Here is a 57,671-nt window from a genome sequence, read left to right as displayed (position 1 = left end):
AGGCCTGGCCCTGATCCAGGCGGCGGAGCAGGACCTGCCCGCCCGGGTCTTCTGCGCCGCCGACCCCTGGCGGGTGCTGGACCAGGAGCAGCGTCAGCGGGTGGCCCGTCACCACGGGGACGGAAAATTCCTGGACTATCGTCTGGGCAACGACCGGGTGACCGGGACCGCCAATCGACTGCTGAGCGGACAGGCCGACCGCAGCGCCTGTGTGGTTTGGTGCGGCAAGGGACCCAGCAGGTTCGGACACTGGCTGGGCGACTTCGACTTCGACCAGGGCGGCGAGGTCCTGGTCGAAACTCCCCTTACGGTGACCGCATATCCACGGTAGTATGGAAACCGGGCGGTCTCCAATGAGGGAGCGTCACCCGCCCGCAGGGATGTCATGTTGGGTTATTCAACTTCGTCCGTGCAGGGCCTACACGCATATCAGAGAGGATATACGATATGAAAGCATTGATGTACTACGGCAAGGAAGATGTACGTCTGGAGGACGTACCCGAGCCTGAGCTCAAACCGGGGACCATCAAGATCCACCCCGCCTTCACGGGCATCTGCGGTTCCGATGTCCATCTTTACTACGACGGAGCAGTCAACGGCGGCGGGAATTCGCCCGACCATCCCCATCCCCTGACAGGAGAGACACTGCCGGTGGTCTTCGGCCATGAAATCTCGGGTACCGTCGAGGCCATCGCCGACGATGTGCACACGGATATGAAGGTGGGCGACTCGGTCGTCGTCGAGGCCGAACTCGCATGCGGCGAATGTCCAGCCTGCAAGGCCGGCAACTACAATGACTGCGACAAGCTGGCCGGCATCGGCATCAACGGAGGCGGCGGCGGACTGAGCGAGCATATCGTGGTTCCGGCAGAGCACGTCTTCCCCGTAGGTGACATCCCACTGGATCAGGCTGCCATGATTGAGCCCTTCGCCGTGGCCCACCACGCCATCCGCGCCATGGATCCCCACGAAGGACAGACCGCAGTGGTCGGCGGCGCCGGGCCTGTGGGATTACTCATCGGCACCATTCTGCGCGCAAAGGGAATACGGGTGATCATGTCCGAGCTCTCGTCGGCTCGTAAGGAGAAGGCCCTGCAGTCGCATTCGGCCGACATCGTTGTTGATCCCAGCAAGGAGGACCTGGCAGAGAGGGTCCGCCGCGAGACCGACGAAGCCGGGGCTGACCTGGCCTTCGATGCAGCCGGAGCCGAGCCGGTCGACCACCAGCTTTTGGAGGCCTTGAAGGCCACTGGCGGACTCATGGTCGTTGCCCTGCATGGCAAGCCCATCACGTTGAATCTGACCAAGGAGCTAGGCTTCGGAGAGAAGTTCATCCGGGGCACCATGGGATACGCCAACGATCATGCCGACGCCATCAAGCTCATTCATGACCGGGACATCGACCTGTCCACCTTTATCACCGACCGGATCAAGGTCGAGGACATCGTGGACAAGGGCTTCCGTCCGCTGCGTGAGGACGCGGAAAACCACGTCAAGATCATCGTGAGCATGTAAACGCTCCCTTCTGCTGATAACACTGAAGGCTCCGGCCGTCCTTCAGGGCGACCGGAGCCTTCGGTATTCAGTATGCAGGCAGCGGCGATCAGTCCTGCGGCTGCACGTCGGTGGCGATGTCGGCCACCACGGGCACGATCATGGGCCGGCGGTGCAGCTTGCGGGAGATCCAGCCGCCCAGGGTGCGGCGCATCATCTGCTGGAGCTGGTAGGTGCCGGTGGTCCCCTTGGACATGGCATCCTCAAGCTGATCAACTATCTGGGAGTTGATGGACTTGAACTCGCTCTCGTCCTCGGCCACGGCGTTCAGGTAGAGCTTGGGGCCGGAGACGACCTTGCTGGTCTCGGTGTCGACCACGGCGAAGGCGGAGACGAAGCCCTCGGTGCCCAGAATCCGGCGCTGCTCCAGCTCGTCGTCGGTCAGCTGACCCACCGAGTCGCCGTCCACATAGACGTATCCGCAAGGCACGGATCCGACCACGGCGGCCTGGCCGTGGTAGAGATCAACCACGTCGCCGTCCTCGGCCAGGACCACATTCTGCGGATCCACGCCGGTCTTGACGGCAATCAGGCCGTTGGCCACCAAATGCCGGTTCTCGCCGTGGATGGGCATGGCGCACTTGGGCTGCACGATGTTATAGAAATGCAGTAGCTCGCCCTCATCGGAGTGGCCGGAGACGTGGATGGCTGCGTTGTCTCGATTGACCACCTTGGCGCCCAGACGCACCAGCTTGTTGATGACCTTGTAGACCTCGTGCTCGTTGCCGGGAATCAGTGAGCTGGCCAGGATGACCGTGTCGAACTCATTGATGGTGATGTCACGATGGGTCCCGTCGGCGATGCGGCCCAGAGCCGCCATGGGCTCGCCCTGGGATCCGGTGCACATGTAGACGATCTTCTCGTCGGGAATGCTGTGGGCATCCTTGAGGTCGACCACGGTGTCCTCGGGCAGGTGAAGGTAGCCCAGGTCGGAGGCGATGGACATGTTGCGGACCATGGACCGGCCAGCGAAGACCACCTTGCGACCGAACTTGTGGGCGGCGTCGACAACCTGCTGCACCCGGTGGACGTGGCTGGAGAAGGAGGCCACGATGATCTTGCGCTGAGCCTCGGCGAAGGCCTTGTCCAAGGCGGGGGCGATGGAGATCTCGGGCTTGACGAAGCCGGGAACCTCGGCGTTGGTGGAATCGACCATGAGCAGGTCCACACCGGACTCACCCAGCTTGGCGAACTCCCGCAGGTCAGTTAGACGATGGTCCAAAGGCAACGGGTCGATCTTCATGTCGCCGGTGTCGATGATGTGACCCGCCGGAGTGCGCACCGAGACGGCCAGGGCGTCAGGAATGGAATGGGTGACCGCCACGAACTCCAGGCTGAAGGGGCCCACCTTGAGCTTGTCGCGGCCCTTGACCTCAACCTCGGTGGGCTTGAGATGATGCTCCTCACACTTGGCATCCACGAACCCCAGGGTCAGCTTGGAGCCAATCAGGGGGATATCAGGACGCAGCTTGAGCAGATAGGGCACGCCGCCGATATGATCCTCATGCCCATGGGTCAGCACCAGGGCATCCACCTGATCCAGCTTGTCCTTGATATAACTGAAGTCGGGCAGAATCAGGTCCACGCCCGGCTGCTCCTCCTCCGGGAAGAGCACACCGCAGTCAATCAGCAGAATGTGTCCGTTGTACTCGATCACATTCATGTTCCGGCCAATCTCCCCCAAGCCACCAAGGGGGACAATACGCATAGAGCCCTTACGGTACTTGGGGGGCGCCACCAGACGCTGCTCGGTCTGGGTGCCCTTGCCGCGGGCAATGGCGCCGTTGCGGCGGCTGCGGGATTCACCCCGGGACCTGCCAGACCCCTGCTTGCCGTTCTTGGAGGAGGACCGACGATTTCTGCTCTTGCCGGTCGTGTTTGATTCTTCTTGTTTTCTTGCCATTCTCACTTGTGTTTCTATCATCTGTGCCCCTGCCTGATACAGGGACGACGCTTGGTTGCTTGTCAGGAACGCATCAGCCCTGCGGCCTTCATGCCTTTCTCGGCTTGGGTCAGCTGGTCCTTGCCAGGCCCAAGATTAGGGAGTCTCATCGTCGTGCTGTCCAAGACGCCGGCCACTTTCAAAGCGGCCTTGGCCATGACCGCCTGCTGCCCTTGGCCGTTCAGAGCCTGGACCAGCGGGTCCAGACGCAAGGCCAGATCCCTTGCGCCGTCCAGGTCGCCAGCATCGAAGTCGTCGGCCAGGCGCCTCATGGGTCCGGACGCCACATGGGCAATCACCGAAATGACACCGACCGCACCCAGGGCCAGGAAAGGCAGAAAAAGCCCGTCATCACCCGAGTACCAGGTCAGGCCGGTCTCCCGACGTTTGCGAGGCACGGAAGCCAAGTCACCCGTAGCATCCTTGACGGCCTCCACATGCGGCAATTCGGCAAGACGACGGTAGGTATCCACAGTCACGTGCAACCCAGTGCGGCCAGGTACATCGTAGAGCACGATAGGACGATCCGCAGACCGGCAGACGGACCTGAAATGCGCTACAACCCCATCCTGGGAGGGCCGCGAATAGTACGGCATGACCACCAACAGGGCATCCGCCCCGGCTTCCTGGGTCATCTCGGCCATGCGTACCGTGTGCGCCGTATCATTGGAGCCTGCTCCAGAGATGACGGGCACATCGACGGCATCCTTGACGGCTCGTACCAAATCGACTTTCTCTTCCATGTGGGTGGCCGGAGATTCACCGGTGGTGCCGTTGACCAGCAACCCATCCGCCCCATCAGCCACAAGCCTGCGGGCCAGTTTGCCAGCGGCCTCAAAATCCACGGACCCGTCATGGTTCATGGGGGTGACCATGGCCGGCACGACCCGCCCGAACGGGGCCTTATCCAATAGATGGGTTTGAAGCTCAGACATACTTCAACGCTACTTGCAGACGGGGACTCATCACCTTCGCGACACCCCCCCACTGTCAGTCTTGGACAAGTAACGTGCGCCGAACCTCCATGAACCCTGCCCAAATCAACAAGAGGGGAAAGAGACGGTCCCCAGCAGCATAAGCCAGATGGCAGGGCCGGCCAGGCCACCCTGCTGCCTCCCACGCTGCGCGTTCGATCCGTGCCTATAAGCAGAGAGCAGCATCCCGGGGCAAGCTCATTGTTGGTCCTGCACGGCGGTGCTGCCGCGTGCCAGGGCGGCCACCAGGGTCATCAGGTCGAAGATCAGCGCCCAGGCCGCCAGCCACTCGAAGGAGGCGTCACGGTCGTCGCCCGCGCAATAGTCGATTGCCCACAGGTCCTGCAGAAACCACAAGGCGCCCGTCGCGCCCACCGCCACGCACCAGGGCAGACACGACAAGGGGGAACCCCCGGACAACAGGCACAGCATCCACGACGGCAGCACACACGACGCAGCCGAAGCCGCCCACGCCGCCACACGGCCACGCACCAGATCCGACACGAACCGCAGCCAGGTCACCCCGGCCACCACCAGCACAGCCACCGACACGAACACCCAGCGCATCACCCCCGGACGCTCGCCAGTCATCGCACCGAACATCACCCCCCAGCAGGGCATCGTCGGCATCGTCAGCGCTAGGCACCAGAACCCCGGACGCCCCCCACGGCTCTCGAACCGGCCCAAAAACCACCACATCGCAAAAACCGAGAACAGGCCCGCCAAGCAGAACTGCACAAAACGGTCGCGCATCCACTGCTCATCCCCGTACAGGAACGCCCAGCCCGGCACAAACCCCGCCAGAAAGGCCGCCCCGTACACCGCCAGCTTGCGCACCACGCCGGCACGCGAAAAGGCACGCTCACCCGCAGGCGCATGACGCGCGCACCCCGCCACCCGCGACATGATCGAAGACGCGCTCTGCAGCCAGGACTTCCCTGCAGGAAGCCGCAATGAACCGGAAACACCACCAGCCATCACACACCATCCTCCCGCTCAAAGCATCGAATCCGCCACTCGACCCGCCAGAGCGTTGATTCCGTTCTTATATCAGTGTCGTTCATGCAGGCCTCTTCCCATCCCGCATCGCCGGAGTTCGTCCTACTCCTGCACAAGCACGGACCCCCAAGACCCGGCCAACGACGAGAAGGGCTTCGAATAACCAAGGCCCTCAGACACCAGCGTCTTCCACCCGACACCGCCTTTATCCTGATTATAGACTTGCCGCTTCAAGGCATCGACATCGTCTTTGACCACGGAGGAAACGGACGGGTCCAGCCCGGCCTGGGCATCCGGGGTCATCGGCTGGCATCGTCGTCATCATTGGAGGCTCCCAGGAGGGAGGCGATCAGCACAATCAGATCGAACACCAGCGCCCAGGCCGCCAGCCACTCGAAGGCCGCGTCACGATGCGTGCCCGCGCACTTCCCGATCGCCCACATGTCCAACACGAACCACAAGGCGCCCACGACACCCACCACGCAGCACCAGAACAAGGACACGCCAGCCGACCCCGTCACCTTGGCCAGCATCCAGGACGGCACCACGCACAACACCACCATCGCCGCCCACGACAAGAACCCGTTGCGCACCAGCCGCATCACCAACGGAAACAGCGACACCCCAACAACCACCAACACAGCCACCGACACGAGAATCCACCGGAACACGCCACCGGAATAGCGGGCGCCGGAACCCGATATGACGCCGAACCCCGGAGCGCACGGAAGCGACAACACCACAAACCAAGGCCCCGGACGCCCCTTCCCATCCTCATACCGCCCCAACAGGACAACCACAGCAAGTCCGGAAAGCACAGCAAGCAGCAACCCTTGGCCTATCCAGGTGCGCACCCAATCCTGGTCCTGGTCAAACAGGAGGAACCAGCCGCAGGCGAACGCGGCCACATAGGTCAACGCGTACAGCACCGTCTTCCACAGGACCCCACCCAGGGAGAACTCACGGGCGCCGGGCCGCGCATGCGGGATGCTCCCGACCACACGAGACATCACCGACGACAGGACGAACGCATCAACCCGATCCCCAGCGCCATCCGACACCCCGCCGACACCAACACCCCCGCCGCTCGACTCAGACATCACCACAACCCACCCTTCGTCCTACACCTTCGCTAGCACGGGACCCAAGACCCGGCTATAGGCGAGAAAGGCTTCATATAGGCACGGCCCTCAGACACCAACGTCTTCCGCCCGACACCGCCTTTATTCTGATTATAGTCCTGACACTTCAAGGCATTTACAGCCTCTTTGACCACGGAAACGGGTTCCGCAGGCAGCGGTCCCGTACAGAGGGTCTTCCCGCATCGCGGGAAACGAGTTTCAACCCCCTCGTTGTCGAACGTCGCATATATATAAAGACCGGCAGCTTTTGCAGATGACCACACTCCGCGCCCGAATCCCTTCATGAACAGCAGGGGCATGCCCGTATGCTTGGGTGAAGCCGCCACCAAGGACTTGGCCCCCTCCGCCCTTTTCGAAACCGGCAGGTTCCCTGTCTGGTCACCCTCCAATCCATCCGCAATGACATCCAAGCCGGGGACCTCGGCGTTGGTGGAATCGACCATGAGCAGGTCCACGCCCGGCTGCTCCTCCTCCGGGAAAGCCACGAACAGCAGGGCACAGCCACCAGCAGCGCATCCGCCCCTGCCTCCTGGATCATCTCCACCATACGCACCGTATGCGCCGTGTCATTGGAACGCATCCGAAATCACCGGCACATCGACAGCATCCACGACGGCACCACACGCGACATGGCCGAAGACGCGCTCTCCAGCCAGGACCCCCCCCCCCCACAGGAAGCCGCAAGGAGCCGGAAACACCAACAGCCATCACACACCACTTCCCAGGCCAGAGGATGGGGAACCGCTCCACGATCCCGTCGCCCCTTCCCGGTCAAGCTCCTCGATTATGAAGTCGGAATCAGCAAGAGAGAAGGCGCCCGAGGGGCCGACAGGCGCAGTTTCACCAGGGGCGAGCAGACGGCCGGACACCCTGGTTCCATTGGAGGAATGCCGGTCTGTTATCTCGAACCCGCCACCAGGAAGGCGGCGGATTTGGGCATGTATCCTGCTGACGTTCATGTTGCCGCCCATATGGATGTCAGCCTGGGCGGATCTGCCTATGGTGGCCGTATTCTGGCTGCAATTCACCCGGTATCCATCTCGGATTCTGGTGACACGGAAGCGGGGCCTCCTACTCATGTTGAGGCTGGCCGGCCCCTCATCGCCGGAAACGCCGGAGGTTTCACCCGCCCCGCATATATCCCGGTCTGGATGAGGGGACATACCCAGAACGGTGCCCCCATCATTGCCCCTATCCGAAAGTCGAATTCCCGGATTGCCATCCGATTCCAGAGACCGATCCCCAGAGGGAGCCTCCGTGGTAGCTCCCTCCTCCGGCAGCTTGAGAATCGTTTCCGAGTAGTACTCATCCTCATCGCCATGGGATTCACCCGCATGGTCCCCGGTTGGATCCGCGCCGGATGGGCCCGTCCCGGCACCAACCTGGCTCCGAGCTTCAGAGCCCGAGGACTCGACGCTGGCGCCATCACCCCCCGGCAGGGTCCGGAATCTGCCTGCCGGGAGGATTGATGCCAGCATGGCATGGTAGGCTTCCGCATCGAACTCCTTGCTTGTTTGCACGAACGCCTCAACCGACCGAGACCACTCCGGATGCCCAAAAGTGCCAGTATCGACCTTGCTGAGTCTGAAAAGCAGGGACAGGGGACTGGCATCGAAGCGGGGCCCATCGATGATGGGAACCTGTATCATTCGCGGAACCGTGTCATCACCAGCAAAGTACAGATAATCTTGATGCCAGAGCACCGTCTGCAGAACTGCGCGCTCCTCTGCGCACACCTGCGCCACATCCCCTATGGCCTGCAAGACCCCGGCATACCGATCAGCGGCCATGCCATGCCGCAGAACACGGTCCAGGGATGTGGCTCCGGTCAAATCATAGTAGAACCTGGCTTCTCGCAAATCCCCCTCATAAGTGAAAGGAAGCAGGTAATCCACATACCTTCCCGAAAGCAGAACCTGAGCCAGCGCCAGGTCAGGCATTTCACCCCGGGTGGGTTTTACCGCCAGCGTACATGCCCCGGCAGCACGGTCACGCCTAACCCTGCACTTCACCCTAGCTCATCCTTATCTTCGACAGCTGCCCTTGGGCAAAGCCAAGGAAACCGTCCGACCCCGCCATGGCATACTTCATCAGGCGATCGAACTGATCATCATCCATGCCGCCCTGGCAGTTCACCACGAATACCGTGCGGAAGACCAGGCCTTCCTCGGAACTTTGCAAATAGGCAGCCGGCCCCTCATAGTCCCGGTTCCAGGCATTACAGACATCCTCAAACAACTCACGCTGGCCATTCGGATGGCTGCCCTTCTCAGTCCCACGAACCACCAGATACTCTTGATGCTCGCCATCCATAGCGAATGTGAGCATGATATTGGCCCACATTCCAATCCAGGCATGCTCATAATACTCGACATGGAAATCCTGCTGATCCATCCACCGCTTGATCCGGTCATCATCGACGACGGCAGCCGGTCCTACATCACGCTGTGTCACTATTCAGCCTCTCTTTCCATAGGGCCCGCTGGGGATACGTATGGGATCCGGGTATTGCTCGCCCAACCAGGCATAGAAGGCCTGCACGGTATTCAGCGAATCATCCAGCCTTGCCCCGAAGACATCCTCTCGTTCATCCCACATAATCTGGCCGACACTGAAAACCCGCACGGCTCTGTCTTCCTCCACCGAGGGTTCGCTGGCATAGGCCTTGGTCCAGGCCGCAACGCTGTTCCATTCATTGCAGACATCGGCGGCATCGCGGTACCGGGCCGAGCTGAACCCGCGGCTCCACAGACTCCTGAAACTGATGGAGTCCAGACCAGCCGTCAGCGTATACAGCACCTCACCCTCGAGCAGGGTGGCCAGAACCGACTCGCCGCCGGCATCAATGAAAACGGGCACGCCCCTCTGGCCGAGCATCTTAGCAAGGCGGGCAAGAGGGGCCGGGAGCCCTTCCGACAATTTCTCGCTCAGTGTCGGCAAGCCGCCCATCGTCGATTCTGGTTTTGTATCAGTGCCGTTCATGTTGGTCTCTTTCCATCTCGCATTGTCGGGGTTCGTCCTTCCCTCTTACAGCAGGGGGTCACTGTCCGTTCGGGTCCACTGGGTACTGCGCCGTGCCAGTCTGACTCGTACCTAAGCTCCCGTTATCGACAACTGGATGACGACGACGCGAGGGGACGCACATGATGACCAGCCGGATGACCACGGCCAGAAGGAGGATGACGATCCCCAGGGGCGAAGGGGAGGACGGGTCCAGCCCTTCCAAGGCATCCGACACCATCGAACCGACAACCAGACCAAAGCCCACCACAATCAGCACGTAGAGGACGAGCGCCAGCCACCCCGACAGGGCCAGATCATGCAGACGCCGCACCGTCAGGGCATACATAGGCACCAGCATCGCCAGGGAGAACAGCGCCGGTATGACGACCAAGGGACCAGAAGAGAACACGCGGGTCAGGCAGGTGTCCATGAACGAGACGAACAGGGAGAAAACCCACATCTCCTTGCGGCAGGAACGCCCCTTCCCCCTAGCGTACAGGTAGAAGGGCCGTTGCAGGCACTCCTGCAAGGTAGCATCGTACATGGGCTCGTACCCCTTCATCACATCCACGCGACGCGGCCTCTTCGAGAACAGGGCACTGGCCATAATCCTCACCTTTCCTTTCTTCATAAACCCGTCCCGACGGTCCGCCGGGACGGGACAACCGATATCGGCATCAACCCGAGCACACCCATGGCGCAGCCCGCCGTCCGGCATCATCGGCTGGCATCGTCGTCATCTTTGGAGGCTCCCAGGAGGGAGGCGATCAGCATGATCAGATCGAACACCAGCGCCCAGGCCGCCAGCCACTCGAAAGCCGCATCACGATGCGTGCCCGCACACTTCCCGATCGCCCACATGTCCAGCACGAACCACAAGGCGCCAACAACGCCCACCACACAGCACCAGAACAAGGACGCGCCAGCCGACCCCGTCACCCTGGCCAGCATCCAGGACGGCACCACACACAACACCACCATCGCCGCCCACGACAAGAACCCGTTACGCACCAGCCGCATCACCACCGGAAACACCAACACCCCGACAACCACCAACACCGACACCGACACGAGAATCCACCGGAACACGCCACCAGAGGTGCGACCGGCAGCCCCAAATACGACGCCGAACCCCGGAGCGAACGGAAAAGACAACACCACAAACCAAGGCCCCGGACACCCCTTCCCATCCTCATACCGCCCCAACAGGAAAGCCACAGCGAATATGGAAAACAAACCAAGCAAACCAGAGTAAGCTATCAAGGCGCGTACCCGATCCTGGCTGTCGTCGATTAGGAGGAGCCAGCCGCAGGCGACCCCGGCCACATAGGTCAGCCCGTACAGCACCGTCTTCCACAGGACCCCACCCAAGGAGAACTCACGGGCGCCAGGCCGCGCATGCGGGACGCTCCCGACCACACGCGACATGACCGACGACAGGACAAACGCATCAACCCGATCCCCAGCGCCATCCGACACCCCGCCGGCACCAACACCCCCACAACTCGACTCAGACATCATCACCATTCACCCTTCACCCTACAGACTCGACAACACGGACCCCAAAGACCCGGCCATCGGCGAGAAAGGCTTCAAATAACCAAGGCTTTCAGACACCGACGTCCTCCACCCGGCACCGCCTTTATCCTCATTATGGACCTGACGCTTCAAGGCATCAACCTCGTCTTTAGCCACGGAACGGATTCCGTCGGTAACGGTCCCATACAGAGGGCTTTTCCGCACAGCGGCAAGCGCACCTTTCACCCCACCATTATTGAAAACAAAACACTCGACCCCGAAAGCCGCTCCTCTCGCATCGCTGGAAACGAATTTCAACCCCTCGCTGTCAAACCTGACATACGTATACAGCATTGAGTCATAGGCCTTTATGCCGACAGCTTTTGCAGATGACCACACTCCGCGCCCGAATCCCTTCAGCCACAGCAGGGGCATGCCCGTACGCTTGGGTGAAGCCGCCGCCAAGGATTTGGCCCCCTCCGCCCACTTCGAAACCGGCAGGATGCCGTTCGGTTTACCCAGCATCTTCGAAAAATGCGAAACCAGATACCCGCCCTTCCGCGTCGGGTCACCCAAAAGCCTCAGCCTTGAAAGAACCGACATGCCCTTCCCCCCGCTTTTGAATGCTTCAAGCCCTTTCGAAAGACCCTGACCCACACCTTTTAAACCAATCGCTGCTAGACCAAGAGAAGCAAAAGAAAGAGCGAGCTCCCCCCATGACTCGTCACCCTCCATAGCAGCCATAAAGTCGTTGATGAACCCAATCGCGGCGAAAGCGAAGGCAAGTATACCGATAATACCGCCGCCGCCCAGAACAAGAGCAGCAATGCCGAATATCGTGCCGCCTATCTCGGCCGCTTTGACAACAACGCTCCAGGCACTGCTGTAATATACCCTCTCCCACAAAGAAGCCGAAGGCATCTCCTCCAGAAAACCCTGCAGCGAGGACGCGGTACTCCTTGCTGTTTCACTGTACTCATCGCTCGTCGAATCCAGACGTTTCTTGGCATGCTGATACGAATCATGAGCGGAATCCACCCGACTGCGGAAAGCAGCCACACTCCGCTCAGCCCGCCGGACACGATCCAAGGTGTCATTTTCATCCGCCTTGGGAACATCCTCGCCTATCCGCTGCCTGGCACGCATCAGATGTTCAGCGACATGCGCGCTGCGTGCAGCGGCAGAAGCGTCATCAAGCCCATACTCAGCCGCTTTCCAATCCTCAACCGCCCGCCTGGCCTCTTCATACGCATTGTGAGCCTCCCCCTGGTAATACTCCATGCTTGACTTCCAGGAATTGAGAGTGGAGCATGCACCCTCCAACCCCCGGGACAGGTTCTTCATATCTTCAGGAAAATGAGACAGCTTCCTCGCATACTGGTCCGCAGCATCCCCGACAAACACCGACCCGCCCCTGCCGGGCACAATCCTGTTCAAGACAGTAACCAACGAGTCGACCGACTCTTGTTTGCCTTTCAACCTCGCAGCGCAAGCCCCAACACCATCAGGATCGCCCGGCACAGGATCAGCCGTATACCCGATTACGCTCCAGTCGACATTCAAACTCATCGCTGACCACCACCATCAATCTTCAACGACAACGTACCAGTAACCAGATCAAACAACTCAAAAAGCTGGGTTTCCACATCCGTGCAAAAAGTCTGCCCCATCACCAGCACAATACGACCGCCAAAAGGCACATACGTTTGGAAAATCGAGTATTTGACCCCCTGGGCAGCTTCCTGAGGACGCAAAACACGATGCCCCAGCACCCGCAAGGCCATACCCGCCTCCGGAATTGAGACCTGGGAAATGTCGGATTCGCTATCTCCCGACGACTCATCGTCATTCTGATGGACCGTGGCGGCAATGGCATCAAAAACGGAAACGTTCTCTTGGTTGGGAGGCGGAGGCAGAACAGACACCGTAATAGAGGCGCTCAGCAGACCATCCGTGGTGGGCGCCGCCAAGGAGGCTCCGTATCGAACACCCATAGCCCAGGATGATGTCAGCTCCTTGAAGAGGACGTCTTCAAGCTTCTTGCGGTAAATATGCAAGGCAGGAACCTGCTCAATGATTTTCATGGACTGCTCCTTGGCGTAATCCTGCCTTCCCTTGCGAGAGAAATCCATGACCTTCCAATCGGCTGGTATGTCCATGCTGAACTGTATCTTAGCCTCTTCCATAGCTGCTTCCCTCCGACCTATCTTTGAGCGCGCACGTCCGACCGCTCAATTTGCTGCCTTCTGCCCCAATTGAGAATCAAGCTCCTTAAATTGATCTATAACGTTTTGAAGCATCGAAGCGAAGTCTCCGGCTTTCTTGGAGTACTTGCCACTGGCACCTTTGAGGCGGCGCACATATGAGTCATACGCGTCAATGACCAGCTCACTGCCCAAGGCATTTTCGTCCCCCCTCACACCTGCAAAATCGTCAAGAATCTGTTTGACTTGTTCCAGACCCTGTTTGGCTTTGTCCAATTCATCATAGGAAACAACAACCCTGTCAGCCACGGTCAGCTCTCCTCTCCACCTTGGCGCTCAGCCCTCCGAACCTAATCACATCATTGTCAGCCAGAACAGTTCGCTTCTTCTCAGGCAGTTGAGCATAGGTGCCGTTCGACAGAACGAAGGTCCCGTTGGCCGATCCCAAATCCATGACCCATACCTGACCTATGGAAGTCACTCCAAACTCGAAATGCCTTCTTGATGTCTGCTGAGATGGATCATCCACCACTAAGTAAGCGTCATAGTTTTCACCAGGTTGTTTCGGCATTCTGCCAACCACGCAGCGCTGGGCACAGGGCACACGGCGGCCGTCCGAAAACACCAGGTCATATGATGAGCCATCTCCACCTGCAGGACTTTCATGAACCTGCCTTGGCGTTAGGGACCCATCATGTAAATCCCACTTGTCAACAGCTTCTTGCTGCATAATGGGCGGCAGATTAGGAATCTCCGGTATAATTCTGGCAGGCTGTGCGGTTTTAGCCAGCCCTGTTTTCTTTTTCCTGTGGCTCACGGTATATCATCGCCCTTCATATGAGGCTGGAAGGGGAAAGTCAGTTCACTTCCAGGCTCGGGAAACTGCACAGACACCGTTGTTGTTCCGAATCGTGCGAAACCCCTGCCTTGAGGCATGTCAGAGCTGAACTGCGAACGCTTTAATCTGGCTCCAATCAAATCGGCGTTCAGCATCTCTTCTGGCCTGATCAGCACGCCCTGCTTGATCTTTTTCATGGAAGACCCCCAATTCCCGAAGCCCTGGGGGAAGTCGATGATGTCTCCAGCAAAGATGCATGAGGCGTCACTCTTCGATAATGATCCGACCAGGTTCTGCATCCACTCACTGGCGGGAATCTCCTTGAGCAGCTGACAGTCATCAAACACCAGAAGATTGCCTTTGAACCCCGTTTCGGTGCTGCTTTCCAGAGCCTTCTCATCGCCATTGCGCGCGTATGGTTCAAGATTCTCCTGTGTCAGGTCCGCAGGGGTCGTGAACAAGCGCACGACTCCGGGCACCCCATCGAAACGCCTCAGGGCATTGTCCTTAGGGGCCGCGATGACCAGATGATACCCAGCGGACAACGCCATGTTGGCCAACCAAATCAGCAATGTCGTCTTGCCGCTCTGCATGCCGCCGAAGACCGGAAGAATCGGCGTTGCTACCGGATCATAGGCAATAAGATCGTTGTCCTCGCCGCCGATGCCCAAAGGCAACAAACCATTGTCCAGGGACCCGGATTCCTTGACCAAGGCGTATACCTGATCGAAGGATATCTCATCGGGCAGCTGTTCGACGTTGAAAGGCAGACGGGACCGCGAGAGGCCGGCATCCCTGCCGGTAGCCAGTGCGACACCGGCGGTGCGGATGGCCTCGGATTCCTGTTGGCCCACCTCCCCCCTGCGAATCTGCGCAATCTGAATCTCAGCATCGTCAACGGATTGGTAACCTCGCCCATCCGCCATCTTGTCGGGTACTTCCTTGGCGGGGATTCCGATTTCCGAATAGTCGGTCTTGTCGACCAGCCGCAGCATGATCTTGCTGTCTGCCAGCAGGGTCATCCGTCCGGACAGGAGGGAGCGATCGCCGGACAGGATGAAATGCACACCGACCGACGGCCCTTCCCGCATCAGGTTCTGCATGCGGGTGATCAGGGAACCGTTGTCATAGGATTCGAAGGTGGAGTTGTACCCGTCCCATGAATCCAACATGACCAGCATATGCGGCAGGGCCTCTGCCTCATGATCCTGGTCAAGCCCCCGATTGAACTCGTCAATATTGCTGTATCCGCCCTTGGAGAGCGTGGCTGACCTGGCCTTGAGCACCCTTTCGATCTTGTTCAGGAGCCGTTCGATCTTCTGCGTTTCGCTGCGCAGGGCCACAACGCCCACATTGGGCAAGGCTGTGAGAGGAGCGAGGCCGCCACTGCCGCCATCGATGCAGTAGACCTGGACCTTCGTGGGTGCATATTTTTTGCAGGCAGAGAAAGCTATGGTCCGAAGGGCCGTGGTCTTGCCGCTGCGCGACGTGCCGATGATGAAGAGGTTACCGAAGGTCGCCATATCAAGGAAAACCGTGCTTTGCTTCTGCAGTTTGGGGTAATCCCCGATGGCAAAAGGAACTCGAAGGCCCGCCTGTGCAGCACCCTCTTCGCTGTCGGGCAGATCACCCAGACCAATCTCATCGGTCAAGGCAGGCAGCCACGGCTGCCGTTGCTGGGGAATGCCCTCATCCTTGGCCACCTCGCAGATACTCTCGACCAACTTCATAAGGTCGGTTACGCTTACATCCCCCTTGTTCTCTTTCGACTTGGGACGCGCAGGAGCCGGCTGGCCGATCTGGGGAAAGGAAAGCACGCGGACAAAGGGCTTCTCTGTCTTTGTCCCAGTCTTGTCGTTCGGGTCAATATACCTGCCTCCAACCCTGGCGGATTGGAAGGGCACCAAGGAATTCGACCCGAGCCTCACCACGGCCCTACCCGGAGTGGACTTGCTGATCAGCGATGCATCCTTGGCATCGATCACATCCTGGCTTTCGCTGTCGTCCGTCATGCGCAGGGCTATACGAAGGTTGGTGTTCGCCCTGATTTCCGGCGAGACCACACCTCCGGGACGCTGAGTCGCCAGGAGAAGGTGGATGCCCAATGACCTGCCCCTTTGCGCAATGTTCACCAGGCCGGTGACAAAGTCGGGAAGCTCCCTGGCCAGGGAGGCGAACTCGTCGATAATAATCAGCAGACGGGGAATCTCCGTCAGATCAGGGCGGAGCTCCCGGAAGTCCATGTAATCGTCAAGGTCCTTGGCACCGGCAAGGGCCAGAAGATGTTCGCGGTAGTTCAGTTCCGCGCCAAGCGAGACCAGAGCCCTGGTCACCAAATGGTTGTCCAGATCCGTGACCATTCCGACCGTATGGGGGAGCTTGACGCAGTCCTTGAACGCCGCACCTCCCTTGTAATCGACAAGCACGAAGTTCAGCGATTCCGGCCTATTCGCCACGGCCAACGAAGCCACCAGGGACTGGAGCAGCTCCGACTTGCCCGAGCCGGTTGTACCGGCTATCAACCCATGGGGCCCGTCCTTGGCGATGTCAAGGCCGAAGGGGCCGTCGACCGATTCACCGATTGTGCAGAAGGTCGAGCGGGGTTGCAGGGCCCATCGGGCTTCGATCTCTTCAGGAGTCGGCGTCAGCTTCAACAGGTCCAGGAGTCTGCTCTGCGAGGGAATGGCGGACTGGCTCTCGTCAGGGCTGCCGTCCTCCAAAGGCGCGAGGGACAGCGAAAGGGCATCAAGCCATTGCTGTGTGACCAGGTCGGGCATGATGTCATTGACATCATCAGAGACATTGCTGCGGACCTTCAGCTGGCCAGCCTCCCCTGTCACCACGGTCTGGCATTCCTCAGGCAGGAGCCTCTCATCGATCTCCACGCACAGCATGTACATGCCGACAAGGGGCCCTTCCTTGAGGAGTCTGATGGTGCCAGGCATGGATCTGAGCACATGTGCATGCTCCATCACCACAACCACCGATGGCCCAGCCCACTTCTGCATGGACTGGGAATGCATCAGCTCCTTACGATCGTCCAGCATGGCGATGAGTTCCGAAATCCTCATCGCTATGTCTTCGATGCCGGTAGCCAATGTGCGTACTGCATTCTGCCCTTGCTGCGGAACCAGCTGCGGGAGCCATTGGGCGAAGGACCAATCAATCTGCGCCGGTATGGGAGCAGGCCGACCCCCTTCCTGTTGCTTTCTGGACCTGGGCGAAAGCAGATATATCGACAAGTCCCGGTCTGAGTGCAGAGCTGCCATTTGAGCGACAATCCACTGCACTGTCGGGAAGATGACTGCTTGCTCACCTGTGCACCCCAGGCATCCGGCAGCCGGCAAATTCACAACGACAGGGAAATGATGGAGCTGCCATGTCTTGACACGCTCGAATTCAAGGTTATCGGGCATTTCCATGGATACATGCGACTTGACATCTCCCGTGCCTATGCGCAATCCAAGCCATGAGTCGTCCGTGGCCCTTCTGTTCCATAGCTGTGCACTATGACTGGTGCAAAGATCAAGCAAGGCTGTAGGATCAGGGTATTCGGCCCGAACATCACTGACTTCCTCTTCAAGCGCATGCTTGGCCTGCTCCTTGATGCGGTCCCGGCTCTGCTCGTAACGTTTGACCTGCGCCTTGTATTTCTTCCTCATGCCGTTATTGCCGGAGAAATACGAAGCTATCATCATCACCGGTGACATGATGCCAAAAGCCAGATAAGAATAATTCTTCAGAATGACCGCCATGCCCACGGACATGGCAAATGGCAACAGGGTCGACAGGATCGGTATAGGGGCCTTGTCAGGACGGGTCGGGGAGCCGGGGAGCGTATATCGTCTGTTTCGTACTTCATTCCTAATCTTCGGCGGCCGGGTATACAGCCAGTGCCCCGGGCTGTCTTCCTTGTCGACCGGCACGGAATCCGGATGCCCCTTGGTCACGCTGATGATGCATTCGGGAAGCACAAGCTCCTGTCCATAGTGCAGCTCGGTCGGCTCTATCAGCTCATGCCCGTCCAGCCAGACATCGGAATGCAATTGCCGCTTGGGCCTGCGCAGGAAGCCGACTTTCACCACGGCGCCCTCGCGTATGTTTGGTACCACCATCAGACGGCCATCCGGATGAACGTCAAGAAGAAAATCAGCGCTGATCGACACTTTTTCAGGATCCATCAGGGAACTTATCCTCAAGATACCTGGAAGTACGTCATATATGGCACCTGCATTGAATCCACTGAGAAAGCGCAGCTGAACTGCTGCTGGGTCATCAGCCGGACGAACCCGCGGGTCGACAATCGTCGCTCCCTCGCACAGCAAGGAAATCCATGATCCTTCATGCAGACCTACCTGGTCAATGCTCAGACGCGGGTCCACCCGGCGCCCGTCGATACCGACATCAACCTTCCTGCCTGTTGCTCCCTCTGTGAATCCGGCCAGTGAGGGAAGCAGGTCAGCCAACGACGAGTCTCCCGGCACATCAAAGTAGGCCGTAAACCGAGCCTGCGACCGGGCATCATGAATATTGACAAGGCCTTTCATGGCTCACTGCTCCTGCCTGCCAAATGGATTGCGCCTATAGGCCATTGCCGCGTGGTGCCTGACGATCAGAGCCGCAAGGATGATGACCGCCAGCGTCATGAGAATTCCGAGGCAGATGACCAGCACAAAAAGCAATCCGTTCTCACGTATGTATTGCCACCAGTCTGAAGCGACTACCACATCCTGATAGGTAATCAAGGATATGTTGCCCGCCGCATCTTCGGTCCTGACTGTCACCGTGTGCCTATGAGCATCCGCCGGCAGATCAATGGACTGCGCGCCTCTGAGGAGCTCATCGCCAGACCACCGTCCCTGTGTCCTGCCATCCACATCAATCCGGGCGGAGCGGACTTTCATGTTATCCTTGGCATCTATGCCCACACCATGCCGTTGCCCGTAGTACACTCTGTTGGAAGCAATGCCCAGAGCTGAGACTGTTGGAGCTTGCGAATCCACTGCGAAGTTCACCGAGGCATCCCCCTTGCGCTTCGCATCCTTGTGCTGCATGGTATTCTCTGACAGATTCCCTGCTCGATCAGTGGATGTGAACATCAGGCGGTAATAGCCGTCGCCCTTAAATAACCTGGCAGGAATTTCATAGGTTCGTTTGCTCCATCCACTGTCGCTATCGTCGACAATCCGATAATCGGATCCGGGAACAGCATGGATGCTTCCGTCCTTGGCCAACCTGATGGCTGACTTACCCAGATCGATGCCGCTGACATTCAGCTCGGTGACTTCGATAGGCACCGCCTTCTTCAAATACGCACCTCTGACCGAGGACGTTCCCGCTGAAAACAGGTAGGTCGAGCCGAACCTATTAACCGAGAAGGTCTTGCTCACAGATGTGGAATTACCGGCCATGTCTTCGCTTGTTGCAGTCAGCGTGTACACATCGTCGTTTGCTACCTTGCGCTTGAAATCAGGGATATCGACCGTTCGGGTGTTATCTTCCTCATGCTCGTTCGGGTCCAAGTCCGCGGATTTGACCTTGCCCCGCCTGTCCCCGACAAGCGCATAGGTCGTTCGGCTCTGATCCATATTCGTGTCAGCGACCTGTATTCGTGGCGCTACCGTGCCCGCATAGGCTGTCTTGTCCTCCACTTTTTCGATATGAAGATCGGGCTTGGTCATATCGATGACGAATTCCGGCTCCTTCACCGCCTCCGCAGTGTTTCCCGCCAGATCAGTGGCATTGGCCTCGAGCGTGTAATGATACTCACCCTTGAACGATACCTGCTGGACCAGGGTGTACTCCTTGGGATCTCCTGCATACGACCAGCCATCACCTGAAGAAGCCGGAACCTCATGGCCGGCGTCATCCTTGGCCGATGTCGTTACCGTCGATTCCCCCCTGCTGAAATTACGCTCCACCAATTCGATGGTGGCCACTCGGGGAGCCTTATAGTACATGCCATTTTTAGAGTCATTGTTGTCGAATTTCAGTGAGAGCACCGGCCTGGTTGTATCGATGACGAATTCATCATGGAATGCAACCGCTTGGTGTTCGCCTGGGTCGGTCAACGAGGCATCGACGGTCCAATCTCCATCACTCTCACAGGCCAGCTTTGCCAGATAAGTGTGCTGATCGCCGCTTGGGTTTGAAAAATCCTTGGCGGCAAGTCGGGTCCTGCGACCATCAACATTTGATTCAACGATGATGCGCCCGCCGTCCTTCGCACTTATGAAATCAAAGTTCGACTCGTCAACAACAACGGTGGCCACCCTATTGGCCTTGTAATACTTGCCGTTTCTGACATCATTGTTGTCATAGGTCACAGTGATCTTCGGACCGGCAAGATCGAGGGCAGCCCCCGTATATCCCTGGGTATCGTTGACTATGTCGCTTCGATCGCCACCATATGAATTCAGCGCATGAGTCGATGAGGGATTGCCGGCTAAATCCTTGACGGCCATCGATGTGGTATCAAACCTGAGACGCTGGCTGTCGGCGTTCATATCGAAAGCAATGACCTCATCAGATTCGAATCGCAAGGTGGATTCAGGGGTCTGCGCATCCTTAGGGGCCAGCCAAGGGTCATACCCAAGCATAGGAGTCGCCTCATCCCCCTGGTAATCCGTAAACGACACGCTCTTCTCATCCACACCGGAAACCTGGTCTTTAACACCGTCCAAGGACACATGCAGAGGCGATGTAGGGAATATCCATTGCCATTGATGGGGGGTGGTCGCCGATAAGTGAAGACTGCCCAGCTGGGGACCCGTATAGTCAATGACGAATTTACGCTGTGCTGCAGCGAACCGGCTGCTGTCGCACTGGAGGCCAGCATAGGATAGCGTCAACTCATACACCCCCTCATGGGGACTGTTCTGGTTGGCGGAAGAACGGGGAACCCGATATCCTCGGAACACCCAGGTGTCCGGACTCGCGGAGTCAGGAACCCAGGCGTCTGGTTCGAACGACACTGCGTGGAATGGTGTCGGAGCGGCCGGACTGACGGAGCCATGGAAGAAATTCTTATTGCTCTCGTCGCCGACAGCCTGATACAGCGGGAACCACCTGTCTTTCACCTTGAAGTCGACAAGCGCTTCGCCTCTGAAGTAGTATGCAGGATTCGTGGAAGCGGGATTGGACTCGGCCTGTCTAAGTATTATCTCAGCCGTCCTCTGATTCTGAGGGTTGTCGATCACCAGGGCATCGTAGGCTTCATTGAAGCCTCCGGCATCAGGGTACTTGTTGACCAACTCGTCGAGGCTGACTTTCAGCACATTCCGCGCCCGGTCACCATCACCGCCATTGACCGGATGCTCTGCCCAATCAGCAACAGTCAGCACGATTTTCGACAGATCGTATAAACCTTCGTCTTTCAGATCGATCTTGAACCAGCCGGATTCATCCACCGGTATAGTCATGTTCCTTGCAGCAGAATCGCCTATGGCATTGCCCTGCAAATCGGTTGGAGCAGGCATGGAAATCTGGACCGTGCCATGGCAGGTGCCCGCAGCGCAATTCCCGGCAATACCTGATGCTCCCTCCTGCGAGGCTCCCGGGACTTCATCGGCACCCACCTGCTCCTTTGGCAGAAGATCCTGAACCCTGAACCGGATATGATTTTGTCCGGGACTGGTCACAATAGTCTTATGGGAACCCTTGATAGGGAATCTACGGATTATCTTCAATCCGTCACCACGCGGACCCTCAAATCCGTCTGCCACAGGAGCGCTGGTATCTATACCAAACTGAGTCCTTGAGGAAGTGAACCAAGCAGGCATAATATCCGCATTGAGCACAAAGGTGTATTTACCGTTGGTCGGATAGGACCCGCTGGCTCCATTGATCTGCTCGACACTGTCGTCACAGGCCAGACTCCACGTCCAGTTTTCGTCGCGATCCTCGGTTATGTTGGATTCCTCCACCTTGCAGGCCGTCTTGGCCTCGTTGGACCCATTCGGCAAATCATCGCGCCAATATTTCAATACGCCGACATTTCTGCGGGGATCATTGGCCAGCGTATGGAGGTAGTAGGCCAAATACTGGTCTTTGGTCTGCACTGCCAAGCGGACATCTGAATTGAAATAATACCTGTCCAGTCCACTGCCGGAGGGGGCAGGAGGCACAGCACCTGGCTTCCTGGGAGCGTCGGAGGAACGACTCGCAACCGCAATCCTGGGCTCCCCGATTGTTTCATAGCTGACATCAATCAGAAGTTTGCCAATCATTGCATTCGTGTCAGGAGACTTGGAGCGATCCGTCTGTCCACTCTTGAGGGGGAAGAGGTCATCTTCATTGCCGGCTTTATCAACGACTGTGGCCTCTATGGCGCTGAAATCGTAATATCCGGAGGATCGGAAATCCACGTCATAGTATTCGCCCTGTTCATCAGAACCTGCGGAGACAGAGTAATCACAGTCGTCATCGTTCCGAACGCCGGTGTCAGCGGAGCACTGTTTCAACGGAACCGGAGTCCGGGGATTGCCTTTACTATCGACACCGTCATAACGGTTCCCTTTCAACATGAGCCTTGCCAAGCCGGAGGCGAAGGGGTCGCTGGGACCGTCATTCCTGATTCGCTGCGGGTAGTGTTGTTCGCCATTCGAATTGACGATTGGTCTGGATGGAAGAATATCCTTGGCCCTCAGCCTGATGACGCGATCCTTGAAGGCCATGACTCCGTCGGAAACGGGGAAATCAACATCTCCAGGGTGTGATTCGAGACCGTGGGACAAATAGCTGGCTGAGGTCAGCATAGGCTTTTCAGTGTCATAAATGAATGAAAGGTAGTTGTGATCCTGCCCGGCATCCGCTGGATGCAGATAACGGGCGAGCTCCTCTTGGGGACGGGCCTCATAACGGGCATTGGAATTGTATGGCGGCCTGTTCACCTCGGCTTTACATGATTGATTGAGCACCTTCCAGACCCCTGAGTGATCTCCATGGCCCTTGTTGATTCGAGCATCTCTTTGCGAGTATGAGTCGTGGCGCCCGCAAGGAAAGCTGGCAGGAGGCAGATGATTGGGGTCATCAGCCTGGTCATGCTGAGGAATCCGACTTATGGTCATGGGAGCAAAATCAGCACTGGGATTGGCCCTCTTGTGGTTGTTGAAGGCAATGTTGACTACACGGTCCAACCACGGGTCGCGTGACGAAAGAGATACTGCGTCAACTTTTCGGAAATAGCCAGAAAGCGGGTCGGCCTTCGGAACCCCGGATACCCATAGTCTGAGGCTTCTGTCAGATGTTGAATCCACAATTATGGAATCGGGGTGTTGAGCAAAATCGATATTCTTGCCTTCGCTATCGACCGCAGCCATATCTATAGAACTGAGCGTTTCTGAAAAGTCTCCGCTGAGGCTTTCGGCATTCTCGCCCTCCTTGTCCGAAGTTAATGTATAGCTGAATTTCAGCCGACACTTGTCCAACGAATATTCCTGGCCATCATGGGAGTTGCCTCCGCCATCGGTGTAACTAAGCGTATAGGTCCGGGAAGGCTGTTGTCCCGGATCGTCGCTTTGCAGGACCGGACATGGTCCCTTGCCGGAGATACTGATGCCTTCGATTGCCAGCGAGCCATCGTTTGAAGATTGCCAATCGACACCATCCGCCGAACGCGGAGTGATAGTCAACGTAACAGAACGCGGCCCTGCGGCAATCCATGTTTTTCCGTCTGTAAGGTCATCTTCGGACTTCATCTGCCGATAAGTCATCGATACGGATATGCGGTCCTTGGCGCTCTTCTTCTCCGCCGCCAAAGCACGGGTGGGGAGCAATAGCTGCCATACGAGCAAGGTGAGACAGAACAGAACTGAAAAACTCACGATGCAGCAAAAGACCTTTATCGCCTTAGTGCTTTTTACGGACTCCACCATGGTGTCAAAACCTTTCTGCAAGCGTGGTTTGGGCCTCATCATCGCGAGCGCTTGTTTCGGCATGCTCATGGCCGATCAGAGAGGTCTGCTGCTCGTCATCATCAACCCCTGATGATTGAGCACCCATTTGCCCGGATTCCGATGATGTATCGGCCGAATGCACCACGAATTCGACCGGATGCTGGCGGGAGGAGGCGAAATCCTGGCTGTTCCCAATTCCTGGGTTGAAACTCAGATCGTCAGTCTGCAGTTGTGAGCCGGCCATTGCCCATGTACCTGCCCTGGCTGTGCGCATCTGTTCAATTTCAGTAGCCGCGCTGCGGCCAGTAAGGGCATCCCGCACCTGGCGTATATGCAGGACCCTATAGAGCACAATCGCGGCAACCACCAGAACCAGGGCAACCGCCAGAAATACCAGAGCCAGCATTCTCCAGGTCCAGGTGCTCATCGCTTATCCCCCTTGATATCCACAAAGGCGTTGTCTATAGAGGCGTGCACCCGTTTTGAGGATTCATTGGCCTCGTTTTTTCTCTCGTCAAGCAACGCAGTCGTAGGGGTTACCGAGTCGGCCAAGGAGATAGACCGATCCGCCAAGGCGTTCATCTGATTCTTGCCGATGCCATCCGCTCTGAACTTCCTTGGAAAGATCTGCAAGGCGTCCAGCGTCAGATTGGCGGCCTCCAATCGAATAACGTCATTGCTTTCATGACGGGAAGCATCCAGCAATTGTTGCAAGCGTCTTGCATACGGTTTGTATTTGCCGGCATCTGATCCCTCATTGATGAGCGGAACGATTTGCGTATTGAAATCTGCCATGCCTGCATAGATATCCGCGAGTTCAGCCTTCTTGTAGTCCTTGTTCTTGGCTGCCTCGTGCATCCAAGGAGAAGCCGCCCTGATGCGTTCCATCCTCATTGATTCCTGATCCGTCATAGCGGAGCCTGAGGCTGTTTTGGCTTCTTCAGGCACCTTGAAGTAGTACCAATACAGCTTTCCTGTTTCATAACACAATCTCGACCAGTCCTCGGAATGTTTACGCAGAGAATTGCTGTGCTCTGTGATTACAGCATTGAATGTGCGCTCCTCTTGCGAATCGAATGCACCGTCTGCCGTATACAAACTGATCAACCCGATATACGGGTCGACAGAGTCCGGTTTGATGGAGGCAGCATGGACAAAGTCGTTTTCGGCTCTAGCGCTGACCGTTGTCTGAGCGGCTTGGTCCATCCAATAACTGAAGTCACCATTGCGCGTTTTATACACCATGCCCAGCGAACATGCCGAAAGCCCAAAACAGACCGCTGAAGCAATTATGACAGCGATGAACGCACGCCATTTCCTGGTGAACGCTTGACGGTGAACCTCATCAACCTCCTTGTAATGTCTCAATGCATAAGCCATCTGAGCACAGTTCTGGAATCTTGCCTCAGGGTTTGTCTGAGTCGCGACAGATATGATCTCTTCAAGGCCAGCAGACAAAGAGGGAACGATGTCCCGGATTGGTTTGAACGATCCAGAACGCGGGTGTACGCCTGTCAGCAGGTTGTATAGTGTCGCACCCAAAGCATAAATGTCGGTGCGCTGATCCACGTGACCTGTCTCACTGAATTGCTCGGGAGCACCATAACCTTGCGTGCCCAACTGTCTGTCGTCCCCGATCAGTGAGGACCGGTCATCATCAGCTCCCATTTCAATGGCAATGCCAAAATCTATCAGTTTGATGGCTCCGTTTGGGGTGACCATCACGTTCGATGGCTTCATATCGCGGTATATGACCGGGGGCTTCCGGCTGTGCAGGTAGTTAAGTGCATCGCATAGCTGGATGCCCCAATCAGCTACACGGTCTTCAGGCTGGGGTCCCTCGTTTTTAAGGATATCCGCGAGCGTCCGGCCCTCCACATAGTCCATGACGACATACAGCGTGCCATGGTCATCAATCAAATCAACGATCCGAGGAATAGCCGGATGGTCCAAGCGCTTGATCATATTGGCTTCAACAGTGATGCTCTTGATGATCATGTCCCGCTTCACAGGATCGGTTACCTGTCTGATCTCCTTGACAGCCCATTGCTTGTTCAATGATGTATCCAATGCAAGATAGACGGTGGACATTCCGCCCCTGCCTATCTGCGTTAAGATACGATATCTCCCGCCGATTACCGTATTCTCAGCAGCCACATCTCTCCCCAGCTATTGCATGTATTTTGAGTAATTGACTAACTTCGTGACAGAAACCACATTGTTCAGGGATCAGCCACAGCCCCGATTCCGACATCAATGTGGAATCAAGCCGACCTCTCAATCCTCAACAAGGTTTCTGATTCCTGCGGAGGACGCATGCACGCGAACATCACAGTCTGGCAAATACACATCCGACAGGCTGATTCTCGTAACACAACAACGAGCCATTGGAGAGAGGCAATCGCGGTTCCTTCTGATTATGGCTAATGAGAAGGAACCGCGATAGGCCTAGACAGCTCCATCGCCTGCGATGTCTTGTCTTAGAGACAAGAATGCCAAAATGCACCTATACACGTCTTAAGCAACTATGCCCCACCTGCTAACACACCCGCAGGCGCAAAGGCGCATATTTCCCTCGCAGACAGAGGTTCTATTGCAAAGAACTGGCCAGCTGGCTATCCAGATCAGACAGCGACTGCTTGGTCTTGTTCAGGAAGTCCTCCATGCCATTCAAACCATCGACGGTCTGGGTGGCTCCTTTTGTGAATTCCTCATAAGACTGCTGGAAAGCGCCGGAAGCACGGTCCGTCACAAATCCGCTTGCGACAAGGGCATCAATCTTGCTCTTCAAGGCATTCAATTCGGAGACGAGGGTATCGTGCCCATTCTTCAAATCGTTGACAGCGCCGTCCAAATCACCATAAGTAACCGATACATTTGCCATAGCATTCCCTCCTATGCACGAATCAGCTGAAAGATACCGCCAAAAAACAATCAGCTTCCTCAACCAACAAGAAAAGTTTATCACTGACCGGGCATTTCGCCTAATCGAGATGGCAGTCGAATCCGCAAAATTGCAAATATATTGGTTTTTATGACCCGACTGCCTTTCGGAATCCCGCCGACGTTGGTACCACATCTGCCGGGCTATCACTATGTCCGCATTTTGGACAGATGGACCACTTCGTCAGTGTACTGCATGAGCGGGAGGCTCCTTCACGCCCGGTAGCCGTCAAGGCAAGCGCCTGCAACCATGATGCCCATGAACTCTTCTTGAGAAAGAAGCAGGCTATCAATCTGGGAGTGAGGATGGCCAGCGCCCTTTACAGCGCCCGCACCATTGGCATCACCACTGCATGCCAGCCGGAGAGCCCATGAGACAAATCGGGGCAGGTCCCCGTCTGGTTAACCTCCAATCAATCCGCAATGACAGCCAAGCCGGAAACATCTGAAATCCGCAGAAATCCAAGAAGATGATCAAAATCCAGTGACGGACCATGGATATCGGGAAGACCAGGGCCACAAACCAGCGGTAGGATTCAGCCAACAACAAGCAACGGTTTGCTCCCATCTGCTGCGCCCGGCGACGTGGCTGGAGAAGGGGCGATGGCATCGTCGCTTTCAGGACTGATTCAGATCAGCCCGGCGGCCTACATGCCCTTTCAGACAAGAACCACCTGACCCTCATCGGAACCCAGATCGGACAGCCTCATGGCGGTCTGATCCAGCCTGCCGGCCGCCTTCAAAGCGGCCCTGGCCATTCAGCGCCTGGACCAGCAGGACCAGACACACAGCCAACCGCCGGTAGGTGTCCATCTCGATGTGCAGTCCGGTCCGTCCAGACACATCATAGAAAATGATTGGCCGTTGAGCCGACTCGCGCACCAAACGGAAGTGGACCACCACCCCATCCCGGGAAAGCCACGAATAGCAGTGCATCGGCCCCAGCCTCCTGGGTCATCTCCACCACCGGACCTTGCGCGCCGTGTCGTTCGAGCCCGCTCCGGAGACGACAGGCACATCGACGGCATCCTTGACGACCCTGACCAGGTGACCTTCTCCTCCATTGGGTGACGGGAGACTCGTCTGTAGTGCCATTGACCAGAATGCCGTCGGCCCCATCAGCCACCAGAGTCCAGGCCAGGTTGGCGGCTGCCCCATAATCCACGGATCCGTCCTTGTTCATGGACGTGATCATGACGGGGATCACCAGTCCGAAAGGGGCGGGAGGAAGCAGATGGGACGCTCTTGCGGATATCAGAACAGATAATGGTCCAGGCCCACGGTCAGTCCGGGAATGCTTCCGGCACGGCGGACTGCCAGGAGGACTCCGGGCATGAATGAGACACGCTCGAAGCTATCCGCGCGGATGGTCAGCTGCTCGCCGGGGTTGCCCATGAGGATCTCCTCGTGCGCGTTGAGTCCCCGCAGCCGGACGGCATGGACATGGACACCGTCAACCACCCGGCCCCTGGAAGCATCAGGCTGTTGGGTCGCGTCGGGCATGGGACCCATCCCAGCCTGACGGCGGGCCTCGGCGATGGCGGAAGCGGTTCCCAGAGCCGTGCCGGAGGGGGCGTCGACCTTGTCGGGATGGTGCAGCTCGACCACCTCGGCCGACTCGAAGTAGCGGGCTGCCATGGCCGCGAACCGGTCGGCCAGCACTGCAGAGATGGCGAAGTTGGGAGCGATGAAGACGCTGAGTCCGGGATGCCCGTCCAAGGCCTGCCTGACCTGGTCCAGGCGCTCCTTGGTCCAACCGGTGGTGCCGATGACGGTGTGGACCCCCTGCCCTATCAGTGCCAAGGTGTTGCCCAGGACGGCATCGGGGCTGGTGAAGTCGACCGCCACATCCGTGTTGCTCGGATTGATGGCAGCCGGATCGTCATCCGGCCCCAGCAGCAGGGCCGTCTGCATATCCTGCGCGTCCTTCAGGGCACGCACCACCTCGGTTCCCATGCGTCCGCCTGCGCCCAGCACCGATACGCGAATCATCGGCTGCCTCCTTCTTATCTGTTTATTTCACTGTTTTCACTGTGCATTTTCGGTCTTTTTCACGACCATACCCCTCCTGCGGCTCCTGGCCCAGCCCAGCAGAGCCAGAGGAACAGCGCAGCAGGTGACCACCGCCGGGATGGTCATGCCGCCGTGGGGCCCGAACTGATCCAGGGCGACTCCGGCCAGGGTGGATCCCAGGGAGGTGCCGATGGATCCGCCGGTGGACAGCCAGGAGAGCCCCTCGGTCAGGGCCCGGGCATCCACGTTCTCGCGCACAATCAGGTTGCCGGTGGCGAAGATGGGCGAGACGCACAGGCCGGTCAGCACCTCGGCCAGACCCAGCAGGACCAGGTTGTCCATGACCAGGCGGAAGACCACGTAGCCAAGGGTCAGCAGCACCAGGAAGGTCGTCAGATAGCGCCAGCGGGATCCTTTGAGCCTGACCGAGCCGAAGATCAGCGCCCCGCACAGGGAGCCCAGGGCGAACAGGGCCAGCTGCAGGCCTACAGCACCCTCACGGCCCATGGACTTGGTCAGGGCGGTCACCGAGACATCCACCGCCGAAAAGCTCATGTTGAAGACGACGAAAATCACGACCAACAGGAGGATGCCCGGGTAGACCAGAGCCGAGCGGGAGCCCTGGTGGCCGTCAGCATCACTCGGCAGGACGTCCCCGTGGGCGTCCACCGGGGAATGATCCGCCGCAGACTGGCTGACGGATTCCATGCGAACGACAGCCGGTGGCTCGGTGGAACGCATGGCGAAGAAGGTCAGTCCGCCGATCAGCAGGGCCAGGGCAGGCAGGTAGAGCTGGGAGACCGGGCTGACCGAGGTGGCCAGGTAGGCGGAGAGGATGGGCCCCAGGATGAAAACGCACTCGTCCAGCCCCGACTCCAGGGCATAGGCGGTGTTGAGCAGGTTGGTCTTGTCGTCGCGCAGCACCCAGGCCCAGCGGGTGCGCACCAGGGCTCCGAAGGCGAACTGGGTCAGGCCCATCAGGGCCGCCAGCACAAAGAGCACACCCAGGGGAACCCGGCGCATGGCGCCCACGGCAAATCCCAGGATGGCCAGAGCCTGCACGATCAGGGCCGTCACCCCGACCCGACGCTGGCCGAACCGGTCGAACAGACGGGCGTAGAAAGGGGTGACCAGGGCGGCGCAGAGCGTGTAGACGGCGCTCATCAGACCGGCCGAGGTCCAGTTGTCATAGATGTTGTTCAAGGCCAGTACGATACCCAGACCCATCATGCCCAAGGGCAGTCGGGCCAGGACGGCAGACAGGCAGAAACCGGCGGCGCCCGGGTAGGTGAATAGGCGCAGGAATGGGGATTTAGCGGCCGCCATGATCACCGTCCCTGCCCAGCTGGTCGCTCACACGGCCGGCATAGATGAAGATGTCGTCGATCCCCTCGAAGAACTGCGGGTCGTCGGAGGGGTCGCGCCCGGCGAAGGCGGCATGGTCCCGCCCCTTGAGCTCGGCCAGCCGCTCCATGCCCTTGTGGTCGTAGAAGCCCACATCGCAGGAGGAGTCCGTATGCAGGTAGAAGCGCTCGATGCCCGCCTGATCCAGATGCTCCAGGTTGTCCCGCCACAGGGCGCCGCCCACGCCGCGGCCCCGGGCACGGCTGGAGACCAGGAAGAGCCTCAGTTCGGCCTGGGGCGGGACCGCCAAACCGCACTTCTCCTCCAACTTGACCTCGGTCAGCTGCCACTGGCGGGCCCGGTCCAGGGTCCGAGCGCCCAACGTCGTGGCGGACAGCTGCTGGTCCACCTGCTCCAGCTCCTCTTGGGCCTGGGGGAAGCAGGGTTCGCCGCGCCCCTCGGCCAGCAGGGTCACCCCCAGAAAGTCCTGCCCATCGACGGCTATCCGGGCCCTGGTGGCACCCACCAGATAATGCAGGATAAAATGCGCGGCGCTCAGCCGGGACACAGTCCCCTCGGGATCCTCCTGCACCTTCCAGGTGGCATCAAAGGTCCCCACCAGGTCGGGCATATCCGCCCAGACCATGGGTCTTATTTGCACGCTCCCCCTCCGCAGGGAGGCCTGGTCGTGACTACTGGACGTTGTCATCTGTCTCATTGCTCCATTCGGGCGTGCCCGGCCCCACGACGGCCCTGGGCCGTCCGCCGATCGCCTGCTGTTCATGATTGCTGATGCGCGGCACCCATCGCCCTTGTCCGGCGGGGTCTGCCGCAGACTCAGTCCTCGTCCGACTGCTCGGGGATGCCCTCGGCCAGGGATGCGAGAATTTCTTCTTCGGTCCTGGCACGGGCCCTGATGAGTCGATCCTGGGGCCGGTCTTCGCTTACATAATAAAGGCAGGCGTCGATGGTCGACAGGCCGATACCCTCCAAGCGTGACAGGAGCAGCCGGTAGAAGTCCAACTGGACCAGACGGCGGTTGGTCGACTCCTCTCCGTGCGGTCGTGCTCCGGTCTTCCAGTCCACGATGGTGTAGCGCAGATCCGGGCGATCAGGGTCCAGTCCGCCGGCAAAGACCGCATCCAACTTGCCCTTGACGATGCGACCGGCCAGCACCGCCACGATGGGCCGTTCCACCCAGACGGGGGTGCGCTCTGCCCAGTCGGACTCAGCCAGCCGCCGCTCCCAGGTCAGCAGACGAGCCTGAACGGGATCGGCCTTGGGATCCAGGGTCTCCCGCTCCTGGTCAAGCCCGGTCAGCATGCGGGCCCGCTCAGCCATGGCCCCGGGACCCAGTGGGCCATCGAGCAGGTTCGCTGTCTCCGCCTGATCGGGCAGGTCCACCAGTCCTTGGGGGGCGGAGATTTCGGGCAGGATGAAGCGCCTGGCCCAGTCGTGGAAGCGGGTGCCTGCCTCGGCCTGCGGGGAGGCCACCTGTGGTATGGGCCTGACCAGCCCCTGCCAGTAGTCCCTCTCCATCTTGGGATCGCCCCCTGCCGAACCGGCCTGGATGGCGGTGACGCTGCTGGCTCCATGCCCCAGGATCCGACGACCGGTGCGCCGCAGCAGATCCAGATCCGTGAGCAGCTGGTCGTCGGCGACCCCCAGACGGCCGGTGCTGACCTGCAGGACGCGGACCGCATTGGCGTAGAGACCGTCATCGCCCTCCTCAGGGATCTCGTGGCCGCCTGGTTTTCCGGCGTGCACCCAGGCGACCGAGCGATTCAAAGCTTCGCGTGTGCGCGCATTCAGAACCGGGGGCCAAAGCGCCTGATCACGCTGGCCGTCGCGGGCGGCGACCTGGTCCACCTCTTCCAGGGCACGGTCGACGATGGCCTGGCGGTAGGACTGGGCATGCTCACCGACAAAGAGCCCCAAGGGCGGCGTTGGCTGGCCCTCCTGGGCATCCTCTGCCTGCTCCAGCTTGACCGCATCGGGCTCTTCCTGGAAGAGCTCCACCAGCTCGGTCCAGAAGTTGGAGGCCTTATCCGGGTCCGGAGCCGGCGTGTTCAGGGCCGCAGACTCCGCCTGGGAATCCTGGCTGAAGGTCAGCAGCAGGTCATGCCGGGCCCTGGTCGAGGCCACGTAGATCAGCCGTCGCTCGTCGTCCAGCAGCCGACGGCCATACTGTTCGCGCTGAGAGGGGGCGATGGCATCGGCCCGGACCGGGCGGGCCTGGTCGTCCAGTCCGCTCTCCCGGGACAGGCCCATGGCCTCCTCCTCCAGGCCCGCCAGGTCCAGTCGACCCAGCAGGTCCTCGGGGTCAGCTCCCAGGGGGGCGTCGTGGGGAAAGCGGGGCAGGATCATGGCATCGGCCCGGACCGGCACCGGCACGGACTGGGGATCGACCAGCCAGGTACGGGCCGTGCAGTCGTACTGGTAGACCGGGCCGTCCGAAGATGGGACCACCGGCTGGTCCGAGGCGGGCTTGACCGTGAGCCGGTCGCCTTGGCTGCTGGGGAAGGCTCCGCGCTTCAGCCCGACCACCGCCACGGCGTCCCACTCCAGACCCTTGGCCTGGTGGACGGTCATCAGGGCCACGTCGGCCTGTCGGTCGTCCCCGTCAGTGGGCATTTCGGGGCTCTGATCCAGGGAGGACAGCCAGGAGACGAACCCGCGCAGGCTGGGCCCCAGGCCTTGGGGCAGCTCGGACAGGTAGACATCCACCTGGTCCAGCAGGGCCTGAATGCCCGCCTTGGCCTGACTGGGCTCCAGAGGACGTTCAGGATTGGCCAGGGAGCGGGCCAGCACCAGGTCCACGTCCAGGTCCAGGGCACGGATGGCGGCGATGACCACCTGACGCAGGGGGGCCGAGGACTCGGCCTGGACCTGGCAGATGACCCGGGCGGCCTCGGCGGCCAGGACCCGTCCCCTGGCGGAAAGCCCGGAGCTCTTCAAGAGGTCCGGCAGGTCATCGCGCAGCAACAGGTCCACCAGGAAGACATCGTTGGGGACCTGGTCACGGTAACGGTGCAGATCCTCGCGACGGCGGCGCGGATCGGGGTCGGACTCGATCAGGCCGGCACGGACCAGGGCCCGGTACTGGCTGTCCTCGTTGACCTTGGCGGCCAGGGAGGCCAGAGCGCTCAGATCGGCCGCGTCCATGCCGAACCGGGCCGAGGCCAGCAGGCGCATCAGGGAATCGCTGTCGGTGTGGTCGCAGATCAGGGAGAGCAGGGCCCGCAAATCCATGACCTCGGGCCGGTCGAAGAGGGAGGAGTACCCGACGACCTGGCAGCTCAGCCCTGCAGCCTCCATGGCCTGGCGGTACCTGGGCAGGGCGGCCTTGGAGCGGAAGAGGACAGCCACGTGTGGTGCGTCGCCTTGGTCGCCATAGAGCTCGCATGCCCTGAGGGCGAACCTGACCACGCCATCGATCTCCTGGCCACCGGTGCTGTAGCCCAAGAGGCCCACGGTACCCGGGTCGGCGTCCTCACGGGGACGGAGCCTGGCCACGTCCACCTCGCGCAGTTCCGCTTCGGACCGGCTCTCCTGGCCCCTGTGACGTAGAGGGACGGTCAGCTGGTTGGCGGCCTTGAGCACCCAGCTGGAGTTGCGGAAGGTGCGCGACAGGGTCAGCGGGTCCTGGTCCTGCGAGCGCCCAAAGGCTGCCACCCCCGACAAGGGGCCGCTGCCGGAGTCGGGTCGGTCGGCCAACATGCCGAACTGGGCCTGGAAGGTGCGGAAGGCCCCGGGACTGGCCCCGCGCCAGGCATAGATGGACTGGAAGGGGTCGCCCACGGCGGTCACGGCCGACCTGCCGGGAGCCTGATCCGCACTCCCCTGTTCCTCCTGCCGATTCTGCGGGTGGAAGATGGCCGCCAGAAGCAGGGCCTGGGTGGTGGAGGTGTCCTGGTATTCGTCCAGAAAGACGTGGCTGTAGCGGCGTCGCAGCTGGGCGCTGATGGAGGGGAAACGCTCGACCAGCTGGAAGGCGGCCAGGGTGAAGTCGCCGAACTCGGCCATGTTGGCCTGACGCTTGGCCCGCTGGTAGTCCTGGACCAGGGTCAGCAGCTTCTCGCGTGTCAGGACGGCCCGTCGCATGGCATCCACCCGGTGGAGGCGAATGCTCTGCCGCTTGTCTTGGAAGTCCTTGATTTTACCCTGATAGTGCTCGTCGGTCTCCTTCTTGCTTCGCTTGGGCGGTGAGGTGCTGACTGTGGGCTCGGTGGCCGGCACGGGCTGGTCGCCGATGAGCCGGTCCGAACGATCCACAAAGGCGCGGTCCCAGGCGCGGATCCGCTCCACAGCCTGGTCGAAATCCGGGCAGTCGCTGCTGATCATGGAGGTGGTCACCGCCCCGGTCAGCCCCAGAACCCGGTTGACGGTCGTCGAGAAGGTGGCGGAGCCCAGGTCGTCGGAGTCGCCATCCTGCGCCGAGGCGCCGGCAGGAAAGATCAGATCCAGATGGTCGGCGACCACCTGGGAGGCCAACTGGTAGGCTCCCGCCGAACTCAGGGGACGGGTGTCCTGATCCATGCCCACCAGCAGGCCGTACTGGCGCACGATGGACTGGAAGAAGGCGTCATAGGTTGACACGGTCGGCTTGAGGAAGTTGCGTTCGGGATCTACGGCCGAGGCGCCTCTGCCCTGATCGCGTCGAATGACCGCCGCACCCACCCTGGACTGGAGCTCGGAGGCGGCCTTACGGGTGAAGGTCAACCCCAGAATCTGCTCGGAGGGCACTCCCCGGCGGATCAGGGCGATGATCCGGCTAGTCATGGTCATGGTCTTGCCCGAGCCGGCACCGGCCACCACCAGAAGATCCTCGTTCACATCCGCATCGACAATGGCGGACTGTTCGGCAGTCTGCTTCATTCCTGATCCTCCAGTAGATTGGGCGCCACCAGTTGCCATGCCTGACATTCCTGGCCATTGCTGGCCCGATGGCAACGGGCAGGGTCGAAGACCGCATCATCCCGGCCGGCCGTCAGCTTGACTCCTGCGGCGAAGAAGACCCTGGCTATCATGGTCAGCCCCCATACAGCCTGGGAGGAGACTCTGGAGGCTCGGACCATGGCCCACAGGTCCGCATCCACCCCGGGCGGAACCTGTTCGGACAAGTCCGCAGGCTCGGCCTTGGACTTGAGCGGGGAGGGCATACCGGTTCTGGGCTGGGCGATGGTGACCAGCCTGTCGCGCTCGAACAGTGGAGGCTGGTAGGCCATCTCCTCCCGGCGCAACCCCGTTTGCTCATCCTTGGGCGGGGTCTGCAGCTGCAGGAGCAGGGACTGGCTCAGCTTCATCCCCTCGGTCCTCTCCAGATCGGGGGCCTGGGGCAGACTCCAGGCCGCCCCCACCTCCGGGCTGCTGCCAGGAGTGGGCGGGAAGGCCAGTCCCAGCTGATAGCAGACCAGCTGCAGGTCGTTGAAGAGCTGCCCCTGGGTATAGGGGACTCTGCCGGTCTTGTAGTCCACCAGCCGCAGACGGATGCCCTCGGGCAGGGACCTGACCTCCAGACGGTCGATGCGGCCGGTCAGCCTGACTGTGGTCCTGGCATCCAGGGCTGCGGGGAAGCCGTCTACCAGGCCGGACATCAGGGCGAAGAGCACGTCGGCATCCAGGGGCCTGTCAGGGAAGGTGGCCTTCCAAAGAGGGACTAGGTCCTCCACGGACAGGCTGACATCAAATGAGCGCTCGCTCTGCACCCCCAGCAGGTCGCCGACCGGGACCGGGCTCTTGCCCTCCAGGCCGTATTCGGAATCCGAGGAGCGCACGAAATAAGAGGCCAGGTTGTCCAGGATGGGCTCCACCCGGCTGCTGCGGCCGCGCTGGTCATAGAGCTCGTCCGGGTCCCGCAGACGCTGTTCCTGGGGAGCCAGATCCTGGTAGATGTCCAGAAGTGCATCCCGCACCTGCTGCTGGCGGGCATCCGGGTCGCCATGGCCGGGACGGTCCAGACCCTGGGCTGTACCCTCGCTGGCCACCTTGTGGATCAGGGAGCCGAACTCCGTAGGCACCCTGGATGGGGATGGGCCGGAGAACTGATCGCCCAGGGCCCACTCCAGGGGGCAGTTCCAGATGGCATCGACCGCCGAAGGTGAAAGGAGAACCACCTGGCGGTCGGACCCGTGTTCGTGGCGGTGCTCATGACGCTGGTCACGGTCATGGCTTGGACCCGCCTGGGTGTTTTGATTGGAGGAAGCCGGTGCGGAACGGGAGGCACGGTCCTTTTCAACAACCGATGCGACACCTGCGGCGGCGGCCACAGCCCTTGACCCGGCAGCCTGCTCAACCGGGGCCCCTTCATCCGAAACCTGCTCATCTGAGGCATGCCGGTCCGAGGCCGACCCAATCGTGGACTGCCCGTCTGGGACATGCTGATCCAATGTCGACTGGTCGTAGAGGAAGGGCCAATGCCGTGGATCGGCCGAATCCTGACCCTGATAGGCCAGCAACCGCAAGGTTTGTACGGCATCGTCCACCCGGTCACGGTCAATCTGGTCATGCGGAAGCAACGCCTGGACAGCCAGGATGGATCGGGCGGCCGCCGTCAGACCCCTGGCAGACACCTCCAGCCCCCCGTAGCGCTCTCTGCCGCCTGAGCCAGCGCCGACCATGCTGAACTCGGCCTGACTCATATCGGCGGTGCGTGGATAGCGTTCGGGCAGGTAGCCGTAGAGGAAGTCCGAAGGAACCAGGTCATCGTTCCAGACCGCACTGATGCGCACCTGGGTTCGGGCCCGGGTCAGTGCCTCCAGAAAGCCCTTCTTCTCGGCGTAGAGGATGGAGCGCAGGGCCGGATCGTGGCTGAGCGTGTCCGCCAGGGGGTCGCCGATGCGATTGTGCAGGACCAGGTCGGCCAGCTCCTCGGCTCCGAACATGGTGTCGCGGGGAATCAGGTTGGGCCAGACCCCGTCCTGGACGGCGGGCAACCAGACCAGGGGCCAGTCGGTGGCCAGGGCGGCAGCGCCGGCGGGTGTGGTCAGCGTGACGGCGTGCTCAATGGGCCCGATCCGCGCCAAGGAGTCGGCCTCGATCTGCATGGTGCGCACCTGGTCCATGAAGGCCTCGACCGTGGGAAAACGACGGGAGCCAGCCGCGTACTGGAAGAGCCGCATGAGCGCGTCCAGGCGGTCGTTGGACTCCTCCCCCTCCTGGGTGGCCATCAGGGCCCTCCGCTGCCAGTCATCGGCCAGGTCCAGGCTCCGCCAGGCCTCCCAGAGCACGTATTGGGGCTGACGGTCCTCCAGAGCGCTGATGCGGGTGGCCGTCAGACGCAGAACCTGCAGGGCCTTTTCCAGAACCTGGACGTCAGGATCCTCCCGGCGACCTCCGGCGATGGCGGTCATGGCCTCCAGGATGATTCCCGAGGATCGGTCATCCGGGTCCAGAACCAGCAGGGTCTCCAGGGCCTGAACGGAAAGAATGGCTGGCCGTTGGGCATCCCGGTCGCCCAGATCCACCGGCTGGTCGGGGGCCGAGGCAGTGGAGAAGGGACCGGACGCTGCCCCTGGCTCGACGGAATCATGCCTGGCCAACAGGGAATCGTCGACACTGATGCCGGATGAACGGTCCCGCTGAGCCCGCCGCTCGGCCAGATCCTCCACCCAGGTCCGCCAGGCCTGTCCAAGGAGCGGCAGATCGTCCAAGGTGCCCGACGAGTCCGCCTCGCTTCCCTGCTGGCCGGACAGGGGGGCCAATGCGGCCATGGTCTCCATGATGGACTCCAGGCGCTCCATCCTGACGGGACGCTCTGCACGAGCGGCGGTGGCGGGGACCCGGAAGAGGGGGCCGGCCATCAGGGTGCGCAGGCGCGAACGGATCCAGGCGGCCACCTGGGCAGGATCGTCCGGGTCTCTTCCGGCAGTTCCAGGGTCCAGTACCGACTGGGCCAGCTCGACCAGGGCAAAGAGACCCTGGATGGCTGGTTCCTGACTGAGCGGACGGGTCACTGAGGAGAAGCGCACCGGCACGCCCTGCACACGCAGTTTGCGGCCCAGCGTGCGCAGGGTCATGTTGTCGTGGGCGATGACGGCCATGTCGTTCCAGTCACGTTTCTGGGCCAGGAACTCATGCTTGACCTGCCAGACCAGGTCGTCATCCTCCTGGTCGGGGGTGCGGAAGAGCCTGGTCTGCACGCTGCCGTCGCGAATAAGACTGTCGCCGTCGGTCAGAGGCGCCACCGGTCCTGCGCCGGGCCAGGCGGGCAGCTTGCCGGGTCTGGCAGGCAGGGGGGTATCGTCCTCCTCAACCCCGGCGATGCCCAGGCTGACCCTGGCAGCCACCAGGTCGGCGTAGGAACCCGGAGCCGCCGAATCTGAACCCTGGCGGCCTTCGGTATGTTCTTCGACTGCTTTCGGAACCACCATCCTCCGGGGTTTCAGGGTCAGGGTGGCGGCGCCCAGGCAGGCGAAGTCCTGGGCCAGAAGGGGGGCGGCGTCACCTGGCACAGGCTTGGCCAGGGTCGTCAGACGAGTGGCCAGAAATTCCGGATAGGAGCCACGGAAGGACTGGACCGACTGGTCGGGATTGCCCACCAGAAGAAGTCGGCAACCGGCCCGGTTCAACCCCTGCAACAGGCCCATCCCGGCCAGGGTGACGTCCTGCCAATCGTCCACGACCAGCAGGTCGGGCAGGTCGTCATCAGCAAGTCCGTCCAGGCTGCGGGAGGCTTCGACCATGAGCATGGAGGGGTCCAGACGGAATTCATCCGGGTAGCTCTCGGTGATGCTCTGGCGGTATTCGTCCTCCAGGGCGAAGGCCAGCCGCCACTGCAGGCCCAGCCGATCGCGGCGGTCGGGGTCCATGGGCTGGACGGCCAGGGCGTCCAGAAGCTGGTCCCGGTCCCCCCTGTCCAGGCCCAATTCCGTCATGCGGGCGAACATGTCCCGTAGCTGGGCGATGAACCTGTCGGCGACCCCTACGACCCGTCCCTGTCCGTCGCCGACCAGGACGGAGGACCAGCCCGCCCCGTTGCGAAAGTAGCGTTCCAGGAGTCGGCAGACCGCGCAGTCGTCCCCGGCCTGGACGTGCTCCAGGTGGACGGTCATGACCTGCCTGAGCAGGGCATCCTCCTCGGCGCCGTTGAGCAGCCTGGGCAGAAGCGGATCGCGGCCTCCCTGGGCCAACCGGGACCGTGTCAGCAGACGGAAGGCCAGGGCCTGCAGGGTGCCCACAGGTCGGGTACGGTCGGACCTGCCCCGCTCAAGAATGACCTGGCGGCTGACCTGGTCGGCTGCGGTCCTACCTGATACGGCCATGCTGGCACCGTCGCCGAACCGTTCCATGCCGGCCAGCAGGGCCCGGGTGGCCAGCCTGGTCTTGCCGCTGCGGGGAGGACCAGCCACCACCAGGGCACGGGTGGGCCGACCCTCCCCGTTCCGGAGCCGATCGCCGATAAGGGCGCGGACCGGTTCCATGGCCTCTTGCGGATCCACCGGTGGCTGCTTGCTCATAGCTACAAGAATAGGGTCCGGCATGGTCCATCCGCAGGCCCCGGAAGCCGCTGGTCCGGGACCATTCTTGGGAGGTTGAAAGGATGACCGATCGGGAGCGGCGTGCTGTTATCGTGGATAGCAGTTCCCAGGCATTCCTTAGGAGGTGATGCCCCTTGCAGCAGAATGGTTCCCAGGCCCGGCGCCCGGGTGCGGTCCCATCCATGGACCAGGCGCCAACGCTGCCCGGGCTGCGGCTTATGCGCCCCTTGGATCTGGGAGGCACCGCCGCCGTCTACCTGTACGAGCAGGAGGGGCTCAACCGACCCGTGGCGGTCAAGGTGGCCCTCCAAGGCAGCATGGACCAGCAGACCCATCAGCTCTTTCTGCGGGAGGCCAAGACCCTGGCCAAGCTCTCCACCCACCCCTGCATCCTGAGCATCCACCAGGCGCTGGTCAGCGATGACGGACGGGATTGCCTGGTGCTCGAATACGCTCCGGGCGGCAGCTGCAAGACCATCATGCTTCACGGGGGCATGGACCAGGAAGGCGTGTTGGACCTGGGGGTGCGCATGGCCTCGGCCCTCTGCTGCGCCCATGAACGCGGAATCCTGCACCGGGACGTCAAACCCAGCAACTTCCTGATCACCGACCAGGGTCTGCCCGTCCTGGCTGACTTCGGCATTTCCGCAGGCATCTATGGAGACGAACGAGCCGGCGGGCTTTCCATACCCTGGGCGGCCCCAGAGGTCCTGGCGAACCGCTCGGGGGGATCAGAGGCCAGCGACATCTACTCCCTGGGGGCCTCGCTCTTCGGCATGCTGGCCGGCCGCTCCCCCTACGAGTACGCCTACCGGGCCCGGGATGAGGATCACCTGGCCCAGCTGATCCTGACAGCGGAAACCCCGGTTCTGCACATGGGCGAGGCCTCCCCTATGCTGGCCGCCGTCCTGGAGAAGGCCATGGCCCATGACCGGGACGACCGCTACTACTCGGCGCTGGAGTTCGGGCGGGCCCTCCAGGAGGTCCAACAAGAGCTCTACGGCCATGCAACGCCCTTCATCGGCGAGGGAATTGGCCCCTACCCCACGGAGGATGTACGTTCACACTCCCGGACCGGAGACATTGCTGGCCGACCCATTGCAGGCCGAGGGGGAAAGCGACCAGAGAATAAGGAACCCGGCCACCCCTGGGCTGGTGCACGGGCCAGCTCCCAACCGCGTCTGCGCCCAGACAGGGATGCGTTCACCGACCATGAAGGCAGCCAGGCCAAGCGGTTTTTTGGCGGCCGCCGCCGTCTGGTCCTTTTGGGACTGATCCTCGCTGTCATCCTGGCCCTGGTACTGGTCTGGGCCCTGGTTGTCGGCCTGCCAAACAGATCCGAGCGTGGTTCACAGCCGACTACTACAGGTTCCTCCCAGGCCCAATCCCAACAGGCGCAGTCCCCGGACCCGACGGATTCGAGCGACCCCCAGGATCTGCAGGAGGGCCCGGTTCCCTCACCCACCCAGGGCCAAGGCCGCTACCAAGGCACCACGGCAGTTTTCACCTGGGCCAATCCCGACCCCAAACCGGGAGACACCTATGTCTGGCATCCCCTGGATCAGGGCGGCACCGGAGACCGTGGCCGCAGCGTGCAGACCCGACAGCCGGCCGCCCGTGTCGACAGCCCGCAGGGGGGTCAGACCTGCATCAGCGTCACCCTGGTGCGGGCCGACAGGAGCATGTCCCAGGAACCCACGATCATTTGCGCCGTCCAATGAGCCTTCGGTGGATGAATTTCCACATTCGACCACCCCGACTTTCACAGACCGCCAAGACCTGGCAAACCAGCTAAAATCAGTCGTCAGAGAGGGCATCGACGGCGGTCCGGGATCAATTAACCAACAAGGGCACAAGATAAAGGTATAGGAAAGGTATAGGTCAGGCATCCTGGCCTGTGCGGCAGAACAGGAAAGGAACCCAGGGGATTATGGACTTGCAGGGACGCTTCCTGCGGATGCGCCGGGCCGGGCTGCGTCTGCGGCATGCCCTGGCCGTCCGCGCCAAGAACCCTGCCACCATCCTGGCCGTCACGCTGACGGCTCTGGTCCTGCTCATACTGGGCGCCTTGTTCATGCATGGAGTGGACCGCCGTGCCGTTCAGGTGGATGACGGCAGCATCTGGATCACCTCCGAAAACGAGCGCAAGGTCGCCCGGTTCAAGCCCGACATCGGCGAGGCGGACGTGGCCCTGTCGACAGGCACGGACCACTTCGACCTGGCCCAGAGCGGATATGCGGTCATCCTGGGCCGTGAAGGAGGCATGGCTCCCATAGCGGCCTCCACCGCCACACTGGGAGACACCACCCGATCGGATGCCAGGGTCCAGCGGATGGTCAACGGGCCCACTCTGGTCCTCTTCCAGGCGCGGACCGGCAAGGTCTGGGTGGGTCAGGCCACTTCTCCGGGAGATATGGACCCGCAACGCCGCGACCCTGTGCTGACCTTGGGCTCCGGGGCCGCCGTCACCGTGGATGCCTCCGGAACCGTCTACGCCTACCGGCCCTCGGACGGGGTCGTGCTGAAAATCGACGGACCGGACTCCCGGGCCCACCGTGAGCTGGACTCCCTGACGGATCACGCCCCCGTTCGGGCCACTGCCTTCAGCGTCATCGATGGAAGACCCGTCCTCCTGGCTGGCAACCGGCTTTACTGGCCCCAGGGATCCGTCCGGATACCGCACCGGGGAGACCTGCAACTCCAGTCCACTCCTGTGGACATGGACCGTCAGGGACCCTGGGTGGGTCTGACCGATCAGGAAAGCGTCCACCTGGTTGATCTGGACCATCCGCGCAAACAGGTCGAGACCGTACGCACAGGCGGCAGCGGCCAGCCCGCCCAGCCGGTCTCCTCCGGCGGATGCCTTTGGACAGCCTGGGCCTCCTCGGGAAGCAATTTCCTACGCCTGTGCGCAACAGGAACGGCCGGGCCCAAGGTCCGGTCACCCCAGCCGCGTCCCACCACCCTGGAAGCCATCAGCCCCACCTCGGACCTGGTCTTCCGGGCCAACCACCGGAGGGTCATCCTCAACGACGTGCTGACTGGCGATGTTTGGAACCCGCAATCCTCCACCAAGGTGATCCGGCCGCAGTGGCAAACCATGGAGGTCAAGCACACGAACAAAACCGATCAGCGCCAGGACTCGGCCGACAACCGCCAGCGGTTCGCTGCCACCTGTCGCTCAGGATCCCAACCCATCCAGGCCGAGGACGACAGTCTGGGCATTCGGGCCGGTTCCAGAGCCCTGCTGGACCCCCTTCGCAACGATCGTCAGACCGACTGTTCGGTTCTGCGAATCGAGGATGCGCGCAGCTCGCAGGGCAATCTGCGCCTGACCCCGGTCATGAACGGCCGTTACCTGCAGGTGGATGCCAGCGACGCACCTGTCGGCCGGGCCCGAATCAACTACTCCATCACCGACGGTCGCGGCCAGGTCTCCTCGGCTGGCATCGACCTGAACATCGCCCCGGCCAAGATGGACCGAAGTGACCAAGCACCGGTCCAGAACGATACCCCTCCCGAGTATGAGGTGGAGCAGGGCGCCACGACAACCGTCAACGCTCTGGCCGGCTTCGAGGATCCTGACGGAGACCCGCTGACACTGGTAGGTGCCGAATCCGTCAACTCCGATCGAATATCCCTTTCCACCAGGGCTGATGGGCAGCTGACCATGAGTGCTGGGTCGGCCACCTCCGGTCGGTTGGCTGTCAAAGTCACCGTTTCGGACGGACTCATGAGCGGACAGGGACTCATCTACTTCACCGTCAGACCCGTCAACACCCTGGCCCCACTGGTTGATCCGGTCATCCGTCAGGCCACTCCCGGCCGAGAGGTGACCGTGGACCTGAGCAGGAGCGCACATGCCAATGCCGCTCAGCCCCTCCGCCTGGTCCGGGTCGACAAACCCGATGGAATCCAGTTGGAGGTCAACGCCGAGAGCCTTTCCTTCACCGCCACCGCCGCCAACCCGGGCACCTATTATGTGCCCTACCGGGTGGCCCAGGGCGACCAGGAGACCCAGGGGCTGGTCAGGCTGGAGGTGGAACACGACCAGGGCGGATCCGCGCCGCCGGTACCCGTCAACGACGTGGCCCTGCTGGGGGCCGACCAGACCGCCATCGTCGATCCGCTCGACAACGATCTGGATCCCATGGGCGGAGTGCTGGCGCTGACCGATGTGCGCGTGGACCCGGACTCCGGCATCAAGGTCGGCATCGTGGACCACCGTCGGGTCTATCTGTCAGCCAGAAAAATTCCCACACGCCCGCTGAGCATCGCCTACACGGTCGCCAACGCCGAAGGCAGCGCTCAAGGGACCATCGTCCTGCAGCCCCCTTCCTTGAGCAGGGCAGCCTCGGCGCCCAAGGCCCCGAATCTGACGGTAGGTGTCCGCTCATCGGGTCTGGTCACGGTTTCGGTCATGGACAAGGTCACCCACGCTGACGGAACCAGCGTCACCCTGGACCAGCAGCTGACTACGGATCAGCGGAACTTTGCGGGTCTGACCTTCGTATCCGGGGATACGGTCAGGTATCAGGCCAGCGAGCGCACCGGGGACTTCCCTGCCACCTATACGGTCAGGGACGACTTGGGTAACGCAGCCTCAGGCACCATCACCTTCCGCGTGCATGCCTCCGACCCTGCCAGCAAGCCCGCACCCACCCCCAAGGATCTACGGGCCCAGGTGGCTGCCGGGACCAAGGTACGCATCCCCGTCCCGCTGACCGGCATCGACCCGGACGGAGACTGCGACACCCTGTCCGGCTTGGGCAACCAGGCGCCCAGGCTGGGAAGGATTGTCAAAGCCGGGGCCGACTACCTGATCTATGAGGCCTATCCCGACTCGCACGGCACCGACGAGTTCACCTACGCCGTGGAGGACTGGGTGGGGCAGCGTGCCCAGGCGCGCGTCCGCATCGGCGTCTTCCCCGACTCGTCGGTGACCGGGGTCTTCGCCCGGGACGATAAGGTCAGGCTGCGGCCTGGGACCGTGGCCGACGTGCCGGTCCTGCTCAATGACATCTCTGGGGACGACGACCCCCTGAGGCTGGATCCCAACCTGGAGCGCCAGGGCCTGGACCAGGCCGGCGTAGAGGCCGACATGATCCGGCTGACTGCTCCTTCGCAGCCAGGGACCTCCTATCTGGTCTACAAGGCACGCAACCGGGCAGGGCTGAGCGACCAGGCCACACTGACCGTGGTCTCGGATCCCCAGGCCCCCATCCAGCCGCCCATAGCCCAGGATTACCAGGTTGCTCCCGAGGACACGGTGGACAAGCGCAGTGTGGAGGTCGATCTGGCCGACTCCATCAGCAACCCATCCGGCACCCTCGATGACCTGCGCCTTGGGATTCATCCCAGCGCCCGTGCCCATGCCAGGATCGTGGGCGAAGCCGGCTCCACCAAGCTGGTCATCGATCTGACCGACCAGGCCAGGGCGGTGCCCTACACCGTGACCAACACCCGGTACAAGATCACTTCAATGGCCTTTGTGAAAGTCCCAGCCTACGGGGTATTCCCCCCGATGCTAAGACCCCGGGCTCCGGCTCTGAAAGTGCGGGCTGGACAGAGCATCACCATCGACATCGCCGACCAGGTCAGGGTGGGTGCGGGCAAGACCGCACGGATCGCCTCCCGCCAGTCAGTCTCGGCCACCAAGTCCGACGGATCCGACCCCTACGTGGACGAGCACACCCTGAGGTTCACCGCCGCCAAGGACTATGCCGGCCCAGCCTCGCTGACCTTTGCCGTCCGTGACGGGGATCCAGGGGGCCAGGCCATCGTCAACGAGTCGGTACTGACCCTGCCCATCACCGTGGTAGGCGGCAGAGCCTCCCCGCCGGTCCTTTCTGCACCGGTCATCGATCTGGTGGCCGGGGAGCCGGCACAGACCATCTCCCTGACCGCCATGACCCGCTGGCCCCAGGGAAGCGACCCGGCCGACAGCACCTTCTCCTCCGGGGACCCACAGGGGCCGATCCATGTCAAGGTGAGCCCGCGGGGCCAACTGAACGTAGCCGCCGACAAGACCGCGACGCCCGGCACCAAGGCCACACTGCCGGTGACCATCACCAGTTCCTCCGGCGATGTGCATACGGTCCTGGTCTTCCGCATCGTCGCCACCACCCGACCCCTGGCTTCGGTCCCCTCGCGTCAGCTAGGGCTCAAGGCCGGGCAGAGTCTGGAACTGGACCTGTTCGACGGCGCCCTCAACCCCTTCCCTGACACTCCGCTACGCTTGGTCGGCCTGGTCAGCGACGACACCTCACGACTGACAGCCACCAGCCTGGGCGACGGAAGGATCGCCATCAAAGCCGATCGCGACATCGGCGCCTCCACCAACACCATTCTGGCCACGATCGAGGATGGCAGCCGGGATCCGGGACGCCGGGTCAGCGCCACCATCACCGTGGGCATCATCGACCGCCCGCAGGCCCCCAGAATGATGGCAGGCGCCGCCCAGGCAGGCGACGGAACGGTTCTCCTGGCCTGGGAGCCGGGCGCAGTCAACGGCAGTCCGGTGGACGAGTACCGGGTCACCTACACCTCATCGGCAGGCTCGGGACAACGCTCCTGCGGCAATGCCGTCACCTGCCGGGTCGACGGACTGGCCAACGGCCATGACTACTCCTTCACAGTCCAAGCCCACAACCAGGTCGGTTGGTCCCCCGCCTCCTCGCCGGCGGCAGCCAGACCTGACGCGCTTCCCGGAGGCGTGCAGGCACTGACCGTGGACGGCGGCAGCAAGGAAACCCTGACCGTCACCTGGCGTCCGCCGGAGAATCATGGCTCACCCATCCAGGGCTATACGGTCCACGGCGAGGGTTCCGGATGCGGTTCGCCGCGATGGCGGTCGGCCACCGCCACCAAGGCGGTCTTCGACGTGGACCATGACGAGGCAGGAGGCACCTGCACAGTGAGCGTGACCCCCGCCAATATGGCCGGATCAGGACCTGTGGCCTCAGCCTCTGGAGCCACCTGGTCGCATCCGGATCCGCCTGCATTCCAGACTTTGGAGTACCAGGGCAAGGACCAGGTCAAGCTGGTCCTGAACCCCGGTGCCGAACACGGCCGACCCTGTGCAGATATCCAGGTGAGCATCGATGGCCTAGACACCGACAAGGCTTCCTGGACCCTGCCCTGCAACCAGCCGGAGGTCAGTGAAGTCATCACCCTGCCCGCCGGGTCAACCAAACCGGGCGCCACGCTGAACTTCCGGGCGGTCGCCCGCATCCGTGGGGTGGGGTCCGAAGGCCATTCGCCCGCCGCCACCAAGGAGCTGGACCTGCCCAAGGATGCCGACAAGCCAAGCGACAAGACCCTTAACCCGTCAGTGGTCCCCTCAGCAGACAAGGATGAATGACCATGGATGAACGAAACGCACAGGAACCCATCCAGCAGGACGGCACCATCCCCGATGACGCGACCAGGAGGAGTACCCCCAAGGCCGCCCGCGAAGCAGGCAGCGAAGGCCGACGGATCCCTGCCGACCGACTGGATGTACTGAAGCGACAGCGCCAGGCCCTCATGGCCGGTCTGGGCCAGCAGGAATCCTCCCAGGCGATGAGCGACGACCGGACCCGTCCCGGCCGCATCCCTGTGGCTGCCAGGCAGGAAAGGACTCAGGAGTCCGAGGCGGAATCCGTCCCATCGGATCGCACCATGGTGGAAGACGGGACCATCCCCGTCCGCCAGCCGGTCCGTGACCTGTTCACCCGGTCCTCATCAACCCCTGCCAGGCCTGACCTCGTCGATGTCACCGATCAGTCCCGACACCCCCGACTGGAGCGGACCTCGGCTCCCAGATACGAAGTCAGGACCGACGAACCCAGGGAAGCAGAAAAGACCGGTCAGAACCAACGGTCTTTCACCGAAGCAGGAGATCAGGCAGAAGAGGCCAGGCGGAAGAGACGATCAGGCCAAGCAGGAGGCAGCAGCCAGGCAGTGGACCGCAGCCAAGCCGCCGTGGATGTATCGACCTTCGCCAGCCTCTTCCGCTCCATAGTCGACAACGTCGGCCAGGCGGTGCTGGGCAAGGAGGAGACCATCGCCCTGTGCGTCACCGCCCTGATCGCAGGAGGCCATGTGCTCCTGGAGGACAATCCGGGCACCGGCAAGACCCAGCTTTCACGGGCACTGGCCGCCTCAATCGCCGTGGACTGCAAGCGGATCCAGTTCACCCCCGACCTGCTGCCCTCCGATCTGCTGGGCGTGACCTTCTACGACCAGTCTCAAGGACGATTCTCCTTTCGGCCCGGGCCGGTCTTCGCCTCCCTGGTTCTGGCTGACGAGATCAACCGAGCCTCCCCCAAGACCCAGTCGGCCCTGCTGGAGGTCATGGAGGAAGGCCAGGTGACCGTGGATGGCCGTACCTACCGCCTCCCCCAGCCATTCATGGTTATGGCCACCCAGAATCCCATCGAGCAGCTGGGCACCTATGCCCTGCCCGAGGCTCAGATGGACCGTTTTTTGATCCGCACCTCCCTGGGTGCGCCGGGGCATGATGCCAGCATGCGCATCCTCCAAGAGGCCGACATCCGCGACCGGGCCGGCCTGGTCGAACCGGTGGTCGATGCCGACCAACTGGAGGCCATGGCCGCCTGCGCCTCCAAGGTCTTCTGCGATTCCTCCATCATGGAATACGTCATCCACATCATCGAAGCCACACGGCACAGCCCCGCCATCCGGGTCGGCTCCTCCATCCGAGGCGGACTGGCCCTGGTCCGTTGCGCCAGGATCCGGGCCTGCGCCCAGGGCCGCGACTACGTGATCCCCGACGATGTCAAGGACCTGGTCGACCCCATCCTGGCCCACCGGCTGCTCCTGACCGCCCAGAGCAGGCTGGCGGACATGGACGAACACCAGGCGCTGGCCGAAGCCCTTGCCAAGGTCCCCGTCCCCACAGGAGAGCAGTGAGCCATGACCGCCTTCGCCCGCCGACCTGCCCCGGAGGCAAGGCCGGCATCCTCGACAGGATCCAGACAGGGCCTGCGATCCCGGGCCGTTGACCTGTGGCAGTCCGTCACTGCCCTGGGCCGGGCCATGGCTCTGGCCGCACTCCTGTGCGCTCTGGCCTTCATCCCTACAGGCTGGCGTGAACTGCTGGCGGGCACTTTGCTGGGCGTGGGCATGCTGTTGCTGGGATTGCTGATGAGCCTGGGCAACCTGTCCTGTAGCGCTGAAACGAGTCTGGACCAGGGCCGTCTGGAGGTGGGGGGCCAGGCTGAGCTGGTCCTGGTTCTAACCAATCCGGGCAGCCGTTCCACCCGCCGTGGCCGAATCGGTCTGGCTCTAGGCCAAGGAACCATCATGGCGCCGCTGCCAGCCCTGGCTCCCGGCCAGAGTCACCAGATCCGCTTGAAGCTGGAAGCCAGGTCCCGTGGCGTGATTGACCTGGGCCCGGTGACCATGGAGGCCGGGGATCCGCTGGGACTCATCCGCCGCCGCCGAATCCTGACTGGGGCCCGAAAACTCTACATCCATCCCCGCACGGTGGCCCTGCCGCCCCTTGAAGCCGGACTGGAACGCGACCTGGAGGGCGATCCTGGTCCCGGCATTGTCGACGACGATCTGGAATTCCATGCCCTTCGCCCCTATGCTCCGGGCGACGACATGAAGCGGGTCCACTGGCTGTCCACCGCCCGGGCCGGTACCCTGATGGTCCGCCAGTACGAGCCCACCCTGCGCACCAGGACCGAACTGATTTTGGACGGCCAGGCCGCCTCCTACCGGAACGCGGATGAGTTCGAACTGGCAGTTGAACTCTTCGCCTCCCTGGGTTGCCGATGCCTGCTTGATGGCCGTCGGCTGCAAGCGTTGGCCCCGGAACCCGAGGATTTAGATGCCCATGGAACCACCCTGCCCACGGAGGATCCCCGAAGCTTTCTGGATGCCTGCAGTGCCATCCGCCCCAGCCAGGACAGCTACGACAAGCCAGACCTGGCTGACGCTCCTGAACGAACCAGCCTGACCATTCTGGTAACCGGTTCGCTGGGCGGCGGCCAGGCCTCAGTCCTGGCGGGTGAATCTGCCCAGAGCTCCTCCCCGGTCATGCTGCTGGCTGCTGACCTGGATGCCAATCCAAGTCTGCAGACGCAGCCAGGCCTGGCCAACGCCGTTCTGGGCAGCCTGCAGGACCTTCCCATCCTCTTGGAGAACCAGCCATGAGCACATCTGCATCATGGATGGACCAAGTCCAGAGGGAGCCCATACGCCTGATTGACCGGGCAGGTCTGCAATCCACTGTCGACCCCACCAGGCGCCGCTCCCCTATCATTATGGTCGCCGCACTTGCCCCCCTCAATCTGCTGGCTGGACTGCAGTTGCTTCCGGTCTACGGCAGCCTGCCCTTCTGGCTGACAGTGGGAGCCGTAGCCTGCCTGGTCGGACTGATGATTGCCTTGCTCCCCCGCCGTGGTATTGCCACAGCCCTCCTGCAACCTCTGCTGCTAATTGCGGCCCAATTCCTGCTGGGTCCCATCTTCGCCCTGAACGGGACCACTCTGGCACACGTCCTGCCCACCTGGGCAACCCTGACACAAGGGTGGTCCGCCACCTTCGGCGCGTTCAAGACCCTGGCAGCCATCGACCCGCCACTTGGCCAGGAGGCAGGCGGGCTAATGGCCCTGTGGACGCTGATGCTCTGGACCTCTTATCTGGCCGTGCTGCTGGCCCGCCATGGCCTGGGTCGCAACCTGGGACGGCCGGCGCACCCGGTGGCCGTCCTGGCAGCCACCCTGCCCATCCTGGCCACCATGGCTGTGTCAGCCGTCATGGGCACCAGCAGAGGCCTCCACCCGGCGTTGACGGGCGGCATCCTCTGGCTGCTCCTGCTGATCTGGTGCGCCAGCGGAATGGGTCTGCTGCGCCTGCAAGGACTCGCCTCTACGCTTCTGACCCTGGCATTGACAGCCGGACTGATTTTCTCCGCTGGACTGCTGCCCGCCCCGACCCGGCTGGTCATCCGAGACCACTATCAGCCCCCCATGGACCCCTACCGGTTCACCAGCCCCTTGAGCGATTACCGCGCCTATATCAAACGCCATCAGGACGAAACCCTGGTCACAGTTCGCAACCTGCCCGCCGGCACGCCGGTCCGAATGGCCGTCATGGATCGTTATGACGGCAAGGTCTGGAACCTGTCCGACTCCTCGGGCGCAGGAGCCGCCGACTACCGGCGCATCGGCGCGCAGATCCGCACAGAAACCCAGCAGGAGAAGGCCAAAGACGGCGAACAGACCGGACAGCCTTTTACCGCAACCTTCCAGATTCGAGAGGGATTCGACCACGCCTGGCTGCCCTCCGCCGGGCAGGTCGACGGCATCGACCCGGATCAGGGCCTGCAACGAAAGGACCTCTACTTCAACAAGGCCACAGACACCGCACTGACCGATGAGACCCTGCAGGCCGGGGCCAGCTATACGGTGCGCGGCGTGGCCGAAGACCGACCAGCAACCCGCCGCATAACCGACAGCGATCCAGGAGATGCACAGGTGCCTCCCCTGGCGGATGCCCCTGAGAGCCTGCCCAAGTCGGCTGCCTCCATGACGTCCATGCAGGCGCGGGGCGGCGCCAGGGCGCTGGCCATCGAGGAACGGCTGCACCGGGAGGGATGGTTCTCCCATGGTCTGGCCGGCGACTATCCCTCGCCCTCCGGCCATGGCGACTATCGGATCAATCAGCTCCTGCAGGGCCAGGCAATGGTTGGTGACAGCGAACAATACGCCTCGGCCATGGCCCTCCTGGCCCGGCAGATGGGTCTGCCATCCCGGGTTGTCCTGGGATTCGTGCCCAAGAACCGCGATGGCTCCATCAGCCGGGCAAGAACCAGGACCCAGGCGGACGGGAGCACCCGAATCGACTTCACAGGACGCGATGCCCAGGCCTGGGTGGAGGTCAATCTGAAGGGACTCGGGTGGGTCCCCTTCTACCCCACGCCACCGGAGACCAAGACCCCGGACAAGTCACTGGACTCCACACCACCCGATCCGCGCACCCTGGTCCGCCAGCCGCCTCCCCCGCTGGTCGATCCTCCCCGTGACGACCGGACCACCCAGGGTCGAACCACCGTTGGCGGGCAGGACGCATCCCGGCAGTCTTCGCCCTCCTTCTGGAAGCGGTACGGACCCCTGATAGCCAAAGTGACGCTCTGGACCATGCCGCTCTGGCTGCCTGCTCTGCTGGTTCTGCTCCTGCTGGCCTTCAAGTCCTGGCTGCGCCGACGGGCCCGGTCGACCGGCGACCCGAAGACACGTATCCGTGCCGGCTGGCGACAAATCAGCAACCTAGGCAGACAGACCGGACTGTCCCTGGACGGCACCCGTAGCGAGCAGGAGGCTCTGATCACCCGGAACCTGCTGACCGACCCCACAGGGTCTTCGTCGGCCGGACTGTGCGGCGATCTGGATCGACTGCGCAGCATGGCCGATCAGGCCTCCTTCGACCGGCACCCTTCGGATGAGCAGGAGGCCGAGGACTGCTGGCAGCTGGTGGACAAGCTTCGAGCCGCCATCCTGAAATCCCTACCACGAACCCGACGCTGGCGCACCCTGCTTTCCCCCAGGCACCTGCGCTGACCTGCTGCCAATAACCTGGACCCCGAGAAAAACAAAACGAGGGCCCGTGCAATCGTCGAGATCACACGGGCCCTCATCTGGTATCACGTAACCTGCAGTAACCTGCAGCCGAATCCGCCAGGCCGGGTCATCCGGCCCAAGCGGATCTGCGGCTACTGGCCTTGCATGCGCTCACTGGTTGGAGTGCTGGTCCTCCGAGGAGGAGAAGGTGGCTGAACCAGGCTGCTGGGACGGCTTCTGATCGGAGTCACTGCCGTCTGCGGCATCCGGGGATCCCGCGCCTGTGGCAGCCGTCTGATCGCCCGCCCCGGCTGAGGGATCCTGCACGTTGGGGGTGTCCAGATGGCTCTGGCCGCCCTGGTCGTTGAGGAAGTCGTCCGGGTTGAAGTCGTCGCCCAGCTTCAGATCTCCGAAGTCGATGTTGGAGAAGTCCACATCGTTCAGGTCGGCGTCGCTCAGATCCACGTCGCTGCCACCCAGACCGAAGTTGGGGTAGATGGTGTCGCGGATGGCCTTGTCGGGCTCCACTGTGGCGTTGCGGTACCTGGCCAGGCCGGTGCCGGCAGGGATCAGCTTGCCGATGATCACGTTCTCCTTGAGGCCCTTCAGGTCGTCGACCTTCTGGTTCAGGGCGGCCTCGGTGAGCACGCGGGTCGTCTCCTGGAAGGAGGCGGCCGACAGCCAGGAGTCGGTGGCCAGGGAGGCCTTGGTGATGCCCATGAGTTCGGGGCGTCCAGCGGCCGGCTTGCCTCCGGCCTTGACGGCCTTCATGTTGGCGGCCTTGAACTTGGCCTGGTCGACCAGCTCGCCGGGCAGCAGGTCGGTGTCGCCCGAGTCGATGACCGTCACGCGGCGGAGCATCTGGTGGACGATGACCTCGATGTGCTTGTCGTGGATGTCCACGCCCTGGGAGCGGTAGACCGTGTGCACCTCGTTGACGATGTTCACCTGGGCGGCACGCGGGCCGAGGATGCGCAGGATCTTCTTGGGATCCACGGAGCCCTCGATCAGCTGGGTGCCGGCCTCGACATGCTGTCCATCCTTGACCATCATGGGCGCACGGCGGGTGACCGGGTAGGTCAGCGCCTCCACGGAGGTGTCGTCCGGGGTCAGGGTCACCTGACGGCCGCGGTCGGTGTCCTCCACCTTGACGGTGCCGGGGAACTCAGCGATGGGAGCCTCGCCCTTGGGGGTACGGGCTTCGAAGAGCTCGGTGACACGGGGAAGACCCTGGGTGATGTCGGAGGCCGAAGCCACACCGCCGGAGTGGAAGGAACGCAGCGTCAGCTGGGTGCCGGGCTCGCCGATGGACTGGGCGGCCACAATGCCCACGGCCTCGCCGACATCCACCAGCTTGTTGGTGGCCAGGGACCAGCCGTAGCACTTGGCACACACCCCGCGGGTGGACTCGCAGGTCAGGACCGAACGGGCCTTGACCTCCTCCACGCCGTGGGCGACCATGTCGCGCAGCACATCCATGGACAGGGCGTCGCCGCGCTTGTAGAGCACGGTCTTGCCATCCTTGGGGTCGATGACGTCGGCGGCCAGGAGCCTGGAGTAGGGTCCGCCGTCGGCGGCCTTGACCAGGACCAGGTTGCCCTGCTCGTCGCGCTCGGCCACCTTCATGGTCAGACCGCGCATGGTGCCGCAGTCCTCCTCGCGTACGATCACGTCCTGGGAGACATCGACCAGACGACGGGTCAGGTAGCCCGACTCGGCGGTACGCAGTGCGGTGTCGGCCAGACCCTTGCGGGCACCGTGCTGGGAGATGAAGTACTCCAGCACCGACAGACCGTCGTGGTAGTTGGACTTGACCGGTCGAGGAATGATCTCGCCCTTGGGGTTGGCCACCAGGCCTCGCATACCGGCGATCTGGCGGATCTGCATCCAGTTGCCTCGTGCCCCGGACTGGACCATGATGTTCACGTTGTTGTCCGGAGTGAAGTGCTTCTGCATGGCGTCAGCCACCTTGTCGGTGCATTCGGTCCACAGGTTGATCAGCTCCTGACGGCGCTCCTCGTCGGTCAGCAAACCCATGTCGTACTGGGAGTTGACCTTGGCGGCCTGCCCCTGGTACTCGTTGACGATCTCGCCGCGCTCGGGCGGCACCACGATGTCGGAGAAGGCCATGGTCACGCCGGACCACTGGGCCCGGGTGAAGCCCAGATCCTTCAGGGCATCCAGGGTGGCCGCCACCTGGGCGGTCGAGTACCGGGTGGCGATGTCGTCCACGATGCCGGACAGCTTGCCCTTGGGTACCTGCTCGTTGATGAAGGGGTAGTCCACAGGCAGCGTCCGGTTGAACAGGACCCGCCCATAGTTGGTGGCGAAGAGCCTGGAGCCGTCCTTGAAGACCTCCTCCTTGACCACGTCAGGGCTGCCGGGCTCAGGGTCGACGACCTTGAGGTCACCGGGCTTCCAGTCCTTGGGCATGACGAAGTCGGCGGGCACCCGCAGCAGGATCTTGGCCTGCATGTCGATCTCGCCCAGGTCCAGAGCCATCCGGGCCTCGGCCAGGCTGGAGAAGATCCGGCCCTGGCCCTTGGCACCGTCAACCACGGTGGTCAGGTAGTACAGACCCAGAATCATGTCCTGGGAGGGCATGGTGACCGTATGGCCGTCGGCGGGCTTGAGGATGTTGTCGGAGGCCAGCATGAGCGAGCGGGCCTCAGCCTGGGCTTCTGCCGACAGGGGCAGGTGGACTGCCATCTGGTCGCCGTCGAAGTCGGCGTTGAAGGCCGCGCATGCCAGCGGGGGCAGGTGGATGGCCTTGCCCTCGACCAGGATGGGCTCGAAGGCCTGGATGCCCAGACGGTGCAGCGTAGGCGCACGGTTGAGCAGGACGGGGTGCTCGGAGATGACCTCCTCCAGCACGCCCCAGACCTCGGGGTCGCCGCGGTCGACCAGACGCTTGGCGCTCTTCATGTTCTGCGCGTAGTTGAGGTCCACCAGCCGCTTGATGACGAAGGGCTTGAAAAGCTCCAGGGCCATGGGCTTGGGCAGGCCGCACTGGTGCATGCGCAGGGAGGGCCCGACCACGATCACGGAACGGCCGGAGTAGTCCACGCGCTTGCCCAGCAGGTTCTGACGGAAGCGGCCCTGCTTGCCCTTGAGCATGTCTGCCAGGGACTTCAGGGGACGGTTGGAGGCTCCTGTGACGGGGCGGCCACGACGGCCGTTGTCGAAGAGGGAGTCCACAGCCTCCTGGAGCATGCGCTTCTCGTTGTTGAGCATGATCTCGGGGGCGCCCAGCTCGATCAGACGCTTGAGCCTGTTGTTGCGGTTGATGACGCGCCGGTAGAGGTCGTTCAGGTCGGAGGTGGCGAAACGGCCGCCGTCCAGCTGCACCATGGGGCGCAGGTCGGGCGGAATGACCGGGACGACATCCAGGACCATGGCCTCGGGCTTGTTGCCGGTGTTCAGGAAGGCGGAGACCACCTTGAGCCGCTTCAGGGCACGGGCCTTGCGCTGGCCCGAGCCGGTGTCGATCTCGTGGCGGAGCTCCTTGGCGGCAGCCTCCAGGTCGAAGTCCTGCAGGCGCTTCTTGATGGCCTCGGCGCCCATGCAGCCCTCGAAGTAGTCACCGTAGCGGTCCTGCATCTCCCGCCACAGATCCACATCGCCTTCCATGTCGCCGGGCTTCAGGGTCTTGAAGCGGTCGAAGACGGCGGTGATCCGCTGGATCTGGTCGTCGTAGCGCTTGCGGATGGCGGTCATGTCCCGCTCGGCCCCGTTGCGCAGACGTGCCTTCATGGAGCCCTTGACCTCGTCGGTCTTCTCCAGCTCGGCCAGGTCCTCCTCCAGCTTCTTGGCGCGCTTGTCAATCTCCAGGTCGCGCTTCTTCTCCAGCTGGTTGATCTCGTTGTCGAACTCGTCCTGCAGGTCGGGCAGATCCTTGTGGCGCTGCTCCTCATCCACCTTGGTGACCATGTAGGCCGCGAAGTAGATGACCTTCTCCAGGTCCTTGGGCGCGATGTCCAGCAGGTATCCCAGCCGGGAGGGCACGCCCTTGAAGAACCAGATGTGGGTGACGGGGGCGGCCAGTTCGATGTGGCCCATACGCTCGCGGCGGACGCGGGAACGGGTGACCTCAACGCCGCAGCGTTCGCAGACGATCCCCTTGAAACGCACGCGCTTGTACTTGCCGCAGGCGCATTCCCAGTCGCGGGTGGGTCCGAAGATCTGCTCGCCAAACAGGCCGTCCTTCTCGGGCTTCAAGGTACGGTAGTTGATGGTTTCGGGCTTCTTGACCTCGCCATAGCTCCAGCCGCGGATGTCGTCGGCCGTGGCCAGTCCGATTCTCAGTTTGTCAAATGCATTGACGTCCAGCACTCTGTGTCCTGTCTCTGATCTTGTAACTGCTCTGAAGTTTGCCTCTTGGCGGGATGCCCTTCAGACGGGCATCCCTGTGACTGGTGGTTCAGCGGTACTCCGGCTCGGGAGCGGACTGGTCGGCCTTGGCGGCGGCGTCCGGACGGGCGCCGATGTTGAAGCCCAGGTCGTCGGAGGCGGCGCTCGGGTCGTCGTCCTCGTCCTTCATCTCGATGACGTTGCCTTCCGCGTTGAGCACCTCCACGTTCAAGGAGAGCGACTGCATCTCCTTGAGCAGCACCTTGAAGGATTCGGGGATGCCGGCCGCCGGCAGGTTCTCCCCGCGCACGATGGCTCCATAGGCCCGGACACGGCCGTCCACGTCGTCGGACTTGGTGGTCATCATCTCGTGCAGGGTGTAGGCGGCGCCGTAGGCCTCCAGGGCCCAGACCTCCATCTCACCGAAGCGCTGGCCGCCGAACTGGGCCTTGCCGCCCAGGGGCTGCTGGGTGATCATGGAGTAGGGTCCGGTGGACCGGGCGTGAATCTTGTCGTCGACCAGGTGATGGAGCTTGAGCATGTACATGTAGCCCACGGAGATGGGCTTGGTGAAGGGCTCGCCGGTGCGGCCGTCGTAGAGCACGGCCTTGCCGTCATCGCCCACCAGGCGCTCGCCGTCACGGTTGGGCAGGGTGGTCTTGAGCAGACCGTTCAAGGCGTCCTCACGCACGCCGTCGAAGACCGGGGTGGCCACGGCGGTGCCGGGCTCGGCCTTCTCGGCACCTGCCGGGATGTGCTTCTTCCACTCGGCCTCCAGGTCGGGATCCAGACTGATGTCCCAGCCGGAGTGGGCGATCCACCCCAGGTGGAGTTCCAGGACCTGTCCCAGGTTCATACGGGAGGGCACGCCCAGCGGGTTGAGCATGATGTCGATGG

32 protein-coding genes and 2 pseudogenes (2 of these 34 cut by a window edge) are annotated in these 57,671 nt (G+C 61.9%); 7 read left to right on the top strand and 27 right to left on the bottom strand.

The features are described from left to right. Nucleotides 1-331, top strand: the end of a protein-coding gene (locus H3S97_RS07650; protein ID WP_156149563.1) for an alpha/beta hydrolase family protein. The gene continues 467 nt to the left of window position 1, outside the view; 331 of the gene's 798 nt are visible here — the last part of the coding sequence; its start codon lies beyond the left edge, outside the window; the stop codon is at nucleotides 329-331. A 116-nt stretch (nucleotides 332-447) separates the two neighbouring features. Continuing rightward, the gene (locus tag H3S97_RS07645) at nucleotides 448-1,515 is read left to right on the top strand and encodes a 2,3-butanediol dehydrogenase (protein WP_198186853.1); all 1,068 of its coding nucleotides are present in this window, start codon (nucleotides 448-450) and stop codon (nucleotides 1,513-1,515) included. An 88-nt stretch (nucleotides 1,516-1,603) separates the two neighbouring features. Here the strand turns inward: H3S97_RS07645 and H3S97_RS07640 are convergent, their stop codons facing one another. From H3S97_RS07640 to H3S97_RS07525, 25 genes and pseudogenes are all read right to left on the bottom strand, one after another. Continuing rightward, nucleotides 1,604-3,457 carry a ribonuclease J gene (locus tag H3S97_RS07640; RefSeq protein WP_045935108.1) on the bottom strand — a complete coding sequence of 618 codons (1,854 nt, stop codon included), beginning with the start codon at nucleotides 3,455-3,457 and terminating at the stop codon, nucleotides 1,604-1,606. 62 nt (nucleotides 3,458-3,519) lie between these two features. Continuing rightward, nucleotides 3,520-4,431 (bottom strand): 4-hydroxy-tetrahydrodipicolinate synthase, encoded by a 912-nt coding sequence (gene dapA / locus H3S97_RS07635; RefSeq protein WP_198186852.1) that lies wholly within the window; start codon nucleotides 4,429-4,431, stop codon nucleotides 3,520-3,522. A gap of 237 nt (nucleotides 4,432-4,668) precedes the next feature. Beyond that, on the bottom strand, nucleotides 4,669-5,448 hold the full coding sequence (locus H3S97_RS07630) for a hypothetical protein (protein ID WP_198186851.1): 780 nt from the start codon (nucleotides 5,446-5,448) through the stop codon (nucleotides 4,669-4,671). Nucleotides 5,449-5,768: 320 nt separating this feature from the next. Next, complete coding sequence (locus H3S97_RS07625; RefSeq protein ID WP_198220170.1) at nucleotides 5,769-6,569, bottom strand: hypothetical protein; 801 nt, start codon at nucleotides 6,567-6,569, stop codon at nucleotides 5,769-5,771. Between the two features lie 535 nt (nucleotides 6,570-7,104). Next, nucleotides 7,105-7,228: pseudogene (locus H3S97_RS08515) on the bottom strand (4-hydroxy-tetrahydrodipicolinate synthase); the annotation flags it as partial. 90 nt (nucleotides 7,229-7,318) lie between these two features. Then, entirely contained in the window at nucleotides 7,319-8,551 is a 1,233-nt protein-coding gene (locus H3S97_RS07620) for an FHA domain-containing protein (RefSeq protein WP_198186846.1), read from the bottom strand. A 73-nt stretch (nucleotides 8,552-8,624) separates the two neighbouring features. Then, nucleotides 8,625-9,065, bottom strand: a complete 441-nt coding sequence (locus H3S97_RS07615) for a YbjN domain-containing protein (RefSeq protein WP_198220169.1) — start codon at nucleotides 9,063-9,065, stop codon at nucleotides 8,625-8,627. Between the two features lie 3 nt (nucleotides 9,066-9,068). Further along, a complete protein-coding gene (locus tag H3S97_RS07610) occupies nucleotides 9,069-9,470 on the bottom strand; it encodes a hypothetical protein (protein WP_198186844.1) in 402 nt (133 codons plus the stop codon). A gap of 181 nt (nucleotides 9,471-9,651) precedes the next feature. Next, complete coding sequence (locus H3S97_RS07605) at nucleotides 9,652-10,221, bottom strand: DUF805 domain-containing protein (RefSeq protein ID WP_198186843.1); 570 nt, start codon at nucleotides 10,219-10,221, stop codon at nucleotides 9,652-9,654. 110 nt (nucleotides 10,222-10,331) lie between these two features. Then, complete coding sequence (locus tag H3S97_RS07600; protein WP_198220167.1) at nucleotides 10,332-11,141, bottom strand: hypothetical protein; 810 nt, start codon at nucleotides 11,139-11,141, stop codon at nucleotides 10,332-10,334. 12 nt (nucleotides 11,142-11,153) lie between these two features. After that, nucleotides 11,154-12,701: a WXG100 family type VII secretion target gene (locus H3S97_RS07595; RefSeq protein WP_198186840.1), complete on the bottom strand. Its 1,548-nt coding sequence runs from the start codon at nucleotides 12,699-12,701 to the stop codon at nucleotides 11,154-11,156. Next, nucleotides 12,698-13,318, bottom strand: coding sequence for a hypothetical protein (locus tag H3S97_RS07590; RefSeq protein ID WP_198186839.1), 621 nt, complete (start codon nucleotides 13,316-13,318; stop codon nucleotides 12,698-12,700). The genes H3S97_RS07595 and H3S97_RS07590 overlap by 4 nt, the downstream gene beginning before the upstream one ends. 45 nt (nucleotides 13,319-13,363) lie before the next feature. Further along, nucleotides 13,364-13,645: a hypothetical protein gene (locus H3S97_RS07585; protein WP_198186838.1), complete on the bottom strand. Its 282-nt coding sequence runs from the start codon at nucleotides 13,643-13,645 to the stop codon at nucleotides 13,364-13,366. Next, nucleotides 13,638-14,153: an FHA domain-containing protein gene (locus tag H3S97_RS08510; protein ID WP_198186837.1), complete on the bottom strand. Its 516-nt coding sequence runs from the start codon at nucleotides 14,151-14,153 to the stop codon at nucleotides 13,638-13,640. Before H3S97_RS08510 ends, H3S97_RS07585 begins: the two co-directional genes overlap by 8 nt. After that, nucleotides 14,150-18,289, bottom strand: a complete 4,140-nt coding sequence (locus H3S97_RS07575) for an FtsK/SpoIIIE domain-containing protein (protein ID WP_232356371.1) — start codon at nucleotides 18,287-18,289, stop codon at nucleotides 14,150-14,152. The genes H3S97_RS08510 and H3S97_RS07575 overlap by 4 nt, the downstream gene beginning before the upstream one ends. A 435-nt stretch (nucleotides 18,290-18,724) precedes the next feature. Further along, complete coding sequence (locus H3S97_RS07570) at nucleotides 18,725-24,118, bottom strand: Ig-like domain-containing protein (protein WP_198220165.1); 5,394 nt, start codon at nucleotides 24,116-24,118, stop codon at nucleotides 18,725-18,727. Continuing rightward, a complete protein-coding gene (locus H3S97_RS07565) occupies nucleotides 24,054-24,497 on the bottom strand; it encodes a hypothetical protein (RefSeq protein ID WP_198220164.1) in 444 nt (147 codons plus the stop codon). Before H3S97_RS07565 ends, H3S97_RS07570 begins: the two co-directional genes overlap by 65 nt. Beyond that, on the bottom strand, nucleotides 24,494-26,227 hold the full coding sequence (locus H3S97_RS07560) for a serine/threonine protein kinase (RefSeq protein ID WP_198220163.1): 1,734 nt from the start codon (nucleotides 26,225-26,227) through the stop codon (nucleotides 24,494-24,496). The genes H3S97_RS07565 and H3S97_RS07560 overlap by 4 nt, the downstream gene beginning before the upstream one ends. Nucleotides 26,228-26,660: 433 nt before the next feature. After that, nucleotides 26,661-26,954 (bottom strand): WXG100 family type VII secretion target, encoded by a 294-nt coding sequence (locus H3S97_RS07555; RefSeq protein WP_029677804.1) that lies wholly within the window; start codon nucleotides 26,952-26,954, stop codon nucleotides 26,661-26,663. Between the two features lie 848 nt (nucleotides 26,955-27,802). Next, a pseudogene (locus H3S97_RS07550) lies at nucleotides 27,803-28,268 on the bottom strand (dihydrodipicolinate synthase family protein); the annotation flags it as partial. Then, nucleotides 28,268-29,005 (bottom strand): 4-hydroxy-tetrahydrodipicolinate reductase, encoded by a 738-nt coding sequence (gene dapB / locus H3S97_RS07545; protein ID WP_198220162.1) that lies wholly within the window; start codon nucleotides 29,003-29,005, stop codon nucleotides 28,268-28,270. The gene dapB and the pseudogene H3S97_RS07550, both read right to left, overlap by 1 nt. Nucleotides 29,006-29,041: 36 nt before the next feature. Beyond that, entirely contained in the window at nucleotides 29,042-30,352 is a 1,311-nt protein-coding gene (locus H3S97_RS07540; protein WP_198220161.1) for an MFS transporter, read from the bottom strand. After that, the gene (locus tag H3S97_RS07535) at nucleotides 30,339-31,079 is read right to left on the bottom strand and encodes a GNAT family N-acetyltransferase (RefSeq protein ID WP_198220160.1); all 741 of its coding nucleotides are present in this window, start codon (nucleotides 31,077-31,079) and stop codon (nucleotides 30,339-30,341) included. The genes H3S97_RS07540 and H3S97_RS07535 overlap by 14 nt, the downstream gene beginning before the upstream one ends. 128 nt (nucleotides 31,080-31,207) lie before the next feature. Next, on the bottom strand, nucleotides 31,208-35,248 hold the full coding sequence (locus H3S97_RS07530; RefSeq protein WP_198220159.1) for an ATP-dependent DNA helicase: 4,041 nt from the start codon (nucleotides 35,246-35,248) through the stop codon (nucleotides 31,208-31,210). Continuing rightward, nucleotides 35,245-39,828, bottom strand: coding sequence for a PD-(D/E)XK nuclease family protein (locus H3S97_RS07525; RefSeq protein WP_198220158.1), 4,584 nt, complete (start codon nucleotides 39,826-39,828; stop codon nucleotides 35,245-35,247). The genes H3S97_RS07530 and H3S97_RS07525 overlap by 4 nt, the downstream gene beginning before the upstream one ends. A gap of 155 nt (nucleotides 39,829-39,983) precedes the next feature. Between H3S97_RS07525 and H3S97_RS07520 the strand changes: the two genes are divergently transcribed. From H3S97_RS07520 to H3S97_RS07500, 5 genes are all read left to right on the top strand, one after another. Beyond that, complete coding sequence (locus tag H3S97_RS07520; RefSeq protein ID WP_198220157.1) at nucleotides 39,984-41,570, top strand: serine/threonine-protein kinase; 1,587 nt, start codon at nucleotides 39,984-39,986, stop codon at nucleotides 41,568-41,570. A 209-nt stretch (nucleotides 41,571-41,779) separates the two neighbouring features. After that, nucleotides 41,780-47,212 (top strand): Ig-like domain-containing protein, encoded by a 5,433-nt coding sequence (locus H3S97_RS07515; RefSeq protein WP_198220156.1) that lies wholly within the window; start codon nucleotides 41,780-41,782, stop codon nucleotides 47,210-47,212. A 2-nt stretch (nucleotides 47,213-47,214) separates the two neighbouring features. Beyond that, nucleotides 47,215-48,765, top strand: coding sequence for an AAA family ATPase (locus tag H3S97_RS07510; protein ID WP_232356370.1), 1,551 nt, complete (start codon nucleotides 47,215-47,217; stop codon nucleotides 48,763-48,765). 3 nt (nucleotides 48,766-48,768) lie between these two features. Further along, a complete protein-coding gene (locus H3S97_RS07505) occupies nucleotides 48,769-50,016 on the top strand; it encodes a DUF58 domain-containing protein (protein WP_198220155.1) in 1,248 nt (415 codons plus the stop codon). Further along, complete coding sequence (locus tag H3S97_RS07500) at nucleotides 50,013-52,424, top strand: transglutaminase-like domain-containing protein (protein ID WP_198220154.1); 2,412 nt, start codon at nucleotides 50,013-50,015, stop codon at nucleotides 52,422-52,424. Before H3S97_RS07505 ends, H3S97_RS07500 begins: the two co-directional genes overlap by 4 nt. 171 nt (nucleotides 52,425-52,595) lie before the next feature. Here H3S97_RS07500 and H3S97_RS07495 read toward each other — a convergent pair whose 3' ends face one another. Together H3S97_RS07495 and rpoB are read right to left on the bottom strand one after the other, a co-directional pair. Next, complete coding sequence (locus tag H3S97_RS07495) at nucleotides 52,596-56,756, bottom strand: DNA-directed RNA polymerase subunit beta' (protein ID WP_198220153.1); 4,161 nt, start codon at nucleotides 56,754-56,756, stop codon at nucleotides 52,596-52,598. Between the two features lie 88 nt (nucleotides 56,757-56,844). Then, nucleotides 56,845-57,671: the end of a DNA-directed RNA polymerase subunit beta gene (rpoB, locus tag H3S97_RS07490; protein WP_198220152.1), read on the bottom strand. It continues 2,740 nt past the right edge of the window; 827 of the gene's 3,567 nt are visible here — the last part of the coding sequence; its start codon lies beyond the right edge, outside the window; its stop codon occupies nucleotides 56,845-56,847.

This window comes from Bifidobacterium choladohabitans (genome assembly GCF_016102005.1).
GTDB classification, from domain to species: Bacteria; Actinomycetota; Actinomycetes; order Actinomycetales; family Bifidobacteriaceae; genus Bombiscardovia; species Bombiscardovia choladohabitans.
This window is presented reverse-complemented; position numbering and strand designations above follow the sequence as displayed.

Bases quoted from the DNA above. Each gene is read 5' to 3' on its own strand.
- H3S97_RS07645 (WP_198186853.1), top strand. From the start codon at position 448: ATGAAAGCATTGATGTACTACGGCAAGGAAGATGTACGTCTGGAGGAC.
- H3S97_RS07640 (WP_045935108.1), bottom strand. From the start codon at position 3,457: ATGGCAAGAAAACAAGAAGAATCAAACACGACCGGCAAGAGCAGAAAT.
- dapA (WP_198186852.1), bottom strand. From the start codon at position 4,431: ATGTCTGAGCTTCAAACCCATCTATTGGATAAGGCCCCGTTCGGGCGG.
- H3S97_RS07630 (WP_198186851.1), bottom strand. From the start codon at position 5,448: ATGGCTGGTGGTGTTTCCGGTTCATTGCGGCTTCCTGCAGGGAAGTCC.
- H3S97_RS07625 (WP_198220170.1), bottom strand. From the start codon at position 6,569: ATGTCTGAGTCGAGCGGCGGGGGTGTTGGTGTCGGCGGGGTGTCGGAT.
- H3S97_RS07620 (WP_198186846.1), bottom strand. From the start codon at position 8,551: ATGCCTGACCTGGCGCTGGCTCAGGTTCTGCTTTCGGGAAGGTATGTG.
- H3S97_RS07605 (WP_198186843.1), bottom strand. From the start codon at position 10,221: ATGGCCAGTGCCCTGTTCTCGAAGAGGCCGCGTCGCGTGGATGTGATG.
- H3S97_RS07600 (WP_198220167.1), bottom strand. From the start codon at position 11,141: ATGGTGATGATGTCTGAGTCGAGTTGTGGGGGTGTTGGTGCCGGCGGG.
- H3S97_RS07595 (WP_198186840.1), bottom strand. From the start codon at position 12,701: ATGAGTTTGAATGTCGACTGGAGCGTAATCGGGTATACGGCTGATCCT.
- H3S97_RS07590 (WP_198186839.1), bottom strand. From the start codon at position 13,318: ATGGAAGAGGCTAAGATACAGTTCAGCATGGACATACCAGCCGATTGG.
- H3S97_RS07575 (WP_232356371.1), bottom strand. From the start codon at position 18,289: ATGGTGGTACCAAACATACGCGAGGGCGCCGTGGTGAAAGTCGGCTTC.
- H3S97_RS07570 (WP_198220165.1), bottom strand. From the start codon at position 24,118: ATGAGCATGCCGAAACAAGCGCTCGCGATGATGAGGCCCAAACCACGC.
- H3S97_RS07565 (WP_198220164.1), bottom strand. From the start codon at position 24,497: ATGAGCACCTGGACCTGGAGAATGCTGGCTCTGGTATTTCTGGCGGTT.
- H3S97_RS07555 (WP_029677804.1), bottom strand. From the start codon at position 26,954: ATGGCAAATGTATCGGTTACTTATGGTGATTTGGACGGCGCTGTCAAC.
- dapB (WP_198220162.1), bottom strand. From the start codon at position 29,005: ATGATTCGCGTATCGGTGCTGGGCGCAGGCGGACGCATGGGAACCGAG.
- H3S97_RS07540 (WP_198220161.1), bottom strand. From the start codon at position 30,352: ATGGCGGCCGCTAAATCCCCATTCCTGCGCCTATTCACCTACCCGGGC.
- H3S97_RS07535 (WP_198220160.1), bottom strand. From the start codon at position 31,079: ATGACAACGTCCAGTAGTCACGACCAGGCCTCCCTGCGGAGGGGGAGC.
- H3S97_RS07530 (WP_198220159.1), bottom strand. From the start codon at position 35,248: ATGAAGCAGACTGCCGAACAGTCCGCCATTGTCGATGCGGATGTGAAC.
- H3S97_RS07525 (WP_198220158.1), bottom strand. From the start codon at position 39,828: ATGAGCAAGCAGCCACCGGTGGATCCGCAAGAGGCCATGGAACCGGTC.
- H3S97_RS07515 (WP_198220156.1), top strand. From the start codon at position 41,780: ATGGACTTGCAGGGACGCTTCCTGCGGATGCGCCGGGCCGGGCTGCGT.
- H3S97_RS07510 (WP_232356370.1), top strand. From the start codon at position 47,215: ATGGATGAACGAAACGCACAGGAACCCATCCAGCAGGACGGCACCATC.
- H3S97_RS07505 (WP_198220155.1), top strand. From the start codon at position 48,769: ATGACCGCCTTCGCCCGCCGACCTGCCCCGGAGGCAAGGCCGGCATCC.
- H3S97_RS07500 (WP_198220154.1), top strand. From the start codon at position 50,013: ATGAGCACATCTGCATCATGGATGGACCAAGTCCAGAGGGAGCCCATA.